Origin of the sequence: Campylobacter sp. MIT 99-7217 (assembly GCF_006864365.1) — a bacterium.
Taxonomy (GTDB): domain Bacteria; phylum Campylobacterota; class Campylobacteria; order Campylobacterales; family Campylobacteraceae; genus Campylobacter_D.
In genome coordinates this window covers 1-55,939 of record NZ_QHLJ01000009.1, presented here as the reverse complement: position 1 = coordinate 55,939, position 55,939 = coordinate 1, and the positions used below count along the sequence as shown (strand labels likewise).

The 55,939-nt window shown below is 35.0% G+C and carries 63 protein-coding genes and 1 tRNA gene; 45 read left to right on the top strand and 19 right to left on the bottom strand.

The genetic code is table 11. From position 1 onward, the window contains the following. Positions 1–106 precede the first annotated feature (106 nt). From DMB92_RS07790 to exbB, 3 genes are read right to left on the bottom strand one after another with little or no spacing between them, the layout of a single operon-like run. Positions 107–784, bottom strand: a complete 678-nt coding sequence (locus tag DMB92_RS07790; protein ID WP_142682495.1) for an energy transducer TonB — start codon at positions 782–784, stop codon at positions 107–109. Continuing rightward, complete coding sequence (gene exbD, locus DMB92_RS07785) at positions 784–1,173, bottom strand: TonB system transport protein ExbD (RefSeq protein ID WP_142682494.1); 390 nt, start codon at positions 1,171–1,173, stop codon at positions 784–786. The genes DMB92_RS07790 and exbD overlap by 1 nt, the downstream gene beginning before the upstream one ends. Further along, the gene (gene exbB / locus DMB92_RS07780) at positions 1,170–1,604 is read right to left on the bottom strand and encodes a TonB-system energizer ExbB (RefSeq protein ID WP_142682493.1); all 435 of its coding nucleotides are present in this window, start codon (positions 1,602–1,604) and stop codon (positions 1,170–1,172) included. The genes exbD and exbB overlap by 4 nt, the downstream gene beginning before the upstream one ends. Before the next feature lie 339 nt (positions 1,605–1,943). Between exbB and DMB92_RS07775 the strand changes: the two genes are divergently transcribed. From DMB92_RS07775 to DMB92_RS07760, 4 genes are all read left to right on the top strand, one after another. After that, positions 1,944–2,399, top strand: coding sequence for a Dps family protein (locus tag DMB92_RS07775; protein WP_142682492.1), 456 nt, complete (start codon positions 1,944–1,946; stop codon positions 2,397–2,399). Between the two features lie 141 nt (positions 2,400–2,540). Further along, positions 2,541–3,800, top strand: a complete 1,260-nt coding sequence (locus DMB92_RS07770) for a DUF945 family protein (RefSeq protein WP_142682491.1) — start codon at positions 2,541–2,543, stop codon at positions 3,798–3,800. Between the two features lies 1 nt (position 3,801). Next, positions 3,802–4,995 (top strand): replication-associated recombination protein A, encoded by a 1,194-nt coding sequence (locus DMB92_RS07765; protein ID WP_142682500.1) that lies wholly within the window; start codon positions 3,802–3,804, stop codon positions 4,993–4,995. A gap of 326 nt (positions 4,996–5,321) precedes the next feature. Further along, positions 5,322–6,287, top strand: coding sequence for an asparaginase (locus tag DMB92_RS07760; protein WP_142682490.1), 966 nt, complete (start codon positions 5,322–5,324; stop codon positions 6,285–6,287). Here the strand turns inward: DMB92_RS07760 and zupT are convergent. From zupT to argB, 3 genes are all read right to left on the bottom strand, one after another. Continuing rightward, a complete protein-coding gene (gene zupT / locus DMB92_RS07755; RefSeq protein WP_142682489.1) occupies positions 6,268–7,173 on the bottom strand; it encodes a zinc transporter ZupT in 906 nt (301 codons plus the stop codon). The genes DMB92_RS07760 and zupT overlap by 20 nt on opposite strands. Positions 7,174–7,419: 246 nt before the next feature. Then, positions 7,420–8,601: an aspartate aminotransferase family protein gene (locus DMB92_RS07750; RefSeq protein ID WP_142682488.1), complete on the bottom strand. Its 1,182-nt coding sequence runs from the start codon at positions 8,599–8,601 to the stop codon at positions 7,420–7,422. 10 nt (positions 8,602–8,611) lie between these two features. Beyond that, positions 8,612–9,451 carry an acetylglutamate kinase gene (argB, locus tag DMB92_RS07745; protein ID WP_142682487.1) on the bottom strand — a complete coding sequence of 280 codons (840 nt, stop codon included), beginning with the start codon at positions 9,449–9,451 and terminating at the stop codon, positions 8,612–8,614. A 127-nt stretch (positions 9,452–9,578) separates the two neighbouring features. Here argB and DMB92_RS07740 point away from each other — a divergent pair, with 127 nt between their 5' ends. Continuing rightward, positions 9,579–10,385, top strand: a complete 807-nt coding sequence (locus tag DMB92_RS07740; RefSeq protein WP_142682486.1) for an aldo/keto reductase — start codon at positions 9,579–9,581, stop codon at positions 10,383–10,385. A gap of 142 nt (positions 10,386–10,527) precedes the next feature. Here the strand turns inward: DMB92_RS07740 and DMB92_RS07735 are convergent, their stop codons facing one another. From DMB92_RS07735 to DMB92_RS07710, 6 genes are all read right to left on the bottom strand, one after another. After that, positions 10,528–10,974 (bottom strand): GNAT family N-acetyltransferase, encoded by a 447-nt coding sequence (locus tag DMB92_RS07735; RefSeq protein ID WP_142682485.1) that lies wholly within the window; start codon positions 10,972–10,974, stop codon positions 10,528–10,530. 17 nt (positions 10,975–10,991) lie between these two features. Then, the gene (gene argC / locus DMB92_RS07730; protein WP_142682484.1) at positions 10,992–12,029 is read right to left on the bottom strand and encodes an N-acetyl-gamma-glutamyl-phosphate reductase; all 1,038 of its coding nucleotides are present in this window, start codon (positions 12,027–12,029) and stop codon (positions 10,992–10,994) included. A 62-nt stretch (positions 12,030–12,091) separates the two neighbouring features. Beyond that, positions 12,092–12,991: a glycosyl transferase gene (locus DMB92_RS07725; RefSeq protein ID WP_142682483.1), complete on the bottom strand. Its 900-nt coding sequence runs from the start codon at positions 12,989–12,991 to the stop codon at positions 12,092–12,094. 14 nt (positions 12,992–13,005) lie between these two features. Beyond that, positions 13,006–13,299, bottom strand: a complete 294-nt coding sequence (locus DMB92_RS07720) for a hypothetical protein (RefSeq protein ID WP_142682482.1) — start codon at positions 13,297–13,299, stop codon at positions 13,006–13,008. A gap of 15 nt (positions 13,300–13,314) precedes the next feature. Continuing rightward, on the bottom strand, positions 13,315–13,752 hold the full coding sequence (locus DMB92_RS07715; protein ID WP_142682481.1) for a molybdopterin synthase catalytic subunit: 438 nt from the start codon (positions 13,750–13,752) through the stop codon (positions 13,315–13,317). Position 13,753: 1 nt separating this feature from the next. Further along, on the bottom strand, positions 13,754–13,975 hold the full coding sequence (locus DMB92_RS07710) for a MoaD/ThiS family protein (RefSeq protein WP_142682480.1): 222 nt from the start codon (positions 13,973–13,975) through the stop codon (positions 13,754–13,756). Positions 13,976–14,039: 64 nt separating this feature from the next. Between DMB92_RS07710 and nspC the strand changes: the two genes are divergently transcribed. The 8 genes from nspC to selD all read left to right on the top strand — a co-directional run bounded on the left by nspC (position 14,040) and on the right by selD (position 22,475). After that, positions 14,040–15,203 (top strand): carboxynorspermidine decarboxylase, encoded by a 1,164-nt coding sequence (nspC, locus tag DMB92_RS07705; RefSeq protein ID WP_142682479.1) that lies wholly within the window; start codon positions 14,040–14,042, stop codon positions 15,201–15,203. A gap of 170 nt (positions 15,204–15,373) precedes the next feature. Further along, the gene (locus tag DMB92_RS07700) at positions 15,374–16,294 is read left to right on the top strand and encodes a formate dehydrogenase subunit gamma (protein WP_142682478.1); all 921 of its coding nucleotides are present in this window, start codon (positions 15,374–15,376) and stop codon (positions 16,292–16,294) included. Positions 16,295–16,302: 8 nt separating this feature from the next. After that, positions 16,303–16,983: a formate dehydrogenase-specific chaperone gene (locus DMB92_RS07695; RefSeq protein ID WP_142682477.1), complete on the top strand. Its 681-nt coding sequence runs from the start codon at positions 16,303–16,305 to the stop codon at positions 16,981–16,983. 145 nt (positions 16,984–17,128) lie between these two features. Further along, the gene (locus DMB92_RS07690; RefSeq protein ID WP_142682476.1) at positions 17,129–17,332 is read left to right on the top strand and encodes a Tat pathway signal protein; all 204 of its coding nucleotides are present in this window, start codon (positions 17,129–17,131) and stop codon (positions 17,330–17,332) included. 20 nt (positions 17,333–17,352) lie between these two features. After that, positions 17,353–20,172 (top strand): formate dehydrogenase subunit alpha, encoded by a 2,820-nt coding sequence (locus tag DMB92_RS07685; RefSeq protein WP_142682475.1) that lies wholly within the window; start codon positions 17,353–17,355, stop codon positions 20,170–20,172. 1 nt (position 20,173) lies between these two features. After that, on the top strand, positions 20,174–20,746 hold the full coding sequence (fdh3B, locus tag DMB92_RS07680) for a formate dehydrogenase FDH3 subunit beta (protein WP_142682474.1): 573 nt from the start codon (positions 20,174–20,176) through the stop codon (positions 20,744–20,746). Positions 20,747–20,869: 123 nt separating this feature from the next. After that, on the top strand, positions 20,870–21,442 hold the full coding sequence (gene yedF, locus DMB92_RS07675; RefSeq protein ID WP_142682473.1) for a sulfurtransferase-like selenium metabolism protein YedF: 573 nt from the start codon (positions 20,870–20,872) through the stop codon (positions 21,440–21,442). 7 nt (positions 21,443–21,449) lie between these two features. Further along, positions 21,450–22,475, top strand: a complete 1,026-nt coding sequence (selD, locus tag DMB92_RS07670) for a selenide, water dikinase SelD (protein ID WP_142682472.1) — start codon at positions 21,450–21,452, stop codon at positions 22,473–22,475. Between the two features lie 65 nt (positions 22,476–22,540). Here selD and DMB92_RS07665 read toward each other — a convergent pair. Next, positions 22,541–22,638, bottom strand: a tRNA-Sec gene (locus DMB92_RS07665). 149 nt (positions 22,639–22,787) lie between these two features. Between DMB92_RS07665 and yedE the strand changes: the two genes are divergently transcribed. After that, complete coding sequence (yedE, locus tag DMB92_RS07660; protein WP_142682471.1) at positions 22,788–23,990, top strand: selenium metabolism membrane protein YedE/FdhT; 1,203 nt, start codon at positions 22,788–22,790, stop codon at positions 23,988–23,990. Further along, positions 23,987–24,214 carry a sulfurtransferase-like selenium metabolism protein YedF gene (gene yedF / locus DMB92_RS07655; RefSeq protein WP_142682470.1) on the top strand — a complete coding sequence of 76 codons (228 nt, stop codon included), beginning with the start codon at positions 23,987–23,989 and terminating at the stop codon, positions 24,212–24,214. Before yedE ends, yedF (DMB92_RS07655) begins: the two co-directional genes overlap by 4 nt. Before the next feature lie 264 nt (positions 24,215–24,478). Here yedF (DMB92_RS07655) and selB read toward each other — a convergent pair whose 3' ends face one another. Both selB and selA read right to left on the bottom strand, forming a co-directional pair. Then, positions 24,479–26,284: a selenocysteine-specific translation elongation factor gene (selB, locus tag DMB92_RS07650; protein WP_142682469.1), complete on the bottom strand. Its 1,806-nt coding sequence runs from the start codon at positions 26,282–26,284 to the stop codon at positions 24,479–24,481. Continuing rightward, complete coding sequence (gene selA / locus DMB92_RS07645) at positions 26,281–27,600, bottom strand: L-seryl-tRNA(Sec) selenium transferase (RefSeq protein ID WP_142682468.1); 1,320 nt, start codon at positions 27,598–27,600, stop codon at positions 26,281–26,283. Before selA ends, selB begins: the two co-directional genes overlap by 4 nt. Before the next feature lie 83 nt (positions 27,601–27,683). On the opposite strand from selA, the gene DMB92_RS07640 reads away from it, so the two are divergent. The 26 genes from DMB92_RS07640 (at position 27,684) to DMB92_RS07515 (ending at position 48,279) form a co-directional block, all read left to right on the top strand. Continuing rightward, entirely contained in the window at positions 27,684–29,360 is a 1,677-nt protein-coding gene (locus DMB92_RS07640; RefSeq protein ID WP_142682467.1) for a 4Fe-4S dicluster domain-containing protein, read from the top strand. 164 nt (positions 29,361–29,524) lie between these two features. Then, entirely contained in the window at positions 29,525–29,830 is a 306-nt protein-coding gene (locus DMB92_RS07635) for a PepSY-like domain-containing protein (RefSeq protein ID WP_142682466.1), read from the top strand. A 147-nt stretch (positions 29,831–29,977) separates the two neighbouring features. Beyond that, complete coding sequence (locus DMB92_RS07630; protein WP_260604782.1) at positions 29,978–30,625, top strand: DUF305 domain-containing protein; 648 nt, start codon at positions 29,978–29,980, stop codon at positions 30,623–30,625. 18 nt (positions 30,626–30,643) lie between these two features. Next, positions 30,644–31,561, top strand: coding sequence for a methionyl-tRNA formyltransferase (gene fmt, locus DMB92_RS07625; protein ID WP_142682465.1), 918 nt, complete (start codon positions 30,644–30,646; stop codon positions 31,559–31,561). Continuing rightward, positions 31,542–32,177 carry a biotin--[acetyl-CoA-carboxylase] ligase gene (locus DMB92_RS07620; RefSeq protein ID WP_142682464.1) on the top strand — a complete coding sequence of 212 codons (636 nt, stop codon included), beginning with the start codon at positions 31,542–31,544 and terminating at the stop codon, positions 32,175–32,177. Before fmt ends, DMB92_RS07620 begins: the two co-directional genes overlap by 20 nt. Further along, positions 32,174–32,959: a ParA family protein gene (locus tag DMB92_RS07615; RefSeq protein WP_142682463.1), complete on the top strand. Its 786-nt coding sequence runs from the start codon at positions 32,174–32,176 to the stop codon at positions 32,957–32,959. The genes DMB92_RS07620 and DMB92_RS07615 overlap by 4 nt, the downstream gene beginning before the upstream one ends. Before the next feature lie 3 nt (positions 32,960–32,962). Further along, the gene (locus tag DMB92_RS07610) at positions 32,963–33,811 is read left to right on the top strand and encodes a ParB/RepB/Spo0J family partition protein (RefSeq protein WP_142682462.1); all 849 of its coding nucleotides are present in this window, start codon (positions 32,963–32,965) and stop codon (positions 33,809–33,811) included. 80 nt (positions 33,812–33,891) lie between these two features. Next, on the top strand, positions 33,892–34,317 hold the full coding sequence (locus DMB92_RS07605) for a FoF1 ATP synthase subunit B' (RefSeq protein ID WP_142682461.1): 426 nt from the start codon (positions 33,892–33,894) through the stop codon (positions 34,315–34,317). Between the two features lie 9 nt (positions 34,318–34,326). Next, positions 34,327–34,836 (top strand): F0F1 ATP synthase subunit B, encoded by a 510-nt coding sequence (locus tag DMB92_RS07600; RefSeq protein WP_142682460.1) that lies wholly within the window; start codon positions 34,327–34,329, stop codon positions 34,834–34,836. Beyond that, positions 34,836–35,396 carry a F0F1 ATP synthase subunit delta gene (locus tag DMB92_RS07595; protein ID WP_142682459.1) on the top strand — a complete coding sequence of 187 codons (561 nt, stop codon included), beginning with the start codon at positions 34,836–34,838 and terminating at the stop codon, positions 35,394–35,396. Before DMB92_RS07600 ends, DMB92_RS07595 begins: the two co-directional genes overlap by 1 nt. A gap of 11 nt (positions 35,397–35,407) precedes the next feature. Continuing rightward, the gene (gene atpA, locus DMB92_RS07590) at positions 35,408–36,913 is read left to right on the top strand and encodes a F0F1 ATP synthase subunit alpha (RefSeq protein ID WP_142682458.1); all 1,506 of its coding nucleotides are present in this window, start codon (positions 35,408–35,410) and stop codon (positions 36,911–36,913) included. Between the two features lie 13 nt (positions 36,914–36,926). Then, entirely contained in the window at positions 36,927–37,811 is an 885-nt protein-coding gene (gene atpG / locus DMB92_RS07585) for an ATP synthase F1 subunit gamma (protein ID WP_142682457.1), read from the top strand. A gap of 11 nt (positions 37,812–37,822) precedes the next feature. Further along, positions 37,823–39,223, top strand: coding sequence for a F0F1 ATP synthase subunit beta (gene atpD, locus DMB92_RS07580; protein ID WP_142682456.1), 1,401 nt, complete (start codon positions 37,823–37,825; stop codon positions 39,221–39,223). A 2-nt stretch (positions 39,224–39,225) separates the two neighbouring features. After that, entirely contained in the window at positions 39,226–39,612 is a 387-nt protein-coding gene (gene atpC, locus DMB92_RS07575; protein ID WP_142682455.1) for an ATP synthase F1 subunit epsilon, read from the top strand. After that, a complete protein-coding gene (locus DMB92_RS07570) occupies positions 39,613–40,164 on the top strand; it encodes a MotA/TolQ/ExbB proton channel family protein (RefSeq protein ID WP_142682454.1) in 552 nt (183 codons plus the stop codon). Further along, positions 40,161–40,550 (top strand): ExbD/TolR family protein, encoded by a 390-nt coding sequence (locus tag DMB92_RS07565; RefSeq protein ID WP_142682453.1) that lies wholly within the window; start codon positions 40,161–40,163, stop codon positions 40,548–40,550. The genes DMB92_RS07570 and DMB92_RS07565 overlap by 4 nt, the downstream gene beginning before the upstream one ends. 3 nt (positions 40,551–40,553) lie before the next feature. Continuing rightward, positions 40,554–41,315 (top strand): TonB C-terminal domain-containing protein, encoded by a 762-nt coding sequence (locus DMB92_RS07560; RefSeq protein ID WP_142682452.1) that lies wholly within the window; start codon positions 40,554–40,556, stop codon positions 41,313–41,315. Continuing rightward, complete coding sequence (gene tolB / locus DMB92_RS07555; RefSeq protein ID WP_142682451.1) at positions 41,312–42,520, top strand: Tol-Pal system protein TolB; 1,209 nt, start codon at positions 41,312–41,314, stop codon at positions 42,518–42,520. Before DMB92_RS07560 ends, tolB begins: the two co-directional genes overlap by 4 nt. A gap of 66 nt (positions 42,521–42,586) precedes the next feature. Further along, positions 42,587–43,078, top strand: coding sequence for an OmpA family protein (locus DMB92_RS07550; RefSeq protein WP_142682450.1), 492 nt, complete (start codon positions 42,587–42,589; stop codon positions 43,076–43,078). Positions 43,079–43,087: 9 nt separating this feature from the next. Then, positions 43,088–43,987: a tetratricopeptide repeat protein gene (locus DMB92_RS07545; protein ID WP_142682449.1), complete on the top strand. Its 900-nt coding sequence runs from the start codon at positions 43,088–43,090 to the stop codon at positions 43,985–43,987. 20 nt (positions 43,988–44,007) lie between these two features. Beyond that, positions 44,008–44,574: a peptidylprolyl isomerase gene (locus tag DMB92_RS07540; RefSeq protein WP_142682448.1), complete on the top strand. Its 567-nt coding sequence runs from the start codon at positions 44,008–44,010 to the stop codon at positions 44,572–44,574. Next, positions 44,574–45,494 (top strand): ACP S-malonyltransferase, encoded by a 921-nt coding sequence (fabD, locus tag DMB92_RS07535; protein WP_142682447.1) that lies wholly within the window; start codon positions 44,574–44,576, stop codon positions 45,492–45,494. Before DMB92_RS07540 ends, fabD begins: the two co-directional genes overlap by 1 nt. Continuing rightward, complete coding sequence (locus tag DMB92_RS07530; protein ID WP_185900180.1) at positions 45,491–46,180, top strand: 5'-methylthioadenosine/adenosylhomocysteine nucleosidase; 690 nt, start codon at positions 45,491–45,493, stop codon at positions 46,178–46,180. The genes fabD and DMB92_RS07530 overlap by 4 nt, the downstream gene beginning before the upstream one ends. After that, complete coding sequence (locus DMB92_RS07525; RefSeq protein WP_142682445.1) at positions 46,177–46,932, top strand: tRNA 2-thiocytidine biosynthesis TtcA family protein; 756 nt, start codon at positions 46,177–46,179, stop codon at positions 46,930–46,932. The genes DMB92_RS07530 and DMB92_RS07525 overlap by 4 nt, the downstream gene beginning before the upstream one ends. A gap of 26 nt (positions 46,933–46,958) precedes the next feature. Further along, positions 46,959–47,468, top strand: coding sequence for a cysteine hydrolase family protein (locus DMB92_RS07520; protein ID WP_142682498.1), 510 nt, complete (start codon positions 46,959–46,961; stop codon positions 47,466–47,468). 64 nt (positions 47,469–47,532) lie between these two features. Beyond that, on the top strand, positions 47,533–48,279 hold the full coding sequence (locus tag DMB92_RS07515) for a hypothetical protein (RefSeq protein ID WP_142682444.1): 747 nt from the start codon (positions 47,533–47,535) through the stop codon (positions 48,277–48,279). Here the strand turns inward: DMB92_RS07515 and DMB92_RS07510 are convergent. The 3 genes from DMB92_RS07510 to DMB92_RS07500 are packed head-to-tail and all read right to left on the bottom strand — an operon-like array spanning position 48,269 to position 50,219. Then, positions 48,269–49,045: a UDP-N-acetylmuramate dehydrogenase gene (locus DMB92_RS07510; RefSeq protein WP_142682443.1), complete on the bottom strand. Its 777-nt coding sequence runs from the start codon at positions 49,043–49,045 to the stop codon at positions 48,269–48,271. The two genes, DMB92_RS07515 and DMB92_RS07510, sit on opposite strands and share 11 nt — an antisense overlap. Beyond that, positions 49,042–49,308 carry a flagellar biosynthesis protein FliQ gene (gene fliQ, locus DMB92_RS07505; RefSeq protein ID WP_142682442.1) on the bottom strand — a complete coding sequence of 89 codons (267 nt, stop codon included), beginning with the start codon at positions 49,306–49,308 and terminating at the stop codon, positions 49,042–49,044. The genes DMB92_RS07510 and fliQ overlap by 4 nt, the downstream gene beginning before the upstream one ends. Before the next feature lie 47 nt (positions 49,309–49,355). Then, positions 49,356–50,219, bottom strand: coding sequence for a menaquinone biosynthesis family protein (locus tag DMB92_RS07500; protein WP_142682441.1), 864 nt, complete (start codon positions 50,217–50,219; stop codon positions 49,356–49,358). Between the two features lie 116 nt (positions 50,220–50,335). Between DMB92_RS07500 and recA the strand changes: the two genes are divergently transcribed. The 4 genes from recA to DMB92_RS07480 all read left to right on the top strand — a co-directional run bounded on the left by recA (position 50,336) and on the right by DMB92_RS07480 (position 53,593). Continuing rightward, entirely contained in the window at positions 50,336–51,376 is a 1,041-nt protein-coding gene (gene recA / locus DMB92_RS07495; RefSeq protein WP_142682440.1) for a recombinase RecA, read from the top strand. Beyond that, positions 51,376–52,623: a phosphopyruvate hydratase gene (eno, locus tag DMB92_RS07490; protein WP_142682439.1), complete on the top strand. Its 1,248-nt coding sequence runs from the start codon at positions 51,376–51,378 to the stop codon at positions 52,621–52,623. Before recA ends, eno begins: the two co-directional genes overlap by 1 nt. 150 nt (positions 52,624–52,773) lie before the next feature. After that, a complete protein-coding gene (locus DMB92_RS09430; protein WP_260604784.1) occupies positions 52,774–52,926 on the top strand; it encodes a hypothetical protein in 153 nt (50 codons plus the stop codon). Then, positions 52,916–53,593, top strand: a complete 678-nt coding sequence (locus DMB92_RS07480) for an AMIN domain-containing protein (protein ID WP_142682437.1) — start codon at positions 52,916–52,918, stop codon at positions 53,591–53,593. The genes DMB92_RS09430 and DMB92_RS07480 overlap by 11 nt, the downstream gene beginning before the upstream one ends. Positions 53,594–53,730: 137 nt before the next feature. Here DMB92_RS07480 and DMB92_RS09185 read toward each other — a convergent pair. Next, positions 53,731–55,939: TonB-dependent receptor (locus DMB92_RS09185; protein WP_185900179.1), on the bottom strand; the 2,209-nt coding region annotated here is incomplete at its 5' end.

The window sequence follows — 55,939 nt, the reverse complement described above, 5'->3', positions numbered from 1 at the left end:
AAACAACAAAACTTAAAACAAAATCTAAAAAGACAACCAAAAAGAAGAAAAATAATAAAAATAAAAAATTTAACTCCTAGCGTGTATCATACTAGGAGTTAAGACTCTATTTGCTATTGGTAAGATTGTAGGTTACTGGAATTTGTATACGCACGCTTTCTTTGTATTGAGGGAAATTCCTTGCAGCCTTTTGTATGATCTTTAGAGTATGCGAATCTAAAATTTTATGTCCTGAAGTACTGATTATTTTTACTTGTTCTAAGATTTTATTATGCAACCAAACAAATTCAAGCAAAACAGTGCCTGTAAGATTCATTCTAATGGCTTGTCTTGGATAAGTTTCTCTAGCTGCTTCATCTATAGCCTTTTTAACCTCTCTTAAGAAAGGATTATCCGTTTGTCCAAGAGCTAGAGTACCAATTTGAGTTTGAGTATTGGTATTTACTTGAGCACCACCGGGAGGCACACTCGCACTTTCTTGTACTTCTTCTATCCTTTCTTTCTTCTTCTTTGCAACCTTTTCTAAGGGTTCGTGTTGTTTATGTTTTTTCTTATGTTTTTTCTCTTTCTTTTTTTCCTTAGTTTCCTCTGGTGGTATGGGTGCTGGTGGAGTTTGTGGACCAGCTTGGACTATTTGCCCTTGTGCGATAAACTGACTGAGGATTAAAGTTACTTCATCTTCACCTTTAAATTCTATTTTGAAAGGGTTGCCATAAACCGCAAAGAGTAAAATAGGGGAAAAAATCAAACAGGTTAAAATGAAAGATTGGGTTTTTCTGTTCATTATCTTTGCCTTTCGGTAATGATTTGGAAGTTAGTATGCTTTGCACCTTTAAGAATATCTATGATTTGCACAAAGGATTCAAATTTAGAGTTCTTATCGCTTTTAAGTTCTACAAGTTGTTCTTTATCTAGGGTGTTGACAGCTTCTTTGACCTCGTCGAGTGTAGCCGTTTTATCATCAAGATAAAAAACATTATTTTCATCAACGCTTATGAGTAATTTCTTCTTTTCATCACTTGAACTTTCTGCAAATTCACTTTTTGGAAGTTCTACTTTGATTTGCCCATGTGCAATGAAAGTAGAAATACTCAAAACAATAGCAAGCAAAACAAGCATGATGTCTATAAATGGGACTATATTTAAGCCTTCATTTTTAGGAAGTTTTATCATTTTTCTACACTTTTTAAATGGACTTTAAATTTATTGCTCAAAATTGTTATTTTTCTAAGTAAGGCATTATAAGCCATTAAAGAAGGTATGGCAACCAAAAGCCCAATAGCCGTTGCCTTTAAAGCCAAAGAAAGCCCTACAACTATACTTTTCACATCGATATTGCCAGACAAGCCCATGTCATAAAAAACTATCATAATACCAATAACCGTTCCTAAAAGTCCAACATAAGGAGCATTAGAATAAATAATATATAAGGTTGTAAGATTTTCACTGATCGCATCATCGAAGCTTTCTTGGTTTTCATACTCATTTAAATTTACCTTTCTAAAAAAAAGCAATCTCTCAATCACGCACCAAACAGCTATAAAACCCATAAAACCAAGTAAAGCTATGATGATAAAATCTATATGAGTTTTTAAAAATTCCATGATAATAATCCTCGAAAAATTTTAAAAAATTATATCAATTAAAATATAAATTTTGCTTTAATTATAAAAAAATTTACCATTATCAAAATTATATAAATGACGATAATATAGTGATTTCATCTAGTAAAGCTTTTTGATAATTTAAAAAACTGCTATCAAAAATAAGTTATAAAAAATCTGAATTTATAAAAATTTTTATCGTTTATAAGCTTAAAATAAAGAATTAAAGGCTTCTAAAAAGCTTTTAATAAAATCACAATAAATTTCCAATCAATAATTTTTATTATTTAGAAATTTTATGTTATAATCTTTCTGACTTTAAATAAAAAAGGAGAAAAAATGTCAAAAGTTATAGAAAATTTATTGCAGATTCAAGCTGATGCTCACACTTTGTGGATCAAATTTCACAATTATCATTGGAATGTTAAAGGACTTCAGTTCTTTGCTATTCACAACTACACAGAAGAAGCATATGAAAATATGGCAGAGCTTTTTGATGATGTGGCAGAAAGAGTTTTGCAACTTCAGGGAAAAGCTATTGTTTGTCCTAACGAACTTGCTCAAAAAGCCAAGATTAAAGGCAGTGATAAGACTTGCTTTACTGCAAATGAAGTTCTTGAAGCTATAAGAGAAGATTATAAGTATCTTTTAGCTGAGTTTAAAAAACTTGATGAGGTAGCTGATAAAGAAGGAGATACCACAACTTCATCTTTTGCTCAAGATAAGATCGCTGAGTATGAAAAAAGTCTTTGGATGCTTGATTCAAGCCTTACAAATGCTTGCTCTATGAAGTAGTTTTTTCTAAAACCTGCTTTAAGCGGGTTTTAGACCTCAATTTTATCTCATTTTAAATTTATTTTCTACATTTTTCTTATCTATAATCTTAGTTTTTGTAAAAATATATTAAAATACGCCATAAAAATAAAAGGAGTTAAAATGAAGAAAATAATTGCTGCTGTTTGTATAGTTGCTTTTGTTGTTTTAGCTTATTTGGGACAGGTTTTTTACATGGGAAATTTGCATGAAAAAAATTTCAATGATTTTGTGCAAAAACTCCAAACTTGGAAATATGCTAAGATCGAAGATGTGGTTTTTGAAAAAGGCTTTTTCAACTCAAAAGCTTCTTTTAAGCTTGCATCGCAAGAAAATGATTTTATGGTAAATGTGGCTTTTTTGATCACGGCTGATTTTAAAAATAGCATTTTTACTCAAGATGTGATTGAGGGTCAAATAAATCTTACAGAGCCTTTTCTTTCGCTTGTAGGTGATATTTTGCCAAATGGTTCGGTGGCTCGCTTTAGTGTAAATTCTCATTTAAATTCAGATTTTGATATTAAATTTATTTTTTCTGATATAGATGTTCAAAGAGCAGAAGGAACATTGCTTCTTAAGAATTTCGTCTTAAATTTCACAATGACAAACCAAGGGTCTATTTTATTTAGTGATATGAATATTGATGAATTTAGATTTGAGGACTTTAATCCTTTCATGGGGCGTGTGAGTGTGAAGCTTGAAAAGGTGTATTCTGATTTTAGTAGTAAAGAGGGTATAAATTTAAAAGACTATCTTTCCAAGGTTAGTGATTCGCAAACAAAGTTTAGTATTTATCGCTTGAGTATGAATGATGTTGTACTTGATGAGCTTAATTTAGAAGATATAGTGCAGACAGAAGGTAATGTAAGTTTTAATGAAAGTGTTAAACTATATATTAAAGAGGTTAATTTAGGGCAGCTTTCTCCTGATCAAAGAACGCTTCAAGATATCAAACTAGACTTTGTGGCACAAAGTTTAAATCAAGTTCTATATTCGTTTGATTATGATCCTGTGGATATCTTAGAAGATAAGCTCTTTCTTTCTACAAATCCAAAACTAAAGCTTCAGGATTTTTCATTCAGTAGAGCAGGAGCAAAATTTAGCTCAAAAGGCGAAGCAAATTTTAGTGCAGATGAAGAGGTAAATGCAAACTTTAGTGCAAAAAGCGATGTTTTGCCAAGTCAAATACTGCCTATTTTAGCTCTCTTTGGCGCAGATGAGTTGTTTGAGAAAAAAGATGATATCTATGTTTTGGATCTTAATGCAACAGGATCGGTAAAAAAGCCTACCACCATGATCAATGGCACCTTACTTGAAATTGATGATACCTATGAGCTTCAAGATGAGTTTTCAAACCCACCAAGCGATTTGATTCTTGATTGATATGAATAACCTAGCCCTAAAATTTCGTCCCAAAAAACTTGATGAAATTTTAGGGCAAAAAGAGCTTGTGGCAGTTTTTAAAAGCTTTATTTCAAAGCAAAAGCTTCCGCATAGTATATTTTTTGGTCCTGCAGGCTGTGGTAAAACGACTTTTGCCAGAGCCGTGGCAAATGATTTTGGTTTGGATTTTTTTGAGTTTGACGGAGGAAATTTTAAGCTTGAAGAACTTAGAAAAATCCTTGCAAATTATGAAAATAGCCTCTATAAGCCCCTTATTTTTATCGATGAAATTCACCGCCTTTCTAAAACCCAACAAGAAATGCTCCTAGTTCCTATGGAAAATGCAAGATGTATTATCATAGGAGCAAGCACCGAAAATCCTTATTTTGTCTTAAGTTCAGGCATAAGAAGTAGGAGCATGCTTTTTGAATTTAAAGCTTTAAGTGAAGAAGATCTACAAATTTTACTTTTTAGAGTTCAAGAAGAGCTTAAATTTAGCATAGATGAAGAAGCAAGACAGTATTTGCTTCATTCAAGCGGAGGCGACGCAAGAAGTTTGCTTAATTTGATCGAATTTGCTTTGAGTATAGATTCTCAAATTTTAAGCCTTAAAACGCTTAAAACCTTAAGGGCAAATGCACTAAATGACGGCGTAAGTAGCAAAGATACGCATTACCGCCTTGCAAGCTCTTTTATCAAAAGCCTAAGAGGAAGCGATGTTGATGCTTCGCTTTATTATCTTGCAAGATTGATTGAGGGTGGGGAAAGTGCGGATTTTATCGCAAGGAGAATGCTTATTTTTGCAAGTGAAGATATAGGCAATGCCGAGCCAAATGCTCTAAATTTAGCCACTTCAACCCTCATGGCAGTAAAAAATATAGGCTATCCAGAAGCGCGCATTATCCTAGCTCAGTGTGCTGTATTTTTAGCAAGTTCTTTAAAGTCAAATTCAAGCTACAAGGCTATAAATGAGGCGATTTTTTATGTAAGAAACAACCAAGCCCTACCTATCTTACCTTATCTTGATAACAACAATGAAGCGAGTAAAAACTATCTTTATCCACATGATTTTGGTGGCTGGGTTCATCAAAGATACCTTGCTAAAGACTTGAAATTTTACCAAAGCAAGCATATAGGCTATGAAAAAAAACTTGATGAAAATTTAGCCTTTTTAACGAAGAAAATATCAAAATAAAAATATTTCTCTAAAATATATCAATTTTTAATTATAAATATTAATAATATTAATCATTTATTATAAAATATATCATACAATGAAATTCTATTTTTTAAAGGAGAAAAAATGAAAAAATTTATTTTTGTAGCTTTGATGAGTTTGTTAAGTATTCAAGCTTTTGCTTGCGATTCTCATGAAAATCATACAGAGCATAAACACCAAAGTAAATAAAGCTAAGCGTAAAGCTTGGCTTTTTAATAAGAACATATAAATTTAACAATTTTTTACCTCTTTTTTGCTCATAAACATGATACAATATTTCAAAATTTTTTAAGGATAAACCTATGAAAAAAATTATGATACTTGCTACGGGTGGCACTATAGCTGGCATGCATTCAAAAAAAAGTCTTCATTATGATGCTGGAGTTTTAGGTATTGAAGTGTTATTAAAGGAACTTGCTGGAATAGAAAAAATTGCCAAAATATCAAGTAAACAGCTTTTTAACATTAATAGTAAGGATATGAGCTTTGAAAAAATGTATGAAATCGCAAAAGAAAGCTCTGAGGCTTTAAAAGAATTTGATGGGGTTGTTATCACCCATGGAAGCGATAGTTTAGAAGAAAGTGCTTTTTTCTTGCATTTGCTTATAAGTTCTAAAAAACCCATAGTATTTACAGCCTCAATGAGAGCATTTAATGCTTTAAGTAGCGATGCCTTGAAAAACCTTTACAATGCTATCATCGTTGCTGCAAGTAAAAGATCAGAAAATAAAGGTGTTTTAATTGCCCTTAATGATAAAATTTTTAGTGCCTTGCATTCAAGTAAAATTCACAGCACAAATGTAAATGCTTTTAGTTCTCCTTGTGAGCTTGGGTATATCCAAAATCAAGAATGTTTTTTTTATGAAAATTTTTATGCTTCCAAAGCAATTTTTGACATAAAAAAGCTTACAAAATTTGAAAAAGTTAGTTGTTTGATGAGTTGTGTTGATGATGAAAATGAGATTTTGGCTGAATTTTTATTTCAAAATGGAGTTAAGGGCTTGGTTGTGGCTGGTTTTGGTTCAGGAAGCATGAGTGAAAATTTAAAGAAAAAATTAAAAACCTTGATGAAAAAAGGACTTGTTGTTATGGTCAGCTCAAGAGTTTTTAATGCTAGAATTAGCCTCAATGATCAGGATATAAGAGCTGGCTTTTTAAGCTCAAGAACCCTAAATCCTCAAAAAGCAAGGATATTTTTAAGCCTTGCTCTAAGTTTGGCTAAAAATAAAAATGAGTTTCAAGATTTTATTAAACGCCTAGATGACTGAGTAAGATAAGACTTACAGCCATCAAAGCCATACCTGCTAGTAAACCATATAAGCAGTGATGAGCCTCTCCATAAATTCTAGCCGCAGGCAAAAGCTCATCAAAAGCGATATAAACCATTATCCCTGCTATAATAGCAAAACAAACAGCCAAAACAAGGGGAGATAAAAAAGGCAAAAGTAAAAAGGCACAAACCAAAGCTCCTAACGGCTCTGTAAGTCCTGAGAGTGCTGAGTAAATGAAGGCTTTTTTCTTATCATTTGTTGCATGATATATGGGCAAGGACACAGCCATGCCTTCTGGGATATTGTGAATGGCTACAGCAATAGCAATCATGATACCAAAAGAAAGATTTTCAAGCCCAGACATAAAGGTAGCAAAGCCCTCAGGAAAATTATGTAAAGCTATGGCAATAGCTACAAAAATACCTGTTTTATGTAAGGCTTTGTTTTTGAGCTGTTTTTGTTCTTCATACACCGCACAAGTTTTTTGAAATACATCTGAATAATACTGCGAACAAAAGTCCAAAGCTTCCTGATTAAGAGGAAGTTCTTTGATCTCTTCTTCATTTTTTTGCTTACTTAAATTTTCAGGGATAAGTTTATCAACTAAAGCACTTAAAATAATGCCTATAAAAAAGCAAAATATACCGATAAGATCGCCTAAAATTCCATTATAAATACTTTTAAAATCATTCAAAGCCTCAGGCAAAATTTCCATAAAAGAAATGTAAATCATGACCCCAGCTGAAAAACCTAAGCCAATGGAAAGCATTTCTAAATTTTTTCGTTTAGATAAAAATACTATAGCAGCACCGATAATAGTAGAAAACCCCGCAAATGATGCAAGCAAAAAGGCATAGATGATTTGAGAATAAGAAATATCCATACTAAACTCGTTTTTGAATTATTTTATCATATTTTGCGTTAAAATTTATCAAAAACAAAGAGAATTTATCAAAATTTTTTTCATATTTTCATCATTTAAAAGTAGAATAAATGTGTTCTTGGTGTAGATTAATGGCACAAAAGCTCGGTGTTACACTTTCACATTAAATTTCTTATTTGCTCTATTTTAGATAAAGCTAATTCGTTTATACAAAATCCTTTAGTTAAACTAAAGGATCGAGTAATTTTAAAACTCTTTCAAAGCCCTTTTTAGCTTTTCTTTCATCTCATCAATATGTTCTTTTTTTATGATGAAAGGTGGCAAAAAACGCAGATCATTTGCCCCACAAGGCAGGATCAAAAGTCCATTTTTTCTAGCTTTGGCGATAATCTCACTTGCTTTAATGCTTTTTTCAACGCTAAGTCCTTGCATAAAGCCCAAGCCACTGCGTTTTTTGATGAATTTAAACTCATTTACAAGCTCATCAAGACTTTTTTCAAAATAAGGGCTAAGCTTGGTAATATTTTCGAGTATTTTTTGATCTTTAAAGATCTTAAATACAGCATTTACCGCAGCACAAGCAAAGGGATTTCCCCCATAAGTCGTGCCATGATCGCCAGCTTCAAGCGAGAGTTTAGCCACCTTTTCACTAAGCAAAAACGCCCCCACGCTAACGCCACAACCCAAAGCCTTAGCACAAGCGATGATATCAGGCGTAATGCCAAAGTTTTGATACGCAAAAAACTTGCCTGTGCGTCCCATTCCGCTTTGAATTTCATCGGCGATTAAAAGTATATCTTTTTCATCGCAAAGTTTTCTTAGAGCCTTGTAAAACTCAGCTTTTGCAGGATTTATCCCACCTTCTCCTTGCACGCTTTCAAGCACGATAGCACAAGTTTTTTCGCTGATGAGCTTTTTCACGCTATCAATGTCATTAAACTGAGCAAATTTAACCCCATTGATCAAAGGCTTGAAAGGCTTGCGGTATTTTAAAGTATGCGTAAGGCTCAAAGCTCCAAGCGTTCTGCCGTGAAAAGAATGCTTCATGGCTATAAAATGTCCGCCTTTTATGTCTTTGTTAAGAGCGTATTTGCGTGCTGCTTTCATCGCTCCTTCTATGGCTTCAGTGCCTGAGTTTGTAAAAAACACACGGCTTAATCCGCTTGCCTTGCTTAAATTTAACGCAGCCTCGGCGATATTTTCGTTATAGTAAAGATTGCTCGTGTGCAAAAGCTTGTCAATTTGTGCTTTTAAAGCGGTGTTAAATTCCTCATGTTTATAGCCCAAGGCACAAACGCCTATCCCGCTTGAAAAATCAAGAAATTTATCCCCTTTATCATCATAAAGATAAACGCCCTCGCCTTTTTCAAGCACCAAATCATAGCGTTTGTAGGTTTGAACGATGTGGCTTTGTTCTTTGTAATTCATCTTTTCTCCTTTATCCAACTAGAGTTCCTATGCCCTTGTCTGTGAAAATTTCAAGCAAGAGGCTGTGTTTTAGGCGTCCATCTAAGATATGCACCTTTTTAACTCCATTTTCACAAGCTTCAATGCATGAATTTAGTTTTACAAGCATACCACCCTTGGTTTTTTTGACAAGCTCCTTCGCCTCTTTGAGATCTATCCTTGAAATGAGGCTATTTTTATCAGCAAAATCCTCATAAAGCCCCTCCACATCGCTTAAAAAGACAAGCTTTTCAGCCCTTAAAGCCTTGGCCACCTCACAGGCTACATCATCAGCGTTTATATTGTAGCTATTATAAGCCTCATCCATGCCTATAGGAGCGATAACAGGGGTAAAATCCTTTTCAAGCAAGTCCTTTAAATTAGCAGAATTTACAGAGCTTATCTTGCCTACAAAGCCAAGCTTGCTATCTTTTTGCTCGCATTCTAGCAAAAAGCCGTCCTTGCCACAAAGTCCAAGGGCTTTTACGCCTTGAATTTGAAGATTTTGCACTAGATCTTTGTTGAGCTTAAAAAGTATCATGGAAGCGACCTCTACGACTTCTTTTGAGCTTATGCGAAGTCCATTTTCAAATTTGCTTTCAACCCCTAATTTTTCACACATAGCAGTGATTTCCTTGCCTCCTCCATGAACGATGACAGGCTTTAAGCCCACAAGCTTTAAAAGGGCTATATCTTGCATGACAAGGCGTTTAAGCTCCTCATTTTCCATGGCAGAGCCTCCGTATTTGATGACTATGATCTTAGAATTAAATTTGCGTATATAAGGCAGGGCTTCGATGAGAACTTGAGCCTTTTCTAAGTATGATTTCATTGATTTTCCTTTAAATTTAGCTTTTTGATTTTATCAAATTTTAAAATTAAAATCGCTTAATTTAAGACTAGTTTTCAAGCAAAACTTAGACAAAACTTGTTATTATCACAAATAAAAAGGAGAGAATGTGACTTATATTAGTTTAAATAACGGACTTAAAATGCCAGTTTTGGGACTTGGCACGGATTTTCAAGTGGGTAGGGCTTGCATTAACTTAGTCTATGAAGCCCTAAAGCTTGGATATAGGCTCTTTGATACAGCACAGATGTATAAAAATGAATTTGAGGTGGGACAGGGTATTAAAAGGGCTATTGATGATGGCATAGTAAAAAGGGAGGAGATCTTTTTACAAAGCAAGCTTTTGGCTATGGATTATGAAAGTACTAAGCTTGGCATTGATGAAAGGCTTAGCATTTTGGGGCTTGAATACCTTGATATGCTTTTAATCCACTATCCAAATCCTTATGAAAAGGCTATGTGGAAAGCTCTTGAAGAGGGCTATAAGGAGGGTAAGTTAAAAGCTATAGGACTTAGTAATTTTATAGCTAATTATGAAAGCTTTGTAAGGGGGTGTGAAATTAAGCCCATGCTTAATCAGCTTGAAGTTCATGTCTTTCATCAAAGAAAGGCTCTATATCCTCTTATGCAAAAGGATAAGATAGTGCTTCAAGCTTGGAGTCCCTTTGTAGTGGGAAAAAATAACTTTTTTAATAATGAAATTCTAGCAAAAATTGGTGCAAAATATAATAAAAGCATAGCCCAAGTGGCCCTAAGATGGATGATAGAACAAGAAATTTCTACTATCCCAAGAACAAATAAGAGCGAAAAACTTAAGCAAAATTTAGATATTTTTGATTTTAAGCTTGATGAGGAGGATAAGGAGCAAATTTCAAGTCTTGATACGAATAGAACTTATTTTGGTTGGTATGAGTGAGTTTTAAGAGAAAATATAGCTCATACAGAAGTTTTAAAGCTTAAAGGCAATTTTTAATTTTTTTTATGTATGAGCTAAATTCTAGCTTTTGATTATATGGTGTTTAATTATTTTATAAAACAAAACACTTGCAAAATGAGGCTTAGATATTAAATTTAGTCTCATTACCCTCATTTAGACTTAAATCATAATAATTAGCATCCTCTCTTAAGGTAAAGCCATAATGACTCCAAAACTCATTGCCCAAGTCATTATTTTTAAAGGCTATGAGCGCGATTTTGTTGATTTTTTCTTTTTTCAAAGCTTCAAGGCAAAACTCACTCATCTTGTGTGCTATGCCCTTTTTTCTATGATCCTTATGCACGCAAACATGGTAAAATCCCCCCGTGCGTCCGTCATGCCCACAAAGTATGCTTCCTACAATTTGACCCTCAAGCTCGCAAACTACACTAAGACCTTTGTTTCTATCCAAAAAGGCATGGATATTTTCCTTGCTATCATCTATACTTCTTATCCCAAAGCCCTTGATCTCGCACCAAAGCTTAAAAACCGCTTCATAATCTTGCTTTAACATTGCTCTAATAATCATTTATCCCCTTAAATAAATCATAAATTCGCTATCATCTCAAGCCCTAAATCCTCTTCAAAGCCAAAGATCAGGTTCATATTTTGAACAGCTTGCCCTGCTGCACCTTTTAAAAGATTATCAATAGCAGCTACGATGATAACGCGCTTTGTGCGTTCATCAATCAAGGCATTTATATCGATGAAATTTGTATTTTTTACAAAACGCACCTCTGGCAGGGTATTTTGAATTCGCACAAATTTTTCATTTTTATAAAAATCTTTGTAAAGTTCTTTAAGCTTTTTAGCGTCTATTTTTTGGCTTAAATTTGCATAAATTGTTGTTAAAATCCCTCTTTGCATAGGCACTAGATGAGGGCTAAATTGCAAGGTTAAATTTTCTTTTGCTGCAAGGCTTAGTTCTTGTTCTATTTCTGGCGTGTGGCGGTGATTGCTAAGAGCGTAGGCTTTAAAATTTTCATTCACCTCGCAAAAAAGATTTTCAAGCTTTTCACCGCGTCCAGCCCCACTTACCCCGCTTTTTGCGTCAATTATTATGGAGCTTAAATCAATGATTTTTTCCTTAACAAGAGGATAAAGTGCGAGTATAGAACAGGTCGTATAACAGCCCGGATTTGCGATAAGATGGGCTTTTTTTATCTCCTCACGGTGAATTTCACAAAGCCCATAAACAGCCTCTTTCAAAAGCTTTTCTGCCTTATGCTCTAAGTGATACCACTTTTCATAAATAGCCTTTGATTTGAGCCTAAAATCAGCACTAAGATCTATAAATTTACACTCATTCAAAAGCTTTTCATTGATCACAGAAGCTGCAAAGCCTTGAGGCGTAGCAGTAAATACTAGATCTAAGCTAGGAGCGATTTGTTCAAGGCTTTTATCCTCGCATTTTAGATCTAATTTTTGAGCAAAAGCAGGATAAACCTCGTTATAAGCCTTGTTTTCATAAGCTCTTGAGCCAAGATATGTAATTTGTACCTTAGGGTGAGCATAAAGCAAACGCACAAGCTCATAACCCACATAGCCGTTTGCTCCTAAGATTCCTACTTTTAACTTCTTCACTTTTCTAGCCTTTAAAATTTACATTAAATTTATGATTATAGTATATTTTGCTTTGAAAGAGTTTAAAAGCCCTTTCTTTGATACTCTTTTTTAAGCCTTAAAAGCTCTTTTAAAAGGCTAAAAAATTCCTTCTTTTTAAAGGCTTGTATTAAGGATTTTCCAAGCTGATAAGATAGACTTTCTTTGAGTGCCTCTTCATAATCATCATAGCTAGAAAGTGGGGGCATTTTTCTGTGAGGCTCTCTTAAGATCACTTTTTCATAGGCTTTGTTTTCAAGTCTGTGTTTGATAGAGATAAAAATAAGCACAAAGGGTAGTTTAAGCATCTTAAAGTCCTTAGAGTGTTCTATCAAGGCATAGCCAAGTTTGTAGCAAAGGTGAGCTCTTATCCTTTGAATGCTATAAGTGTTTTTTGCCACAAAGCCCTTTTCATAAGCACTTCCGCCCATTTTAAGCCATTTTTCATAATATTTTTGCCAAGTAGGCCAAGTGCGGTTACAAAGAGCATTATTCCAAAATCTTTGATTGCTACCATGAGCATGAACTAGCCTTGCATTAAGGCTAGTTTTAAGACAAACTAAGCCTTCAAATTTTCTTTCTAAAGGCTTTATTTTAAGTTTTTCTTTAAAGCAAAGCAAACTTAAAAGGGCTTGATCGTTGATAAGCTTATTATCAAAAAGCATAAGACGGTAAAGCTCATCATAAAGTTTAAGGGGATTTTCAAAAGAGCTTTTAAATAAGATCACAGGACTTCGCCAAATTTTTCTTTGGCTAAACTCGCCCTCATAATTTGAAATGCTTTGAGCTAGACTATGTTTTCCTCTTCTTGCGGCTAAATGAAAGCTTGAACTAAGTTTAAAAAGGGCTTCAAGGCTTTGCAAACACAAAAGATCAAAGTCCAAATACAAGATATTTTCGCACTCATTTAAAAATTTCAAGGCTTCAAAACGCCCAAAAGCCATATGAGTCCAGCGTTTTAAAAAATCACAATCCCCCCCCCCCCATCAGGGTGAAATTTGCTAAGTCTAATTTTAAAATCTTCCTTTGTAAAAGATATAAATTTACAAGAAGCATTCTTATCTTGCTGTGCTATTTGCCTCATCAACTTTTTATCATTTAAAGAAAAACCATCATGAACGATATAAAAAATATCTATGCAAGAACTCATCTTATCTTTTAAATTTATAAGCAAGGTGCCGATCGTAAAGGCACTATCCTTAGTAGCTACTAGCAAGATGGCGTTTTTGTATTTTTTAGGATCTTTTTTCACTTTACTTTCCATAAGCTAGGCTAAAATCCCAGCACCCTCAAGCTTTGTGCTTCTTTCTTTGGCATAAATTTTAAGTCCATTTTTAACATCGTATTTCCAAATGGGAGCCTTAGCCTTAAAATCCTCCACAAAATCATTGATAAGCTTTAAACCAAGTTTTCTTTGCTTGCTTAAAATCCCAGCCAAATACGAACTTTGCCCCACTTTTACCTCGCCTTTTGAGTGAGCAAAAAACACGCTAACACCCTGTGTATTAAGTTTTTGCTTCCAAGTTTCAAACCATTTTTTTAAAAGTGCTTCATCTATATCAAAGCTAAGCGCTTGAACTTCGTCATCATCACGCACTATGCCGCAAAAAGTAAGCATTGCTCCGCAATTTTGTGTCGCACTTTTTTCATACCATTTAGCATAAATTTCTGGGACATTTAAAGCACCCTCGTAAATTTCAAACATATTAACCCCCACTAACAGGCGGTAAAAGCTTAATCTTATCACCTTTTTTAAGCTCGTATTCTAAGTCGTTTATCAGTGTATCATTGACCGCCACGGCACAAAGATCAAGCCATTCTTTAAGTTCTTGTTTTTCTTGTAAGATTTTTTTTAACTCTTTTAAGTTTTTTGCTTCAAGTTCCATTTTTTCGTGATTTATGGGTCCTAAAAACTCAACTTCTACCATAGTTTATCCTTCATCTAAATTTAAAGCTTATAATAACACAAATAAATTTAAAATAAGGCAAAAAATGCAAATTTTAAATCAACTTGAAAAGCTAAAAACAACGCCCGCTTATGTCATCGAAGAGCGTGCTTTACGCCAAAACTGCGAGCTTTTAGCCAAAGTGAGCGAAAAAAGTGGGGCTAGGGTGCTTTTAGCACTTAAGGGTTTTGCTTTTAGCAGGGCTTTAAAAATCGTTGGCGAATATCTAAGTGGTTGTACTTGCAGTGGGCTTTGGGAAGCTAAATTTGCAAAAGAATTTATGGATAAAGAAATTCACACCTTTTCTCCAGCCTTTAAAGATGATGAATTTGATGAGATAGCAGGACTTAGCGGACATATAGTCTTTAACTCTTTAACGCAGTTTGAAAAATTTAAAAAAAGAGCTAAAAACAAAAGCCTAGGGCTTCGTTGTAACCCTGAGTTTTCCGTAGCTCCAAAAGAAATTTATAATCCTTGTGCGCCTTTTTCAAGGCTTGGAATCCGTGCTGATGATCTTAAAAATGCTGATTTAAGCGATGTTAGCGGACTTCATTTTCACGCACTTTGTGAAGAGAGTGCGCAAAGCTTGGAGCTTGTTTTAAAGGCTTTTGAGCAAAAATTTGCAGATTTTATCAAAAAAATGAAATGGGTGAATTTTGGAGGCGGACACCACATCACAAAAAAAGGCTATGACACGCAAAAGCTTATAAATCTTTGCAAAGATTTTGCTGATAAATACGGCGTGCAAGTTTTTTTAGAACCCGGAGAAGCAGTAGGCTGGCAGGTAGGAACTCTTGTAGCAAGCGTAGTGGATATAGTTGAAAATGAAAAAAAGATCGCTATTTTGGATACTTCAAGCGAGGCTCATATGCCTGATACTATCATTATGCCTTATACAAGCGAGCTTGCAAATGCTAGGATCTTGAAAAGTCGTGAGGGAGAGGAGTTTTCGACACTTTTAAAAGATGAATTTGCTTATCTTTTGGGAGGAAACACCTGCCTAGCAGGCGATATCATGGGAGAGTATGCCTTTAAAAAGCCTTTAAAAGTGGGGCAAAAGCTGGTTTTTTTAGATCAAGCTCATTATAGTATAGTTAAAAACACGACCTTTAATGGAGTTAGGCTTCCAAATTTGATGTTTTTAAATACTCATGATGAACTTGAGCTAGTAAGGGACTTTGAGTATGAAGAATACAGAAGAAGAAATTAAATAACACCAAATGTAATCATACTTTGACTTCATAATCGACTATTTCAAGCTTAAAAATCTCAAAATTTTAAAATTTTTAAGAAAAATTTAGATAAAATGTAAATTAGTGGTTTTATCATAATTATGCAATCTTGTGATAAAATATGTATTTTAAGAAAGGATTTAAGCCTATGAGAAAATTATTTTTGCTCCTATTTTTAGTTTTGGATTTATTTGGACAATCCCAAATTCAGCAGTCTCAAATTTGGGATTCTCAGCGAATTACCAATATAGAAAATTATCCTAGTCTAGGAAAATTATGGACAACATTACAGGGCGAATATATCGCTACTATAGCATTTGTTGCGATTATTATCGTTCTTGCAGCCTTTGCCTTGCACTATATGGTTATTGGTCCAAAGAAATTTTCACACGATGGAAAGAAAATCTATGCCTTTTCTTTATTTGAAAGAGGCTTTCATTTTATAGCCGCACTTTCTTGGCTGATTTTAGTTCCAACCGGCTTGATTATGATGTTTGGGTCATATTTTGGTGGAGGTATTTTTGTGAGAACCTGTAAGAATTTACATGGCTTTGCAACTATCTTATTTATTATTTCTATTATTCCTATGTTTTTTTGGTGGATTAAAAGAATGCTTCCTGCAAGTTATGATTTAAGATGGATGATGATAGTTGGAGGATATTTAAGTAAGATCAAACGCCCTGTACCAGCTGGTAAATTTAACTTTGGACAAAAGTCATGGTATTATATTGCCGTATTTGGTGGTTTTTTGATGATAATTACCGGTGCGTTTATGTATTTTCTTGATTTCAACACAACCACAATTCAAAGTTTATTTGGTCTAAGTCAAATCGAACTTTTAAGACTCAGTGCTATTGTGCATAACTTTTTAGGTATTCTTTGTGCGGTATTTTTAGCTGTGCATATTTATATGGCTGTGTTTGCGATCAAGGGAAGTATTCATTCTATGATGAATGGTTACAAGGAAGAAGAAGAAGTTTATATCTTGCATTCTTATTGGTATAAAGAGCTTACTAAAAAGAAAAAAATTGAGCCAAGTTATACCTATGATCCTGATGTAAAAATTTAGGAACAAGCATGCAAGATCAAGTAAAAACGACGCGTAAATACTTTTATGAGTTTTTTTCACTTCCTTTTAGCTTTGTAGATGAGCAAGTTTTTGCTCGTTTCAAAGCTCAGGCTGAATTTTTAGCTTTAAATCCTTTGAGGGAAGATTTAAAAAAAGATTTTGAAGTGATTTTGAGCTTTGGTTTGCAAGATTTCTTAAATGAACAAAATGCGGTATTTTTTGATTTTTCTTATGTAAATGTTCCTGTAACGGCTTCATTTTATGATGAGGGCAGAGATGATGGTAGAAAAAAACTTAAAGCTTGTGAGATTTTAAGAAAAACACCTTTTAGACGCGATGAAAAATGTGCTCAAAGCGAAGATGAATTTGCTTTTTCTTTTGCTTTAATGCCTTCTTTGATTGATTTGAATGAGGATATTGCTAAGGAATTTGTGGAGCAGATTTTGAATTCTGTGATTGATGAATTTATAGAAAAATTGCAAATTCATAAAAATTCAGTATTTTTTGCTCATTTTGCAAACATTATGCAGGTATTTTTTGATTTTGAAAGAGAAATTTTAGATCTTGATAAACCAAGTAAAAATATAGAAAAAAGTATTGCCGATGAGGCTTTAGAGCGTTTGCCTTATGAGCCAAAACTACCAACAAGATTTAGCAAAACAAATATGGAAGAATTAAGTAAATTGTAACTTTTATGGAATTTTAATTATCAAAAAGTCTAGAATTTAATTTATTTTTTATTTTATATTATGTAAAATTGTTCAAGAGACTTATTTTAATTAGCTATATTTTAGCTTATTAAAAATATTCTAAATTATTCAAAAAGGAGGAAAAATGCAAAAAAATGCAAGAAGAGCTTTTCTTAAGAAGTCTTTGCAGGTTGGGGCGACGGCTGGACTTGCTGTAACTCTTGTTAAGGCGAATTTTGGAGAAGGAGCTTCGCAAGAAAAAAATGTTGTCCTTGGTGATAGCAAAAAAGAAGAAGTTCTTTACGAAAAAAGTATGCACTGGGAAAAGTATTATAAAATAGCTTATTAAATTTAGAAGAAAGGAAGAAAATGGCATTAGCAAGAAGAAATTTTCTTAAATTTGCAGGTGTTGCAGCACTTAGTAGCACGGCTTTTGGTAATGAAAACAAAAGCGTGAGACAAGCAAGCAAGGAAGAAATTGCAAATCCTTATCCAAATTCCAAGATCGTGCGAACGATTTGTAGTATTTGTAGTGCTGGTTGCGGAATTAAGGCTGAGGTGCAAGATGGAGTTTGGATGCGTCAAGAAAATGCGATTGAACATCCTATTTCTCAGGGATCTCATTGCTGTAAGGGAATCGATCAAATTGATCTTACCAAGTCCAAACAACGCATTAAATATCCTATGAAAAAAGAAAATGGCAAATGGATACGCTTGAGTTGGGAGCAAGCTATCGATGAGATAGGCGATAAGATGCTTCAAATTCGTAAAGAGGATGGACCTGATAGCGTGATGTTTTTAGGTTCTGCGAAATTTAATAATCAACAAGCGTATTATTTTAGAAAATTTGCTGCTTTTTGGGGAACTAACAATATCGATCATGTAGCCAGAATTTGACATAGCGCAACAGTCGCCGGTGTGGCGAATACATGGGGTTATGGTGCTATGACAAACCATTTTGGTGATGTTACTAAGAACTCTAAAATGATGATTATATTTGGAGCAAATACAGCTGTGGCTAATCCTATCGGCTTTAAACACTTGCTTCAAGCAAAAGATAGAAACAATGCTAAGCTTGTGGTTGTCGATCCTGTTTATACAAAAACAGCTGTTCATGCTGATGAGTATGTGAGAGTGCGTCCGGGAACTGATATAGCTTTGGTTTATGGTATGCTTCATCTTATCTTTAAAAATGGTTGGGAAGATAAGGAATTTATTGCTACTCGTTCTTATGGAGTAGAAGATGTAAAAGAAGAAGCGAAGAAATGGACTCCTGAGGTCGTAGAAGATGTAACAGGTGTGCCAGCTGCCCAACTTGAAAAAATTACTCGTATGTTAGCGACCATTAAGCCTGCTACGCTTTTTTGGGCTTTGGGTATCACACAGCACTCAGTTGGTAGCTCAAATACTAGAATTCTAGCCATTTTGCAGCTTGTGCTTGGAAATGTTGGAAAAGAAGGTGCTGGAACAAACATTATCCGTGGACATGATAATGTTCAAGGTGCTACGGATATGGGTTGTTTGGCTGATACTTTACCTGCTTATTATGGGCTTGATGATACAGCTTGGAATCATTTTAGCAATGTTTGGGGCGTAAAGAGGGATTATTTAAACTCAAGATTTTATTCTAAAGAGTGGATGCACGAAAAAGGCTTTTCTTTAGCTAAATGGTGGCAAGGTGTTTTAAAAGAGGAAAAAACTTATTCTAACGCACCTATTCGCGTGCTTTGGGTGCAAGGAACGGGTATTACTTCCATGGCACACACAGTTAAAATTCAAGAAGCACTTAAAAAACTTGATATGATAGTAATTGCCGAGCCTTTTGTGAATGAAGTTGCTGTTTTGGCTGATAGACCTGATGGAATTTACATCATACCAGCTTCAACTCAGTTTGAAACTGAGGGTTATGTAACAGCTACAAATAGAGCTATGCAATGGCGTTCTCAAGTTATAAAACCGATTTATGAAAGCAAAGAAGATCAAGAGATCATGTTTGCTTTTGCTAAGAAATTTGGCTTTTATGATGAATATACTCGTGGCATGAAAATGAGGGTTGTTGATCATGAGCTTAAGCAAGTAAAAAGCGATGAGGAAGCTTTTGTATGGCCTGATGATGTAACCACTGAGATGAGCAATGGGCTTTTAAGTATAGGACTTCGCGGAATTTCTGCTGAAAGATTAAGAAGACATCAGCAAAATTGGGAACATTTCGATCCAGATACTCAAGAAGGAATCGGTGGAGAGGTTAAAGGCGAGTATTATGGTCTTCCTTGGCCTTGCTGGGATGCAAAACACCCAGGAACTGCGATTTTATGGAACAAAGATATCCCTTATGAGCGTGGAGGAATGGGCTTTAGAAACAGATTCGGCTTAGAGCATAATGGCGTTAGTCAGCTTGCTGATGATAGTATTAGCTTGAAGGGATCTAAAGTTAAGGGTGGTTATCCACAAATTACTAAGGAAAATATAGAAAAAGTTTTCAATATTAAGCTTAGTGAAGAAGAAAAAGCCAAAATGGGTGCAAGTTGGAGTACCGATACTTCAGGGCTTATCCTTGAAAAATGTCGCGAAATGGGAGCTTGTTGTTTAGGAAATGCAAGAGCAAGGGCTATTGTTTGGGAATTTGCTGATCCTATCCCAAAACACAGAGAGCCTATACACTCGCCGCGCTGGGATTTGGTTCAAAAATATCCTACTTGGAGCGATCAGGTTAAAAACTTCCGCGTTGAGAGTAAATTTATCAGCGAGCAACAGAAAAAAGACTGGAGTAAGGAATTCCCTACCATCGTTTCAAGTATGCGTTTGGTGAATTTAAGTGGTGCTGGTATGCTTGAAAGAACGAGCAAATATCTTGCTGCTATCACACCTGAAATGTTTGCCAATGTCAATCCTGAGCTTGCTTTAAAATATGGCATAAACGATGGAGATATGATGTGGATTCACTCGCCACAAGGCACAAAGATCAAGGTAAAATGCGTACATAATCGCTCAGTTACTCCGGATAGAATTTGTATGCCTTATAATTTTGCTGGAATTTTGCAAGGCGTGGATTTAAGTTATAATTACCCTGAGGGAACAAAGCCTTATACCATAGGCGAGAGTTCAAATACCATTACAAACTATGGTTTTGATATTAACACGCAAATTTCTGAGTTTAACGCAGGACTTTGCAGGATAGAAAAGGCTTAACATGGCGAGAATGAAATTTTTTGTGGATACTAGAAGATGTACTTCATGCTTTGCTTGCCAAGTGGCTTGTTCAAGTGCGCATGAGGTGCCTGTTGGGATAAATCGTCGTAAGGTGGTTACTTTAAATGAGGGCATAGAGGGCAAGGAAGTCTCAACTTCCATTGCTTGCCAGCACTGCACGGATGCACCTTGCGAGCAAGTTTGCCCTGTAAAATGCTTTTATATAAGAGCTGATGGAATTGTGCTTCATGATAAGAAAAAATGTATAGGCTGTGGGTATTGCCTTTATGCTTGTCCTTTTGGAGCACCACAATTTCCAAGAGATGGCGCCTTTGGCATTAAGGGCGAAATGGATAAATGCACCATGTGTGCAGGAGGTCCTGAGGTTACAAATTCACATGAAGAACGCGAGCTTTATGGACAAAACCGCATAGCTGAGGGAAAAGTTCCTATGTGTGCAGCGGTTTGCTCTACAAATGCTTTACTTGTAGGTGATGCGGTTGAAGTAAGTGAGATCTTTAGAAGACGAGTTGTCTTAAAGGGTGCAAAATTAGGCATTGATGATATGCCTTGATTTTTCCTAGCTCAGTTTTTGAGCTAGGATTTTTAAAATACTTCTGTAAAATTTCTTTATTTTAAACACAAAAAAAGCAAGAACATATTATCATTATCCAAATATTTTTTCAAAGGAAGAATAATGCAAATTGATTGCCGAAATTTGGATTGTCCAAAGCCCGTTATAGAGACAAAAAATGCTTTGGAAAAGTTAAACGAGGGAGAGAAGTTAGAAATTTTGCTTAATTCTCAAATCGCAAAAACGAATGTTTTGAAATTTTTAAAAACTCAAAATTTAGAAGCAAAGCTTAGCGAAAATGGCGATGAGATTACAATCAGCACTCAAAAGGTTTCAAATTCAACTTGCACTTTTGACAAACAAGAAAGCCTCGTTTTATTTTTAAAAACAGACAAGGTTGGTGATGGCGAGCTTGGAAAAAAGCTTTTTGTAGGCTTTTTAAATACCCTTAAGGACATGCCACAAATTCCTAGCAAAATCCTTTGTGTCAATGATAGCGTTTTAGTCAATTCAAACCCAGATCACCCAGCACATAAAATCATGAGCGAGCTTGAAAATTTAGGCGTAGAGATCATTAGTTGTGGTACTTGCTTGGAATTTTTTGGCAAAACTAAGGAGCTTAAGATAGGCAATATTGGCAATGCTTATGAAATTTTAGGCGAGCTTTGTGGTAAGGCTAAAATCATCAGCCTTTAGGAGAAAAATGGAGTATAAAGAGCAGAATTTAACGCATTTTGTTAAAGCAGCAGGTTGAGCAGCGAAATTAAACCCGGGCGGTCTTAAAACAATCTTAAATTTCATGCAAAAAACCCCTGCCTTACTCAGCGGTATCGGCAACAACGAAGATGCAAGCGTCTATCAAATAAGCGATGATTTAGCCTTAGTTCAGACCTTAGACTTTATCACGCCTATTGTAGATAGTGCTTATCATTTTGGTGCTATAGCAGCAGCTAATGCACTTAGTGATGTTTTTGCTATGGGTGCAAAGGTGATAAATGCTCTAAATATAGTTGGTTTTGATAACTGCCATCATGATTTAGAGGTTTTAAAAGAGCTTTTAGAGGGTGCAAATGACAAGGTGCAAGAGTGCAAAGGCTTGGTTGTTGGCGGTCATACCATAGAAAATCCCGAATTTTTCTTTGGGCTTAGCATTACAGGCGTGGTAAATCCGCGTGAATTTATAGCTAATAACACGGCTAAAAACGGCGATTTGATCCTTTTGACAAAGCCCTTGGGCGTGGGCATTTTAAGCACTGCTTTAAAGGGTGGATTTTTGGCTAAAGATCATCTAAAAGCCTTGCTTGATAGCACCATGCGTTTAAATCTTAAAGCAAGTGAGTTAGCACTTAAATTTAAGCCAAGTGCAATGAGCGATGTTACGGGTTTTGGGCTTTTAGGACATCTTAAAGAAATGCTTAATGAAAAAATTTCTATCGAGATTTTTAAAGATGAAGTGCAGTTTTTGCAAGGCTTTAAAGAGTATTTTGATATGGGCTTGATACCAGGTGGTGCTTATAAAAATTATGATTTTATTAAGGATTCTTGTATGAATTTAGCTCAAGATGACATTGCACTTTGCGATCCTCAAACCTCAGGAGGACTTTTGATCGCTTTAGAGCCAAAAAACGCAACCGAGCTTTTAAAAGTGCTTAAAAACGAAGGCATAGAAGCTTTTATAGTGGCTGAGTGTGTGAAAAAAAGTGAATTTAGTTTAAATTTAAAAAAATAGACTCAAGCTTAAAAAATCAGTTTTGGTATAAAGATAAAATGATCATTTGTTACATACTAATGAAATGGCGAGAAGATGAGAGAATCGAACTCCCCAAAAGATAGCCAGCTACCCTTTCATCTGATTTGAAGTCAGTGGCGATCACCAGATACGCTAATCTTCCAATAAAAAGTATTATACCATTTTTCTTAAAAATTAAGATTAAAAGCTTGATATTTTTATTATACATAATATTGCAAATATTAAAATTTATGTTATAATTTGCATTCTTTTAGTGTCAAGTTTTGACAATCACATATTTAGGAACTTTCTTTGAACTCTTTGAAACAAAAATACTTTGTCAATTTTTGGGATAATTCCAAAGGAATGATCGCTTTGGGTGTTTTAAGTGCGGTTTATTTTGGAATTTTTGGTGGCGTTTGGGCTGTAACCGGTGAGATGACTCGTTGGGGTGGCGAGTTTTTAGAGCTTTTTGGCATAAATTTAGAGGGTTTTTCATATTATGAAAAACAAAATTTAAATGGCACGCCCTTAACTAGAACCGATGGAATCATGCTCATTGGTATGTTTATTGGTTGTTTGATCGCGGCACTTTGGGCAAATAAGGTTAAATTTCGTCTTCCAGCAAGCAAAATTCGTGTTTTTCAAGCTATAGTTGGTGGGATCTTATCAGGCTTTGGGGCAAGACTTGCTTTTGGTTGTAACTTGGCAAATTTCTTCACAGGATTGCCATATTTTTCCCTTCATACCTGGGTTTTTACTTTTTTTATGGTTTTAGGAATTTATCTTGGCGTCAAGCTTTGCAATAGTGAGTTTTTTAAGCCAAAAGCCAAACTTGTAAGGGTTGAAAAGGCAAATGAGCCTTTGATAAAAAATGAACATAAGGCGAAATTGTATTTTCATTTAGCCACTGTGCTTTTTATACTTTTCATCGCTTGGTTTATATATCTTATCGCAAGTAGTGAAGCCATTAGCGTCAAGGATAAAAAAAGTCTCTTGTCCGTGGCTTTGCTTTTTGGCTTTGTTTTTGGTTTTATCATCGCAAAATCTCAAATTTGCTTTACTTCTTGCTTTAGGGATTTGTTTTTATTTGGTAGAGAAAATGCTATAAAAGGGGCTTTGATCGGCATGGTGATTGCTTGTTTGATAGCTTTTGCTTTTATATTGCAAGGACATACAAGTAAGCTTATAGAAATTTCTCCAGCAGTGGCTTTAGGTGCATTTTTATTTGGTTTTGGTATAGTTTTTGCCGGAGGTTGCGAGTGTGGCTGGGCTTATAGAGCTTTTGAGGGACAAAGTCATTTCATGATCGTAGGACTTGCAAATATCGTTGGAACGATGATTTTAGCTTTAAGTTATGATTATTTGCCTGCAGTGTTTAAAGATGGTATAAAGATAAATTTACTTCAAAGTTTTAGTCCGCTTGGAGGCTTGGGTATAAATTTAGCTCTTTTTGGACTTGTTTTTATTCTCGTTTTTGCTTATAAGAAAAAATTTTTTAAGGAATTAAGATGAAGATTACCTATACTTTAAATTTAGAGGGCGAAGCTTGCCCATATCCAGCTATAGCTACTCTTGATGCTCTACCTAGTCTTAAAAGTGGGGAAATTTTAGAAGTGCTTTGTGATTGTCCGCAAAGTATAAATTCTATCCCCCATGATGCTAAAAGTAGAGGTTTTAAGGTGCTTGAGATCAATCAAGATGGTCCAACTTTGAGATTTTTAATCCAAAAACCTTAAATTCCCTAGGTAAAGGACTTGTTTATCAAGTCCTTTTAAATTTTTGTTTTACTCATAAAGATTGCAAGAAGATAAATTTAAAAACTCTCATTAAATTTGCTCTTGGATTGTGCTTGATATTGAATAGGCATTAAAAATACAAATGAAGTATAAAGCCTAAAATTTAAAGTATCACTTTAAAAACTATAAATATTAGAAATTTTAATTTTAAACCGATCAAAAGCCTTGCGAAGTTAAAATACAAGGCAAAATTATCAAAAAAGCTTATCTTTGTTTTAAAACCCTTTTTTCGTCAATTTTCATCACCCTTTCATCGCGATCTAAATACTCAAGATAAGCAATAGCGTATTTTCTTGAAAGATTAAATTTCTCTTTCATTTTCTGCACATCTAAGCTTTCATTTTTAAGCAAGGCTAAGCAGGTGTTTTTTAGCTCATCTAGGGCTTTTTTTTCTACAAAAAGATTGTGTGCAAGCCTTATAACTAAGCCTTTTTGCGTGAGTGCTTTAAGCAGTTCATCGCCACTTCTTCGATCAACTTCTAAAAAATCATAAAGATTATAAGGAGCTTGTGGGCGAATGCCTTGTTTTTTAAGCTCTTCATACATTTGATTATTATTTTTTTCCTTAAGTTTAGAAAAATCACTCCCCTTTTTAAAATACACCCCATTTTCAAAGTCTAGCAATTTAGACATTTTATCAAGCCCAAAATTACAAAACTCCTCACTAGCCCAGCTCAGTCTTAAAGCCAAAGAATGTGCCGAAATCAAAGCATAAGGGTTTTTCTGCACGATAAATTCCACAAATTTTTTAAACTCATTCAAGCTTAAGAGATTATAAACATTAAGATTTTTTTCATCGACAAAAACACCTTGTAAGTCCTTGGCTAAATTTAAAGCCTGTTCATGCGAAAGCTTGAACCTTTGATACGAACTTAAAAGTCCAAAGCCCATTTTATGCGTATCCTTAAGAAAGTCAAAAGCTTGTTTAAAATCCCTATCTTTCAAAAAAAGCAAGAATTTATTTTTAAGCTCTTTTTTCAAAGGCTCGCTCACAGGATTTAAAACCCTGCCACCGCCTATGACTTTGTTATTTTGAAGCAAGATAAATTTCTCATCAAAGCTTAAAAACATATTTTTTTGAAAGCTAAAATGTGCAAGATATTCATCATTTTTAAGCTTTTTTAAAATGCTGATTTTACACTCAAGTGCCTTTGAACCCACGCAAAAAAGCATATTTTCATTTTTTAAATCCTTTGCCTTGATCAAACAATCACATTCTTTAAAAGCCTTAAAATATCCTTTTTTGCTTAATAAATAGCCCTTTTTAAGCTCCTTGTAATCACAATTTAAGCTCAAAGCCACGCGGTTAAAGGCTGAAATTTGATCCACACTTTGGGCGTGATTTTGGATATTTTTTACTATCAGTTCTTTGCCAGTGTCTAGGCAAATGATCTTTTCGTCACGGCAAATTTTACCCTCATTCAAGCTTCCTGTAACGACCGTGCCAATGCCCTTTAAAGAAAAAACCCTATCGATATAGTAGTGAAAAATAAGCTCTTCATCGCCACTTTTGCCCTCAAGGCTTAAAAGATAGCTTTTAAGCTCCTCTATGCCTAAATTTGTAAGCGAGCTTGTGTGAAAAACTTTCTTTGGAGCGATATTTTGCTCTTTTAAAGCTTCTAAAATGATCCTTGTTTTATCATCTATTTTATCGCATAAATCGCACTTGCTTAGCACTAAAATGATATCTTCTATCCCCAAAAGCTTCAAAACTTCTAAATGTTCCCAGCTTTGAGGCATAAGTCCTTCATTAATATCCACCACAAACAAACAAGCACTAAAGCCAAAAGCCCCACTTACCATAGTTTTAACCAAGTCCTTGTGTCCGGGAACATCGATAAAAGAAAGATTTTTATCCCCTACGCTTAAATTTGAAAAGCTTAAATTTATGGTGATTTGTCTTTGTTTTTCTTCTTCTAAGCTATCGCCCTCAAAGCCGTTTAATGCACGGATTAAAGCCGTTTTTCCATGATCTATATGACCTGCTGTGCCTATGATTAAGGATTTCATTTTTCAAGCTCTCTTATCATTTTGATGAGCCTTTCAAGCTCGTTTTCTTGAATGCTTCTAAAATCAAGCACAAAGCTTTCATTTTCAATGCGTCCTATGATATTTTTTGCTCTAAATTTAGCTTGATTGAAAAGAGCATTTCCCTCAAAGGCTAAAACCACGCTTTTTAAGCTTTTATCAGGCATAGAGCCACCTCCTACAAGGGCTTTGCTATATTTTAGCTCGCTTTTCATTTGAATGCTTTTTTGCACCCTTAAAGCTCTTTGTTCTAAAGTTTCTACGCTTTCATTTAAGAGCTTTAAAGTTACGATTTTTTCATATTCTTTAAGCAAATACGCCTTTAAACTTTCTTCCAAAAAAGCAAGGGTAAGCTTATCTACACGAAGCATTCTTAAAAGTTGATTTTTTTTAAGCCTTGCTATAAGCTCTTTTTTTCCAAGTATGATCCCAGCTTGCACGCTTCCAAAAAGCTTGTCCGCACTAAAGCTTAAGATATCGCATTCTTTTACAAGCTTTTTGATCTGTGGCTCATTTTTGGCTAAATTTGCATTTAGATTTTCGCACCACCCAGAGCCAAGATCATAGTAATTTATGAGCTTTTTTTGCCCAGCTAAGCCCTGAAGCTCTTTTATGCTCACTTCGCTTTGAAAGCCGATGAGAGCGAAATTTGACTTATGCGTTTTTAAAAGCAAGCTGGTATTTTCGCTTATAGCTTCTTCATAGTCTTTTAAATTTGTCTTATTGCTCGTTCCAACCTCGACAAGTTTTACCCCAGCAGCCCTCATCACCTCAGGTATCCTAAAACTTCCGCCAATTTCCACAAGCTCGCCTCTTGAAGCGATCACCTCACTCCCAAAAGCAAGAGAATTTAGCACTAAAAAAACAGCCGCAGCGTTGTTATTTACCACTAAAGCGTCCTCACACTCAAAAAGCATTTTAAGCTTTTCAAGCACCACGCCATAACGTTCGCCTCTAACACCCTTTTCAAGATCAAATTCTAAATTTGAATATGAACAAATTTTATCCTTGCAAGCCTCATAAATTTGCTCATCTATCACGCTTCTGCCCAAATTTGTATGAATAATCACCCCACTTGCATTAATCACACTTTGCAAATCCTTGCGGTAAAACTCTTCAATACCTTGTTTTATCTGCTTTAAAAGCTCATTTTTGTCAATGTCTTCATTTGCAAAGTCTTTTTTGCACCTAGCGACAATTTTTTTACAAAAATGTGCCCTAAGATAAAAAGGATAGTCCTTTAAACTAGAATCCTCGATCAAGCTTTGAATTTGTGGAAAGGTTCTCATTTTGTTCATCTTAAGCCTTAAGGAAATATTTTGTTTATTTTAAATAAAATTCGATAAAAATATTTTTAAAAAGCTGAATTTAAGGATAAAAAATGCAAGATTTTGTTTATGTGAAGAATGATTTGTTGATTCCTTTGGGCGATGAGATAACCATATTCGAGCAAGCTAATGAAGAAGAGGTTTTAATCAGCAACGAAAAAAGCCAAAAAGCCCAAATTTACGCTCCAGAGATCAATTTTTATCTTAAAAACTCCAAAGATGAGATTTTAAAACAAAGTAAAAATGTTTCCAAGCTCTATGAGGCAAGGGCTTTGGTTTATGATTTGGGACTTGATTTGGAGCAAAGTAAAAGTGTGGGTGCAAATCTCATCATAGCTAGCGAGCAAAATACGCCCCAAAATGAGAATTTAACAAGCTTTTTAAAAGAACAAGGTTTTAAGATCATTAGACTTAGCTATGAAGAGTTAATTAGCGTTTATGGAAGTATAGGCGAGCTTTGTGCTGTGGTAAGAAGTGGGGCTGAAGAGCTTGAACTTGACTTTGATATTTTGCTCTTTGAAGGCACGCCAAGAAGTGATTTTACAAGGCAAAGTGGCTGTTATGATCTTGCAAATTTCAAGGATCAAAACGAACTTTTAGCCTTTTTAAAAACCTTAAGTCCAAGATACAGCTACAAAACCTTTTTTACTTACGAATCAAAAACCTGTCAATACCACGAAAGACGCAGCGAACACTGTGCAAAATGCGTAGAAATTTGTCCTACAACGGCGATTTTAAAAGATGATGAAAATAAACATTTGGAGTTTTCGCAGATTGATTGTGTGGATTGTGGTGCTTGTGTGGGAATTTGTCCCAGTGGCTCGCTTGATTACGCGCCTATGTCAAGGCAGAGTTTTTTAAAGCTTTGTAAATTTTATGAGGGGCAAAAGATTTTGCTTGTTTCTAAAGATAAATCCTTAGAAAGCCTAAATATCAGCCTCCCACAAGATACTTTGCCCTTGATGATAGAAGCAAATGCCTTTCTTACGCCTTTGCATCTTTTAACACTTTTGCAAAGTAGCGGAGCAAATATCGCCTTTTACACAGGCACTTTGAGTGAGGGTTTGAGTGAAAATATAGACTTTTTAAATGCTGTTTTTGAAAGAAAATTTAACAAAAAGGCTATTTTTTTAGCCCAAGATGAAAAAGAGCTTGAAGCCTGTCTTGAAAAGCTTGAATTTATAGAAAATCTTTGCTTTGATTATCACAACAACGCACAAACGACAAGAGAAAGCTTTGCTCATAGATTAAAAGCCCTGATCAAAGATGAAAATTTAGGTGTTATTGAGAGTAAAAACTGGCTAAGATATGGACAAGTAAAGATAAATGCTGATACTTGCACGCTTTGTCTTTCCTGTGTAGGTGCTTGTAATGTCGGCGCTCTCATCGCAGATACTAAGGAAAATGCTTTGAAATTTAATCCAAGCCTTTGCACCACCTGTGGATACTGCGAGCAAAGTTGTGCTGAAAAAGATACGCTAAAGCTTGAAAGAAGCGGTTTTGAGCTTGAAAGCTCGTATTTTGAGTTTAAAGCTATGGCAAAAGATGAGCTTTTTGCTTGCGTAAAATGTGGAAAAGAATTTGCGACAAAAAAAGCAGTAGAAAAGATCGCAAACCTTATGAAGCCAAGATTTGCAGGCGATGAGAGCAAAATTTTAACGCTTTATTGCTGTGCTGATTGTAAGGCTAGGGTTATGATAGAGGCTATGGGACGCGAGTTTAAGCTCTAAATTTTGCAAAAGAAGAGGCTTGATATGCCTCTTTATCAAAATTTCATAGTGTATTTTTTGAAAAAATAAAGCCTTATTTTATAAATTTTTCTCCTTTTTAAATTTCACTCTCACTTCACACAAATGTATTACACTTTGATCAAATATTTTTTAAGGAGAAAATCATGAAAACCAAAATTATCATCTCAAGTCTCATACTTGCAAGTTTAAGTCTTTTTGCAAATCAAACCGCTGTAAATCAAGCTCCAGCTCCTCAACCAATAGCACCTTATCCTGCACAGCCTTATCCAATGCCTTCTCATTATGGTTTGCCTCAAAATATAAACGATCAAATTCAAAAGCTTTATCCTGGAAGCTTTGTTGTGGATATTGATTTAGAAGCTTATGGATATGAGATTAAACTCAATAATAGAATGGAGCTTTATTTTGATATGAACGGAAGATTTTTGGGTCAAAAATTTGATGACTAAGACATTTTGCAAATATCTTTTTGGGTATTTGCAAAATAGTTTCTCTAATGATTTTTTTATGATAAGTTCTTTTAGCTTTCACATTTAAACTATGTATTTATAAAATTTTGCTTTAATTTTAAAAATATTTTAACAAAGGAATCAATCATGAAAAAACTCATTTTAACCCTCGCATTTTGCACTTTAATTTCTTTAAATTTGCAAGCAAATCCTCATGCGCACCATGGCTCGCATATGAATACTTGTCAAAGTAAGGCTTGCCAAAACTCAGCAAAAGTTCTTTTTTCCATGCATGAAGCTATGATGAAAACTCCAAATTTAGCAAGTAAAAACGCAGAAAGAGACTTTTTGTCTAATATGATACCGCATCATCAAGGGGCGATTGATTCTTCAAAAATCATGCTTGAATTGAGTAAAAATAAAAAAATTCATCAAATAGCACAAAACATTATCAAGGCTCAGGAGCAAGAAATAAAAGAATTTCAAGCACTTTTAGCCTCAAAAAATGCGTATTCTAAGCCGATGAATGATAAAAAATACCAAGAATTTAAGGCTGATGAAGCAAAAATCATGCAAGATATGATGAAAAGCATGCAAGAAGTAAAGCCAAGTGAAGAACTTGATAAAGACTTTTTAAGAGCAATGATCCATCATCACGCAGGTGCTATAGAAGCTTCAAAACAAATCTTAAAATACTCAAATGATAAAAAAATTCAAGATATAGCACAAAACATTATCAAGGTCCAAGAGCAAGAGATCAAAGAATTTAATGAGCTTTTAAACAAGGGTTTTTAAATTTTGACTAAAGCAACAATGCATAAAAAGATCATTTTTATGGGAACTCCTGCTTATGCGGCGAGGATTTTAGATGAGTTGATTTTGAACGATTTTGAAATTCTAGCCGTTTTTACTCAAGCAGATAAGCCTGTTGGCAGGAAGCAAGTCATTAGCATGAGCGAGGTAAAAAGCCTTGCCTTGCAAAAGCTACCAAAAACACCCATTTTTCAACCAAAAAGCTTAAAAGATGAAAATGTGATCCATGAAATTTCTAGCTTAAAGCCTAATTTTATCGTAGTTGCAGCTTATGGAAAGATCTTGCCTCAAGGCATTTTAGATCTTGCTCCTTGCATAAATTTACACGCTTCCTTGCTTCCAAAATACCGAGGCGCAAGCCCCATACAAAGTGCGATTTTAAACGGCGATGAAAAAAGCGGGGTTTGCACTATGCTAATGAACGCAGGACTCGATACAGGAGATATTTTACAAAGCCTTGAATGCGAGATAAAGGGCAAAAATGCGGGCGAAGTTTTTGACCTTCTAGCAAATTTAGCCGCAAATTTAGCCGTGAAAACCTTGAAAGAATTTGATAAAATCACTCCAAAAGCACAAGATGAAAGCAAGGCAAGCCTTTGTAAAAAGATCCAAAAAAGCGACGGACTCATAAAGCTTGATAGTGCTAAAGAAATTTATCAAAAATTTTTAGCCTTCACGCCTTGGCCTGGGATTTTTTTAGAAAATGGCTTGAAGTTTTTAAATTTAGAGCTTGTCGATGAAAATAGCGAGCATTTAAGGGCTGGAGAGATTTTAGCTCTTGAAAATGACGGCTTTTTGCTTGCTTGTAAAAAAGGAATTTTAAAGATAAAAAGCTTGCAAGAAGCGGGTAAAAAAGCCCTTGAAGCTAGGGTTTATCTTAATGGAAAAAGGCTAAAACTTGCAGATAGTTTGTGTTGAAAGCATTGATTCTACGCATAGTTTTTTATGCCAAAGTATCCGCTTGCAAAAAATCGTTCAAAATATGGCTATTTATGCGCTCAAGCAAACTGAGGGCATAGGAAGCCGTGATAATGTTTGGCACAGCGCTGAAGGAAATTTACACCTTTCTTTTTGTATTCAAATGCAGGATTTGCCAAGTGATTTGCCTTTAGCAAGCGTGAGCATTTATTTTGCTTATTTGCTTAAGGAGGTTTTGGAAAAAAATGGCTCAAAAGCTTGGGTGAAATGGCCTAATGATATTTATTTGGATAAATTAAAAATCGGCGGCGTAATGAGTACAAAGCTAGGTGATTTCATTGTTTGTAGTGTGGGTTTAAATTTAAAGACTGCACCAAAAAATAGTGCTATTTTGGATATAAAAATTGATCTGGTTTCTTTGGTTGAAGAATATATAAAAGAAATAGAAAAAAAAGTTTTATGGAAGTTTATTTTTAGAAAGTATATGCTAGAATTCGAAAAATCAAAAGCATATAAGGTGCATTGTAATGGCGAGTATATAAGTCTTGAACATGCTTTTTTATATGAAGATGGTTCTATTTTGCTTAATGATAAAAGGGTGTATAGTTTAAGATGAGTGAGATTATAACTATTGCAAATCAAAAAGGTGGTGTAGGAAAAACCACAACGGCTATAAATTTAGCAGCAAGCTTGGCTGTGGCTGAAAAAAAGGTGCTTTTGGTCGATGTTGATCCTCAGGCAAATGCTACAACCGGACTTGGCTTTAATAGAAATAATTACGAATACAATATCTATCATGTTTTTACAGGAAGAAAAAAAATCAGCGAAATCATACTTAAAACAGAGCTTCCTAAGCTTCATTTAGCTCCTTCAAATTTAGGACTTGTAGGCATAGAGCAAGAGCTTGCTAAAGATGAAAATTTAGAAAAGAAAATTGTTTTAAGGCAGGCTTTGGCTGAGGTTGCTGATGAGTATGACTTTATCATCATAGATTCTCCTCCTGCACTTGGAAGTATCACTATCAATGCCTTTGCGGCAAGTGATAGCGTGATAATCCCTATACAATGCGAGTTTTACGCGCTTGAGGGCGTGGCAATGGTTTTAAATACGATCAAGATCATCAAAACAAACATAAATCCAAAGCTTAAAATCAGGGGCTTTTTGCCAACAATGTATAGCACGCAAAATAATTTATCTAAAGATGTGGTTGAGGATTTGAAGCAAAATTTTAAAGAGCAGCTTTTTACGATCAATGATGGCGATGAGGATTTTATCGTTATCCCAAGAAATGTAAAACTTGCCGAAAGTCCTAGTTTTGGCAAGCCGATAATACTTTATGATATAAAATCGCCGGGTTCTTTGGCTTATCAAAATTTAGCATATTCGATTTTAGGATAAGTCATGGCAAAAAAGGGTGGTTTAGCAAAGGGAAAGGGATTAGCTGATCTTTTAGGCGATATGAATGAAACTTATAGCAAAGAACTAGGGCTTGATCTTAATAGAGTTGAAGAAATTAGCCTTGAGGATATTTCTCCTAATCCCTTTCAACCTCGAAAAAACTTTGATGAGCAAAGCCTTGAAGAACTTGCTGCTTCTATAAAAGAATATGGGCTTATACAGCCTATTATCTTGCTTAAAAAACATGAAAATTCTTATATTTTAGTAGCAGGTGAAAGAAGATTTAGAGCTTGTAAAATTTTGCAAATGCCAACAATTAAGGCTGTGATTGCAAAAATTGATGAAAACAAATTAAGAGAGCTTGCACTCATTGAAAATATACAAAGAGAAAATTTAAATCCCATAGAGCTAGCAAATTCTTATAAAGATCTGATCGAAGAGCATAATATCACTCAAGAAGATTTAGCCGGTCTTATCCATAAGAGTCGTTCTCAAATCACTAATACCCTAAGATTGTTAAATCTTGATGAAAAAACTCAAGAGCTCATAGCACAAGGCAAAATTTCTCAAGGACATGCAAAAGTTATCGTTGGACTAGAGAAAAAAGATGAAAAAATGGTCGTTGATACTATCCTAGGACAAAAACTTAATGTCAGAGAAACTGAAAAAATCGTCCAAAAGATGAAAAATAAAAGTCATACTCTTGTTGATGAAAATTTCAACCAAGAGTTTGATAAATTTAAAAAACACTTAGACAAGTTAAATATTAAATACAAAGTTCAAGATACTCAAATCACACTAAGTCTAAATGATATTGAGAAGATTAGGGAGATTAACAAATTATTTTCATAAGGTTTAAATAAAATTTTAGTTTTATTTAGATAGAATGAAATACTTGTATCAATTTTTTGTTTCATAAAAGGGGTAGTTTTATGTTTAATGATGTCCATCCTTCCATAATGCTGGTAACCTTAGTGATATTTCTTGCTATGATTATCATATTAAATTCCATGCTTTATAAACCTCTGTTAAAATTTATGGACGAGAGAAAAAAGTCTATAGATAATGACGAAAAAAAAGTAAGAGAAAACTTCGATGAGGTTTCTTCTTTTAATGTAGAGCTTGAAAAAATTCATCAAAGTACACGCGAAGAGATAGCTCTTATAAAACAGGCTGCTGTTTTGGATGCAAAAACAAAGGCAGGAGAAGATTTGGAACAAAAAAAACAAGAATTAGAACAGCAAATGAATATTTTTTACGCCCAGCTAGAAAAAGATAAACAAAATTTCGAGCAAGAACTAAGCACTCATTTAGCCCAGTGGCAAGAAGTGTTTAAAAATAAACTCAAAACCATATAAGGCTAGATCATGAAAAAAATACTCGCTTCTATATTGTTATCCCCTTTAGTGCTTTTTGCAGCAAGTGGTGGAACAGATTATGATATAGTTCCAAGGGCTGTAAATTTTGTGATATTTGTGGCAATTTTATATTATTTCTTGGCTAATCCGGCTAAGACATTTTATAAAAATCGCATAAAGGGTATAGCAACAAGGTTAGATGATATACAAAGAAGGGTGCTTGATAGTAAAAATAAAAAGCTTGAGATCATGAAAAGGCTTGAAGACGCGAAAAAAGAGTCTGCAAATGCCATAAGTTCAGCAAGAAAAGAAGCAGAACTCATAGCGGAGAAAATTCTAGCTGAAAATAAAAACAATATTGCTATTTTAGAAAAGCAATTTGAAGAACAAAAGATGTATGAGTTAAGGAAAATGCAAAAAGAGGTTGTTTCGAGAATTCTTACTCAGATTTTTAAAGACAAGGGTTCGATACTCAAACAAGATGATATTGTAAATATTATGCTCAAAAAGGTTTCTTGATGAATGATTTGATTGCTAAAAGATATGCAAAAGCAATTTTGCAAAGAAAAGATAGTGATTTGTTTTATGAGAACTTACGAATCGTAGCTGAGGCTTTCTCATTGCCTAAATTTAAATCTTTTATTAGTTCTTATGAGATTAAAAAAGAAGAAAAAATTAAGCTTATTTTATCTTTTTTTGAAAAGATTGATGTGAAATTTGAAAATTTAATTAAAATCTTAGCTTATAATCTAAGGCTTGATTTAATCCCACAAATCACTGAGGAGCTAGCCAAGCAAAAAGCCTTAAAAGAAGGTACTTTTGTGGGTTTTGTTTATGCTAAAACCAGTATCAAGGCACATAAGATAAATGAATTAGCCCAGAAGCAAGCGAGCGAAGACAAGTTAGCTAAGCTTGAAGAGGGATTGGGTCAAAGATTTGGCGTGAAGATTAGGCTTGAGGAAAGACAAAGTGATAATGATGGCGTGAAGATTAGCCTTGATGATCTAGGCTATGAAATTTCTTTTTCTTTGCAAAGTCTTGAAGATAAGATGTCTGAATATATATTAAAAGCAATTTAAGGAGTAAGTGAATGAAGATTAAAGCTGATGAAATAAGTTCTATCATCAAGGAAAAAATTGAAAATTTTAATTTTGATCTCGAGATAGAAGAAACGGGTAAAATCATTTCTATAGCTGATGGTGTTGCGAAAGTTTATGGACTCAAAAATGTTATGGCTGGTGAAATGGTTGAGTTTGAAAACGGCGATAAGGGTATGGCTTTAAACCTTGAGGAAAGTAGCGTAGGTGTTGTTATACTTGGTAAGGCTGAGGGTTTAAAAGAAGGAAGTTCTGTAAAAAGACTTAAAAATCTGCTTAGAGTTCCTGTTGGAAATGCTCTTATTGGTCGTGTGGTCAATGCTTTGGGAGAGCCTATTGATTCAAAGGGTGCTATTGAAAGTGATGAATATCGCTTTGTTGAAGAAAAAGCTAAGGGTATAATGGCTAGAAAAAGCGTTCATGAGCCTTTACAAACGGGACTTAAAGCTATTGATGCTCTTGTGCCTATTGGTCGTGGTCAAAGAGAACTTATCATCGGCGATAGACAAACAGGCAAAACTACGGTGGCTGTGGATACTATCATAAATCAAAAAGGACAAGGCGTTGTTTGTATTTATGTTGCCATTGGACAAAAACAAAGCACAGTTGCACAGGTTGTGAAAAAGCTTGAGGAATTTGGGGCTATGGATTATACCATAGTTGTAAATGCTGGTGCTTCTGATCCAGCAGCCTTGCAGTATCTTGCTCCTTATGCAGGTGCTACTATGGGCGAATATTTTAGAGATAATGCAAAGCATGCTTTGATCATTTATGATGATTTGAGCAAGCATGCTGTGGCTTACCGCGAAATGTCTTTGATTTTGCGTCGTCCTCCGGGTCGCGAAGCTTATCCGGGCGATGTTTTTTATCTTCATTCAAGACTCTTAGAAAGAGCTGCAAAGCTTAGTGACGAGTTAGGTGGAGGAAGTTTAACGGCTCTTCCTATCATAGAAACGCAAGCAGGCGATGTTTCTGCATATATTCCAACAAATGTTATTTCCATTACTGATGGACAAATTTTTCTTGAAACTGATCTTTTTAACTCGGGTATCCGTCCGGCTATTAATGTTGGTTTATCTGTTTCTCGTGTGGGTGGTGCTGCTCAGATTAAAGCTATTAAGCAAGTTTCTGGGACTTTAAGACTTGATTTGGCTCAGTATAGAGAACTTCAAGCTTTTGCCCAGTTTGCTAGTGATCTAGATGAATCAAGTAGAAAACAGCTTGAAAGAGGACAAAGAATGGTTGAGGTTTTAAAACAACCTCCGTATGCACCACTTCCGGTAGAAAATCAAATTGTTCTTATTTTTGCTGGAAATAAAGGATTTTTAGATAATATTGCTACAAGCAAAATTGGTGAATTTGAAAATGGTCTTTATTCTTTTATCAATGCAAATTATCCAGATATTTTTGAGCAAATTCGTAGCAAAAAAGCTTTGGATAAAGATTTAGAAGATAGATTGCATAAAGCTTTAACTGAGTATAAAGCAAGTCATATTTAAAAGGCTTTTTATTATGTCTAATTTAAAAGAGATAAAAAGAAAAATAAAAAGTGTTAATAACACACAAAAAACGACAAAGGCAATGAAACTTGTTTCTACTGCTAAGCTCAATAAAGCAAAAGAAGTAGCAAGAAGATCAAAAGTTTATGCTCGTAAAATCGTTGAAATTCTTTCTGAAATTTCTTTTCAGCTCAATAAATTTGGTGGGCAAGAGCAAAAAATTTCTTTTTTTACTAAAAAAGAAGATGTTAGGGTTGTGGATATTGTATTCATTACCGCTGATAAGGGCTTGTGCGGAGGCTTTAATATTAAAACAATTAAAGAGGTTAATCGTCTAAGACAAGAGTATGCATCGCAAAATATACAAGTAAGACTTAGAGCTATTGGAAAAACGGGTATAGAATTTTTTAATTTTCAGGGCATTGAAATTCTAGAGAAGCATTATGGCTTAAGTTCTAGTCCTGATTATGAAAAAGCCTGCGAGCTTATTCATAATATAGTCGATGATTACACTAAGGGTTTGAGTGATGAGGTTGTTTTAGTTCATAATGGCTACAAGAACATGATTTCTCAGGAACTAGCAACAAATTATTTAATTCCTGTAAAACCTTTGCAGGTTGATAATGAAGAAGAGTTTAAATCAGCCTTAGATCTCGAACCAGAAAGTGATGAGCTTTTAAATGACTTGATTAAAACTTATTTTGAATACAATATGTATTTTGCTTTGATTGATTCTTTGGCGGCTGAACATAGTGCTAGAATGCAGGCTATGGATAGTGCGACAAATAATGCCAAAGCAAGAGTAAGAGAGCTTAATCTCGCTTACAATAAAGCAAGACAAGAAAATATTACCACTGAGCTTACAGAAATCATCAGTGGCGTAGAATCAATGAAATAAGAGGAGATGATATGCAAGGATTTATTTCGCAAATTTTGGGACCTGTTGTAGATGTTGACTTTAGCGGAGGATATCTTCCAAAGATCAATGAGGCTATTCATGTAAATTTTGAGGTAGAAGGCAAGAAAAACAAGCTTGTTCTAGAAGTTGCTGCACATTTGGGAGATGATAGGGTTAGGACCATTGCTATGGATATGACCGATGGCTTAACTAGAGGTTTATCTGTTGAGGCGACTGGTTCTTCTATCAGCGTTCCAGTAGGCGAAAAGGTTTTAGGTAGAATTTTTAATGTAACAGGCGATCTTATCGATGAGGGTGAAGAGCTAAGCTTTGATAAGAAGTGGTCTATTCATAGAGATCCACCGAGTTTTGAAGAACAAAGCACTAAGAGCGAGATTTTTGAAACGGGTATAAAGGTTGTGGATTTGCTAGCTCCTTATCAAAAAGGTGGAAAGGTAGGACTTTTTGGTGGTGCAGGTGTTGGAAAGACCGTTATTATCATGGAGCTTATTCACAATGTTGCTTTTAAGCATAGTGGATATTCGGTATTTGCAGGGGTTGGTGAAAGAACTCGTGAGGGAAACGATCTTTATAATGAAATGAAAGAAAGTAATGTTTTAGATAAAGTTGCTCTATGCTACGGGCAGATGAATGAACCACCAGGAGCTAGAAACCGCATTGCTTTAACAGGACTTACTATGGCTGAGTATTTTAGAGATGAAATGGGACTTGATGTGTTGATGTTCATTGATAATATCTTTAGATTTTCTCAATCAGGCTCTGAAATGTCAGCCCTTCTTGGAAGAATCCCATCAGCTGTTGGTTATCAGCCAACCTTAGCTAGCGAAATGGGTCGTTTTCAAGAAAGAATTACCTCGACTAAAAAAGGCTCTATTACTTCAGTTCAAGCTGTATATGTGCCAGCAGACGATTTGACAGACCCAGCTCCAGCGACTGTTTTTGCTCACCTTGACGCTACTACGGTTTTAAATAGAGCCATAGCTGAAAAAGGAATTTATCCAGCCGTTGATCCACTTGATAGTACTTCAAGAATGCTTGATCCACAAATCATAGGCGAAGAGCATTATAAGGTAGCTCGCGGGGTTCAATCTGTGCTTCAAAAATATAAAGACCTACAAGATATCATTGCTATTTTGGGTATGGACGAACTTAGTGAGGAAGATAAGCTTGTGGTTGAAAGAGCAAGAAAGATAGAAAAATTCCTATCTCAACCTTTCTTTGTTGCAGAGGTCTTTACAGGAAGCCCTGGTAAATATATTAGCTTAGAAGATACCATAGCAGGATTTAAGGGAATTTTGGAGGGTAAATACGATCATTTACCAGAAAATGCCTTTTATATGGTAGGAAATATAGAAGAAGCCATTGCAAAAGCTGAAAAACTTAAGGGTTAAATATGAGTGATTTAACACATTTAGAAATTGTAACACCAGTTGGTATGATTTTTAAAGGCGATGTAAAACTTGTTGTCCTTCCGGGAAGCGAGGGGGAATTTGGTGTTCTTAAAGGACATGCCTCTTTAATCGCTTCTTTGAAAGCTGGGGTTATTGATATTGAAAAGGCAGATTCAAGCCACGAATTTATTGCTATAGATGCTGGTTATGCCGAAGTAAATGAGTTAAATATAAGCGTTTTAGCTAAGGGAGCAGTAGCTATCAATGGAAGCGATGATAGTGAAATTTCTAAAAATTTAGCTCAAGCCAAAGAACTCGTTAAATCCATGAGTTCAGATAGTGCAGCTCTAGCTGCAACTTTTGCGAAGATTGATAACCATAGGCAGTAGATGGTAGATTTTTCTATTATTATAAATTTTTTCAAAGATTCAAGTTTAATTACCTATGTGGTTTTGATTTGGCTCTCTTTTTATTTTATACTTAGTTTTGCGATTTTATTTGCAAGGCTTACCTTTTTGGCTGTTTGGACGGCTAAGGAAAAGGAAAGTTTGGAGTATTTTTTAAGAGGCGAGGTTGATCCTTCAAGAACGGAATCTATCTTAAAAAATTCCACTTCAAACGATCAAAATAATTTACAAATTTATAAGAATTTGGCTGAAAAAAGAGCAAGTGTGGGGCTTACTTGGCTAAGTATCATCGCTTCAACTTCTCCTTTTATAGGTCTTTTTGGAACTGTTGTTTCTATACTTGAAACCTTTGGAGGACTTGGAAGTCAAAATTCTTTAAGCTTTATAGCTCCTAAGATCAGTGAGGCTTTGGTTGCTACTGGTTGTGGGATCTTAGTTGCCATTCCTGCATATAGCTTTCATCTTGTTATCAAAAGAAAAGCCTTTGAGCTTATAAGTGTTATTGATAGTGAGATTAAGGTTTTGGTTAGATGAGTTTTTTGGACGAAAAACCTGAGCTAAATATCACTCCACTTGTAGATATCATGCTTGTCTTGCTCGCCATTTTGATGGTAACAGCCCCAAGTATCACTTACGAGGAGAAAATAAATCTTCCTCAAGGTTCGCAAAAGAGTTCTTCTAATGCAAATATTAAAAGTCTTATCATTAGCATTAATGCACAAAAAGAAATTTTTATTGATAAGAATAAATTTAATTTTGTTAGTTTTGCGGACAATCTTTCTTTAATGAAGTCTAAATTTAAGCTTGATGAGCCCGTTTTTATAAGAGCTGATAAGAATTTAAAGTATGATGATGTGATGTTTGTTTTAAGGAGTGTAAAAAATTTAGGTTTTAGTAAGGTTGCATTACAAACGGAGTAAGCTATGAAAGACTATGGTTTAGGTTCTTTAAATGCTTTTTTACTTTCCTTGCTCGTTTATATGGGTTTGGTTTTTTTTATATTTTTTAAAATTGCTTCAGATTATAAAAGTATAGTTAATTACACAGATATAAAGGATAGCTTTATTGATGTGGATTTGGGTAGTTTTACTCCCAAGACTCCAACCCAAAATAACCAAGAAAAAGAAAATCCAGCCAAAGAACAAGAAAAGCAAGGACAAGAAACAACTAATAAGGCTGTTGAGACAAAGCAAGAAAAGCAAAGTGCTAGTAATATCAATTCTTTATTTGGAAATTTAAAAGATTTTCAAGAAGAACAAAGTACAGCCGTGCAATCTTCCGCAAAATCAACACCTAAAGCAAGTTCTCAAAAAAGTGCTAGCGAACTTTTTAAACAACTCAATGACAATCTTATCCCAGAAAACACCCCTCAAGGAGAAAGCTCTCAAAAGCAAAAAACAGGAATTTACGATCAATTTCTTGGCTCGGTGAAAAGAAAACTCGAGGAAAACTGGGGACTTTATCAAAGAAGTGGAAATTTTGCCGTAGAGCTTAAATTCTTTATAGATAGTAACGGAAAATTTGGATATACTTCGGTTTCTAAAAGTTACAATGAAGAATTTGATAATAAAGTTCTAGAATTTTTAAAAAATTTAGAGGGTAAATTTATAGTTTATCCTCCTGATGGTCGTTATGAGGGACAAGCAAGATTAAGTGATGAAATTTTAATGGAGGTAAGAGAATGAAAAAAATTTTCGCAGTATTTTTATGTTTTGTAGCGTCTGTATTTGCAAATTCTGATGATACGCTTTTGATTGTTAATAAAGGAGTAAATTTACCAAAGGTAGTCGTCAAAGATAAGTCAAATTTAAAAGATGCAGTTTTGCAAAAAAATTTTTATAATATTTTACTAAATGACTTAAAAGTAAGTTCAAATTTTGAAGTTTTAACAAGTGGAGATGAGAAAGGTAATTATGTTTTTGAATATATATTAAAGCAAGATTCTAAGGGCTTAAATTTAAATGTCATCATAAAAGCTGATGCACAGATAAAATCAGATAAAAACTATATTTTGCCTCAAATTGATCAGTATCCATTTTTAGCACATAAGGGCGTGAAAGATTCTGTGAGTGCCCTTGGACTTCCTCCGGTTGAATGGATGGATCATAAAATTTTGATCGCAAGAAATAATAATCCTAAAAAAACACAAATCATTCTTGCTGATTATACTTTAACTTATCAAAAAGTAATCATAGCAGGGGGATTAAATTTATTTCCAAAATGGGCAAACAAAGAACAAAGCGAGTTTTTCTATACCGCTTATGATCAAAATATCCCAACCTTATATAAATTTGATTTGAATACAAACAAAGCCACAAGATTATTATCAAGCTCTGGCATGCTCATTGCTTCTGATGTTTCAGAAGATGGAACTAAGATTTTAGCCACAATGGCGCCTCAAGATCAGCCCGATGTTTATCTTTATGATTTAAAAGCTAAGAGATTAGAAAAGATCACTAATTATTCTGGTATTGATGTTAATGGCAATTTTATTGATAATGATACAAGAGTTGTTTTTGTAAGCGATCGTTTGGGCTATCCAAATATTTTTGTGCAAAAGATAGGCAACTCAAGTGCAGAACAGCTTGTTTTTCATGGACGAAATAATAACCATGTTTCTACTTATCAAAACTATATTGTATACTCAAGTCGTGAGCCAAATCAATACGGCGTGTTTAATATTTATTTAATGAGTAGCAAAAGTGATTATATAAGACAGCTTACGGCTAGTGGAAAAAATTTATTTCCAAGGTTTTCAAATGATGGCGGAAGTATAGTTTTCATTAAGTATTTGGGTGAACAAACGGCACTAGGTATTATCAGAGTAAATGCAAATAAAAGTTTTTACTTTCCGTTAAAAGTTGGTAAAATTCAGTCAATTGATTGGTAGCTTTTAGACAAAGTTAATAAAAATTCGTTATAATGCTTACACATTAATTTTTGAAAGGTAGGAAAGATGAAGAAACTTCTTTTAATCTCAGTTGCAGTTTTTGCTATGATCGTGAGCGGTTGTGCTCCTAAAAGTCCTAGGGTAGATGAAAATGCTACTGCAAAGCAAGGACAAGGTGCTGGTAGTGGATCAGCTGATTCTTTTGGTGGCGTGAATTTAGCTGATGGTATTGGCAAAGTTTATTTTGATTTTGACAAATACGACATTAGAAGCGATATGCAAGCTGTTGTAGATCAGGGTGCAAATTTGCTTAAAAATCAAGCAAATAATGCGAAAATCACAGTTGAAGGAAACTGCGATGAGTGGGGAACAGGTGAGTATAATCAAGCTTTAGGTTTAAGAAGAGCTAATTCTGTAAAAAGAGCTTTAGTTACTTTAGGAATTAATTCAAAAAATATTTCAGTAAAAAGCTACGGAAAAACAAATCCTGTTTGTACAGACAGAACAGCAGAATGCGATGCAAAAAATCGTCGTGCAGAAATCAAAGTTGGTCTATAATTATACTAAATGAAAAAAACATTAAGCTTTGTGGCTCTTTTTGGAGCCACTTTTCTTTATGCAGAAACTTCAGCCTTTGATGCTGGAAATATCAACAATTCTGATTATGGTTTAACTCAAAACGAAAAAATTCTTAAAGATAGATTAGACAATCTCAACAGACAATATTCGCAAGTTAGTTCAAGGCTAAGTACAGCTGATGAAAAGATAGATGGACTTCAAAGCCTAGTTGAAGGACTTAATGCTCAGTATAGTAAAACAAATTCCAGACTCAATAACGCAGAGAGTATAGAACAAAATTTAACCAAAGAATTAAACGAATTAAAAGCCTATGTAAGAGAAAGTAGAAGAATTCAAGAGGCAAATAATAAACAGATTAAAAAAGCTTTAAACGAGTTTAGTGAGTTATTAGATGCGTATTTAGGAAAAACAGATTCAAATTTAAGCAAGCCTGTTTTAACTCAAATACCTGAATTTTCAGAATCAAACCAAAGTAAAGAAAAACCAAAAAGCACAGCAAAGCCTAAAGATGAATCTTGGAAAAAAATGGATCCTGATGATTTGCTAGAGCTTGCTATGAAAGAATTTAAAAGTAAAGATGCCTCTGTTTTAGATAGGGCAAAAGATAAATTTGAGTATTTGATCTCAAAAAATTATAAACCAGCAGCTTCAAATTTTTATCTTGGAGAGATAGAATATAAGCAAAAAAGATATGCAAATGCTATTGGGTATTATAAAAAAAGTGCGATGATTTATTCTAAAGCAAAATATATGCCCGAGCTTTTGTATCACACAGCTATAAGCCTTGATAAGGTGGGAAATACTAAGGAAGCAAATGGTTTTTACAGGGCTTTAAAAGCCGAGTATCCAAATACTCCGCAGGCAAAAGCCGCACCAAATCGTAAATAAATTTAATCAAAGGAGAAAAAATGGCTATAGAAAAAAATAGTGTTATTTCAATGTTTTATGAGTTAAAAGATGCAAAAACAGGAGAGGTTTTAGAATCAAATCTTTATGCACAACCTATATCTTTTATCTTAGGCAAGGGACAGATCATTGAGGGTTTGGAAGAAGAGATTATGAAGCTTGATTGTCCGGGCGAGGCTGATATTGTGATCAAGAAAGAAAAAGCTATGGGTGATTATGATGAGAGTGCCATTCAAACCTTACCAAAAGAGCAATTTGCTGGCATAGATCTTAAGGTAGGTATGGAGCTTTTTGGCGAGGGAGAAGATGGATCAAGCGTGAGAGTAATTGTAAAAGACATTAAGGATAATGATGTGGTTATTGATTATAATCATGCTTATGCTGGTAAAGATTTATTATTTAGCTTAAGTTTGCTTGATTCTCGTCCGGCTACTGAAGATGAAATTTTAACAGGTATTGTGGCAGGAAGTCATAGTTGTGGTTGTGGTGGACATGGACACCATGATCATGATCATCATCACGGCGGTGGCGGTTGCTGTGGCGGAAACGGCGGTTGTGGTTGCCACTGATGAGTTTTGCTTTTATTTTTGCAGGTCAAGGCTCACAAAGCCTTGGCATGGGTAAGGAATTTTATGAAAGTTCTAGCAAGGCAAGGCAGTTTTTAGAAGAGGCGAGCGAGGCTTGCAAGCTTGATTTTAAACGCCTGCTTTTTACGGAAAATGAGGATTTGAATAAAAGTGAATTCACTCAACCTGCCATTGTTTTAAATTCTTTCATGGCTTATTTTGCTTTGCTTGAAAAAAAGCCTGATTTAAAGGCTAAATTTGCTTTGGGGCATTCTTTGGGCGAATTTTCAGCACTTGGTATAAATAAGGCTTTTGATTATACCCATGCACTTAAGCTTGTGCGTCAAAGAGGGCTTTTTATGCAAGAAGATTGTGCTAAGATAGAAGCTTCAATGATGGTTATTTTGGGTTTAAGCGATACGCAGGTGGAGCAAATTTGTCAAGAGGCTCAAAATGAGGGCAAAAAGATCTTTGCGGCAAATTATAACTGCGAGGGACAAATCGTTGTAGCAGGCTTAAAGCCTGATCTAGCAAGCTTTGAAAGTATTTTTAAGGAAGCTGGTGCAAAAAGGGCTATGCTTTTGAATATGAGCGTGGCAAGTCATTGTCCGCTTTTAGAAAATGCTTCAAACAAGCTTTGTGCCGAGCTTGAAAAGGTTTTAAAGCCAAGTTTTGAGCCTGTGATTTCAAATGTGAGTGCAAAGGCTTATTCGAGCAAAGATGAAGCCTTAACCTTACTCAAACTCCAGCTTACAAGCCCTGTGCTTTACAAGCAAAGTATTTTAAATGTGGAAAATGAAGTGGATTTTTTCGTAGAGTGTGGTGCTAGCGTGCTTAAAGGGCTTAATAAAAAAATCACCACAAAGCCTACTTATTCTTTGACAAATCCAAGCGAAATTGACGAATTTTTAAAGGTTTTATAATGAAAATAGCCATTTTAGGCGCTATGCCTGAAGAAATCACCCCCTTACTTGAAATTCTAAAAGTTTATGAAAAGCATGATTATGCCAACAACAGCTACTACACGGCTAATTATAAAAATCACGAGCTTATCTTAGCTTATTCAAAAATCGGCAAGGTAAATTCTACGCTTAGTGCTTGCGTGATGATAGAAAAATTTAAGGCTGAGGCTTTGCTTTTTACCGGCGTTGCAGGTGCTTTTAATCCAAGCTTAAAGATAGGCGATTTACTTTGTGCGACCAAGCTTTGTCAGTATGATTTAGATATAACAGCTTTTGGACATCCCTTGGGCTTTGTTCCGGGAAATGAAATTTTCATTAAAACCGATGAAAGGCTAAATTCCCTAGCCTTAGAAGTAGCCAAAGAGCTTGGCATAAAGCTTCACACAGGCATTATCGCAACAGGCGATGAGTTTATCTGTGATGAGGCTAAAAAAGAAAAGATCAGAAGTATTTTTAAAGCCGATGCTTGCGAAATGGAAGGAGCTAGTGTAGCTCTAGTTTGCGAGGCTTTGAAAGTGCCTTGCTTTATCTTGCGTGCCATGAGTGATGAGGCTGGAGAAAAGGCTGAATTTGATTTTGATGAGTTTGTGGTAAATTCGGCTAAAATTTCTGCAAATTTTGTGCTGAAAATGTGTGAAAAATTATGATCGATCTTAGCAAAAAACTCATACGCCAAGTAGCTAAGGCAAATGCTGAATTTAAGCTTATCGAAGATGGAGATAGAGTACTTTTAGGGCTTAGCGGAGGCAAGGACTCACTAGCTCTTGCTCATCTTTTAAAAAGAATGCAAGCTCACGCTCCTTTTAAATTTGAGCTTGAGGCTGTAACTTTGAGCTATGGCATGGGCGAGGATTATTCGCATTTACACAAACACTGCGAAGAACACGGCATTAAACATAGCGTGCTTGATTCAAATATCTATGAAATTTCAGAGGACACCATACGCAAAAACTCAAGCTTTTGTAGCTATTTTTCAAGAATGAGGCGAGGTGCTTTATACAGCTACGCTCTTGAAAAAGGCTTTAATAAGCTAGCCATTGCTCATCATTTAGATGATGCGGCTGAGAGCTTTTTTATGAACTTCATTTATAATGGGGCTTTAAGAAGCCTTGCCCCCATTTATAAGAGCAAAAGAGGGGTTACTGTTATCCGTCCTTTGATCTTTGTTCGCGAAAGACAGCTAAGAGAAAATGCTAGCAAAAACGAACTTCAAGTAATTGGCAATGAGTTTTGTCCGGGCATGAAATTAAGCGCCAGAAATATCAAATTCCCACACGCCAGAGAAGAAGCCAAAGCACTTTTAGCAAGCTTAGAAAAAGAAAATCCTAAGCTTTTTACCAGCCTAAAAACCGCCTTTAGCAATATACACAAAGAAAGCTTTTTTGGCAAGGGAGCTTAGAACTTTTGAAAGTTAAAGAAAAGGCTATGAAAAAGGCTTTAATAATAGTTGATTATCAAAATGACTTTATAGATGGCTCTCTTGGCTTTGAGGGCGCACTTAAGATAAAAGATGAAATTTTAAGGCTTTGTAAGGATTTTGAAGGGGATCTTATCTTTACGCTTGATACTCACAAAAAGGATTATTTAAGCACTAAGGAGGGCTTAAATTTACCTGTGCTTCACTGCCAAGAAGGTGCAATGGGTCATAAAATGCCAGCTGAATTTCAAAGCTTTTTACAAAGGGCTAAGATCTTTAAAAAAGGTTCTTTTGGTAGCTTAGAACTTGCAAATTTTTTAAAAGATGAGGGCTTTGATGAGCTTCATTTTGCAGGGCTCATCTCTCATATTTGCGTCTTTCACAATATCATCTTAGCCTTTAATGCCTTGCCAAATGCCAAAATAATCTTACACCAAAATGCCACCGCAAGCTTTGATGAAGCCTTGCAAAATCATGCCTTTGAGCTTTTAAAAGCCTTTTGGGTTGAGCTTAGATAAGAGAAAGTTTTTTATTTTCGCTGTTTTTTTGTATAATTTCCTTTTTTAAATAAGGAAAAATTTGATGAAGATTTTTGTATTTGCATTGTTGATTTTTGGTTCTATTCTTTTAGCCAAGGAAAATTCTCATAAATTTATCCTCAAAGATATGCAAGATGATTTTGTACTCATAGATTTGAAACAAGAAAATCAAATCAATCTTGACAAACAGACCGAAATTTTTAACACAGAAGATGAAAGAAAGCTTAATAATGAGCGACTAAAATATGATGACACAAAAAGAGATTTGGCTTTAATTTTTGCTTTTAAACCAAATTTTAATTTTTCTTTCAAGTCTTATGATGTTAATGCGAGTGATTTTACTGAAGATATTTTTGAAAATTTGGTTTTAAAGCTTGATGAAAGAAAGGGCTTTGAGCTTTTAAACAAACAAACAAATATACTTTATCAAACCAAAAGCAATTTTTGCTCCTTGCTTGAATGCGAGCAGTTTATACTTTTTGAATCTTCAAATTTATTAGCCTATGAATCCTCTAATCAAAGAATGTATGAAAAAAGAGCTGATTTTTTACTTTCTATCGCTCTTTTAGACTTTAAAGATGATACAAAAAGAGAGGCAAGTCAAAAGGCAAATGTAGACTATAAGCTTATTGATTTGCACACAAATAAGATTATAGAAAGTAAAAATTTACAAATCACCTTTTATCCTACAAAGGAAAGTGGGGAGCAAAACTATATGTATATTTTACAAGACTTTGCAAAGATTTTATATGAGACGAGTTTAAGAAGTTCTAGAGATCTTAAATTATAACCACTTCTTCTTCCAAGCTCACGCCAAATTCTTCAAAAACGCGTTTTTTTGCAAGAGTGATTAGAAAAAATGCATCTTCAAAGCTTGCGTTTTTTTTGTTGATCAAAAAATTTGCATGTTTATCGCTGATCATCGCTCCACCTTTACTAAAGCCTTTAAGACCCACAGCTTCGATCATTCGCCCTGCAAAATCTCCTTTTGGATTTTTAAAAATAGAACCAAAGCTTGCCCCGCTTGGCTGATTTGCCCTTGCTGTTTTTAAACTCTCATCAAGAGCAAAATCAAAGCTTTTTTTTAGCTTAAAAACAGCCTCAAACATAGGTTCTTGAACCCCACAAAAGCGGTAGGAAAAATTTGCCTTTTCTTTTGAAATTTCGCCCTTAAAGCTTCTTATATGAAGTAGATTTTTACTGATATCATGCTCTTTAAGCCCAGCATTCATCTTTAAAATTCCGCCCAAAAGTCCTGGAATTTTGCCCAAAAACTCAAAGCCCTTAAGATCTTTTTGCTTGGCAAAATGATAAATTTGACTTGATTTTGTCGCACAGCCGATTTTTAGCGTGCAAGAGCTTGTATCTTCATCTAAAATTTCGATAAAATCAAATTTTTTCCCTAAAATACCTAAATTTTTAGGCTCATTAGAGATCAAAAGATTATTTGCCCCACCTATTAAAAATCCTTTAAAATCGCAAATTTCATCTAAAACCTGCACTTCAAAAGGCTTTCCTATACGCACAGAGCTGTATTTTTGAAAATCAATGATCATTTAAGAAAGGTTGGAATTTGGTTGAAAATACCTGTGGTAAAATCCGTCATTGTGCTGATCATCCAAGGCATTAAAAACACTAAAACCACAACAACAAGCAAAATTTTTGGCACAAAAGAAAGAGTCATTTCATTAATCTGTGTTGTGGCTTGAAAAATACTGATCAAAAGCCCAGCAATAAGCCCAGCCAAGAGCATAGGTAAGGACAAAAGCAAGGTAACTTTGAAGGTTTGAACCCCCACAGCAACTAGGGTGCTTTCCATGTGATTTCCTTATTTTTTGTTGAATTGTAGCTTAAAATTTATAAAAATCAATTTAAATCCTCATATCTTGCTTGCTCGTATTCAAGCGGTATGAGATGATCCTTTGCATGTATAAGCTTATCATAAAATTTATGCTCATATCCTAAAGCAAAGAGTTTATCAACGGCTTCAAGCTGAATTTCACTCATGCTAATAGAGTTTTTATTTGCGTATAAATTCAAATACACATCAAGCTTTTGTTCATCAACCCTTATCAAATTTCTTTGCATGAGCATAGAAGCTAGGATTTTTCTATTATGATCGGCTATAAGAACTGCTTTTGTAAGATCCTTTTCTATCTTTATGGCATTTGTAAGTGGCAAGGACCTTCTTAAAGCCATTCCACCAAGTGGCAAGGGCAAATCCGGTGCAAAATCACACCAAATATCCCAAATTTCAGCCTCCACGCACAAGCTTTCATCAAATTCTAAAATACTCTCATGGATAAGCACCCCAGCATCAACTTCCCCACTCAAAACAGCCCCTTCTATCTCAAGAAAGTTTTTATAAACTATCCTTGCTTCAGGATAACGCATGCGAAAGATCAGTGCATTTGTGGTGTTTGCTCCACTTAAAGCCACCTTGAAATTTCGCTTTAAGCTCACGCCTTTTTTCTTGATGAGCTTTGGTCCATAACCCTCGCCAAAGCTTACTGCTGTGCGTAAAAGTGCGTATTCGCTCGCTATCAAGGGATACAATCCAAAAGAAATGGCACTCACATCATAGATATTTTGCAAAGCCTTTTCGTTTAAGCTTTGTATGTCAAGAGCGATATTTTCATACGCAAACTCCCCAACCCAGCCAAATTTAATCGCCATATACATAAAAATATCATCAGCATCAGGCGAGTGTGCGACAACGATTTTTTTCATCTTTTAAATCCTAAGAAATTTTTAGCAATTTTACAAATAAAAATTAAAAATAAAACTTAGATTAAAGTTATTTTTGTAAAATTTTCCCTAAATTTTAAGTAATCTCAAGGATATTTATGGACGACGCAAAGAAAAAATCCCTCGACGCAGCTTTAAAAAGTTTAGATAAAACCTTTGGAAAAGGCACTATTTTAAGGCTTGGAGATAAGCAGGTTGAAAAGATAGAAGCCATTTCAACAGGTTCTGTTGGGCTTGATCTAGCACTTGGTATAGGCGGTATCCCAAAGGGAAGGATCATAGAAATTTACGGACCAGAAGCTTCAGGTAAAACTACGCTCACACTTCATATCATCGCTGAGTGCCAAAAATCAGGCGGAGTTTGTGCTTTTATCGATGCTGAACACGCTCTTGATGTAAAATATGCTAAAAATTTAGGCGTAGATGTGGATAATCTTTACATTTCTCAGCCAGACTTTGGCGAACAAGCCTTAGAAATCGTAGAAACTATAGCAAGAAGTGGGGCGATCGATCTTATCGTAGTCGATAGTGTCGCAGCGCTCACGCCAAAGGCTGAGATTGAAGGCGATATGGGAGATCAGCATGTAGGACTTCAAGCAAGGCTTATGAGCCAAGCCTTAAGAAAGCTTACCGGTATCGTGCATAAAATGAACTGCACTGTGATTTTTATCAACCAAATTCGTATGAAAATCGGTGCTATGGGCTATGGCACTCCAGAAACTACGACAGGCGGAAATGCTTTGAAGTTTTATTCTTCTGTGCGTTTAGATGTGCGTAGGATAGCTACATTAAAACAAAATGAAGAGTCTATCGGCAACCGCGTTAGGGTAAAGGTTGCTAAAAACAAGGTTGCGCCTCCGTTTAAGCTGGTTGAATTTGATGTGATGTTTGGCGAGGGCTTGAGCCGTGAGGGCGAAATTGTTGATTATGGGGTAAAGCTTGATATTGTGGATAAAAGCGGATCTTGGTTTTCTTATAAGGATAAAAAACTTGGACAAGGAAGAGAAAACGCAAAAGCCTTTCTCAAAGAAAATCCAAAAATCGCAGATGAGATCGTTAGTGCTATTCAAAGCTCTATAGGTCTTGATAGTGCGATGATAGCAGACAAAGATGAAGATAGCCAAAGCGAGGAGGAATAATGCTTATAATCGAAGATGTAAGAGCTTATGAAGTGCTTGATAGCAGGGGAAATCCTACGATCAAGACCGAAATTTTCTTAAATGACGGAAGCAAGGGCGAAGCTATAGTGCCAAGTGGTGCAAGCACCGGAAAAAAAGAAGCTCTTGAGTTAAGGGATAATGATAAAGATAGATTTGGCGGCAAGGGCGTTTTAAAGGCGATTGATAATGTTAATGAAAGCATAGCCGAAAATATCATAGGACTTGACGCACTCAATCAAACTCAGCTTGATGAGGTTTTACGCGAGCTTGATGGGACAAAAAACTACTCAAATTTAGGTGCAAATGCGACTTTGGGCGTTTCTATGGCTACAGCTAGAGCTACTGCAAATGCACTAAATATACCGCTTTATCGCTACTTAGGCGGTGCAAATGCTAGCATTTTGCCTGTGCCTATGTGCAATATCATAAATGGCGGTGCTCACGCAAATAACAACATTGATTTTCAAGAATTTATGATCATGCCCTTTGGTTTTGCAAGCTTTAAAGAAGCTTTGCGTTCGGTGTGTGAAATTTACGCACTTTTAAAAAAGGAGCTTGGAAATTTAGGACATTCTACCGCACTTGGCGATGAGGGTGGTTTTGCTCCAAATTTAGCAAACAACACCGAGCCACTCGAACTTTTGATGACTTGTATCAAAAAAGCTGGCTATGAAAAAAATATCAAACTCGCCCTTGATGTCGCAAGTAGCGAGCTTTACATAAACGGCAAATACGAACTTGAGGGCAAGAAGCTTACCAGCGATGAGCTTATCGCGCGTTATGAAGAACTTTGTGCAAAATATCCTATTTTTAGCATTGAAGATGGTTTGGCTGAAGATGATTATGAGGGCTGGGTAAAGCTTACACAGAAGCTTGGAGGAAAAGTTCAGCTTGTGGGCGATGATTTGTTTGTTACAAATGAGGACATTTTGCGTGAGGGTATCATTAAAAAAATGGCAAATGCAGTTTTGATTAAACCAAATCAAATCGGCACACTGACCCAAACCATGCGAACCGTTCGCCTTGCTCAAAGGCATAATTACAAATGCATTATGAGCCACCGCTCAGGCGAGAGCGAGGATAGCTTTATCGCTGATTTTGCAGTAGCTTTAAACACAGGACAGATCAAAACAGGAGCGCCAGCAAGAGCTGATAGGACAGCAAAATACAACCGCTTGCTTGAGATCGAGCTTGAAAATGATGAGTTTTTAGGGGACAAGCTTTAAAGGGCATTGATGAGTGATAGCATATTGCAAGAAAATGAATTATTAAAAGCTTATGATGAGCAAACCAAGAAAAAAGAGCTAAGAACGGAGATCTTAAAGCTTCTTTCTTGGGGTGTGCTTGCTGTTGTGGCGGCGATTTATTTTGGTAATATGTTTTTTGGACAAAGTTCTTTTGAAACCTTGATTTCTCTGCAAAACACAAAAAAAGAGCTTGAAAAAAGGATAGCCTATCTTAAGGGGCAAAATGCTGTGGCACAGAAGGATTATTTTGAATTAAAAGGATTATACCCTGATGAAAAATAAGATTTTATGGCTTTTTATAGCCTTTTTGAGTATGCTTTATGCTCAGGATAAAAATCCCTTTATGAATGTTCAAGATCTCAATACAAGCATGCTTGCCCCAGAAAATTTTGATAAGCAGGCAGTAAAATTTGACTCAGATGCGAGGATTCTTAAAAGCATAACGATTAATTATATCGCACTTGATGGCACGGAAAAGAGCCTAAATTTTGATATTAACAAAAGCATTGATTGGCATGATGAATTTTCTTTTTCTAAGCTAAAGCCAGCCCCTGCTGTATCAGCTATATTTGATGTTTCTGTAACTAAGCCTCAAGATACAAACCCACAAGCTAATGAAAGCAATCAAACACTAAACATAGAACTTCCGCTAGATAGTGGCAAGCTTAATGATGTCATCAGTTTTGCAAACTACACAAACCGCATAAAACTTGCTACAAAAGATGAAATGGTAGGAAATTTTACTATAGGAAATCCAAGTAAAATTATACTTGATTTTCAAAACAATTCCACCTTTCCTACAAAAACCCTTGATTTTGATAAGTCTCCTTTTAAAAAGATAGTTTTTGGCTCTCATAAGGGGTATTATAGGATAGTGATTTATTTAGACGGAAAGTATAATTACCGCTTGGAAAAAGACGCAAGCGGATATGTTTTGTATCTTCTTTAGGCTAAATTTATAAGGCTTTTATTTGAAAATGCTTTCTTGAAGCTTATTTTGATCGCTTTTAGCCTTAGTCAAAGCATAAAAACACTTTGACTTTTAAAGGCTTGTTTTATCTAGCTTTACTTGCTTAAGATAAATTTTTAGTATCTATACCCTATCTCAAGCCAAAATTGACGCCCAAGTTCGTAGCTTATCGTTGGGCTATTTTTGTTATCAGCATTAACTGAGGTATTGACCTTATCTAAGACATTATAAACATCTATGTTTGTATAAAAGGTATTTTTCCCATACACAGCCTTTTCTATACCAAGTCTTAAATCCCAAGTAAAACGAGAAGCTATGCGGTAGTCTTCATAAATGCAAGGATTATTTTCTGCCCCACAAGTTCCTTGTCCTGCTTTTTTTGCGGTTGCATTATAAGGCATTCTAACCCTAAAGAAATTATTTAAAGTCCAATCTGTTCGCAAAAGATTGATAGCATGAGTGGTTGAAAATCTAAAGCTTAAAGGCTGGGCGAAATTTGTAACAGGCAAAGTGCTTTGTCTATAACGCTCCCCATTATATATAACATGATCATCATTAGCTGGATTGTAACTTCCGCTTTGATAATCATTAAATGAACGGGTTGTATTTGTCCAATCAAAGGCAAAACTAAAGAAATTTGACATTGCCCCAGCCATAAAAGGCGTGTTATTCATTATGCTAAGGGTGATGACATCTGTTTCTGATTTACCACTATTATCATAAGAGTAAAGATTAGCACTACCACCAGCTGCATCGCCTACTCTATATCTTCTCACCTGATCGCGTCCAAAGCGGTGGATATATTTAGTGTTTATATTAAAAAGCCCTACTTCTTGCACCACTCCAAACATAAGCTCATCATCATAAGGGATTTTAAGTTTTGTAAAATCATAAAAATCAGCATTCGTGTCCATTACTACCCCACCTGCTGTATCTTTCCAATCTAAACTAGGATCAAATCGCATATACCAATTTTCTAAATATCCTTTTTTTTGATTAAATTTATATGAATACATACTGCGTCCATAGTAGCGGTTTGCCCCAAAAGTAAAGCTTGTGTTATATCTAAACTCATCTTTTCCCCAAGGAGCTGTATAGTTTGCACTAAACCTTGGAGCAATAGGAGCTTTTTGCATATAGGTATCATAATCAGCCCTTAAGCCTATCCTAGCACTTATATCGCCTTTATTACCTAGATCAAATTTACTTTCATTTTCAGCAAATACAGCACTTTGGGTATTATCCATACTTGCTTTACCTGCTCTGTATTCATTAAGTATAGCAAAGTATTGTCCATAAGTTATAGGGTAATCATTTTCAGGATCATATATAGGATCACTTGAACACCACTCATTACCATTGCAACTTTGTGCTGGATCTTCTATAGGTGTTGCACCCGTGGCATAGTAGGAGTCTTTAAGCCTTTTAAAATACGCATAAGTATAAGAAAACTCAGCCCCTATATTAAAACCATTTTCAAAGCTATCATTATAGTAAGGCTCAAAATTTTGAGCGATTTTAAGACTTAAATCACTTTGTTTATTGTCTTCATCACCAAAACTTCCCTCGTAAGAAAAGCGATCCTCAGGATCGCCCCAGTTTTTATCATTAGGCGAATACCACCAGTCTTTAGCTATGGCTGATTCACTACGGCGTGATTCTTCCATATAAGAAAAAGAAGTATTGATACTTGCAAAGCCAAGAGAGTTATTTATAGTAAGATCAGCGCCCAGTTGATGACCGCCATTTTTCATTGTGGTTTCTGAGTTTTTAGCACTATCTCGGTAGTAAATTCCAAACTGAGGAGCATAAACATAACTTGTATCGATCAACACATCATCACTTGCTTGATAGCTTCCTTTGATAAAGAAATTATAGCTTTGGCGTTTTTGGGTTCTTTCTTCAGCGCTAAAGCTAGTATCGCTATAAATTTTTAAAGGTATAAAGCTTTGAGTAGTGGTAAAACTAGCTATCACTCCAAATTTATCATTTATTTTACTTTCAAGGCTTGAACGAAATGAGTGCTTTACAAATTTAGGTTGATTGCTAGCAGAGCTTGAGTTTAAAAAATTTCTTTTTTGTGCGTCCGTGCCATAAACATGGTATCTTGTCAAAGAAAAAGCTCCGTCATTTGCATTTCCTTGAGAAATTTGATAAGCAAAATTTACTCCAAAGTCTTTTTCAGCTCTTTTGGTCTCAGCTTCTATAACCCCACCTGTAAAATGTCCATAACTTGCTCCTACATTGCTATCTTGCACCTTGATACTTTTAAGTAAAAAGGTATCAATGTTAAGTCCTTGGGAGCGACCCATAGAAGCATCTCTT

Excerpts from the sequence above, each read along its gene's own strand:
- DMB92_RS07790 (WP_142682495.1), bottom strand. The coding sequence starts at position 784 with ATGAACAGAAAAACCCAATCTTTCATTTTAACCTGTTTGATTTTTTCC.
- exbD (WP_142682494.1), bottom strand. The coding sequence starts at position 1,173 with ATGATAAAACTTCCTAAAAATGAAGGCTTAAATATAGTCCCATTTATA.
- exbB (WP_142682493.1), bottom strand. The coding sequence starts at position 1,604 with ATGGAATTTTTAAAAACTCATATAGATTTTATCATCATAGCTTTACTT.
- DMB92_RS07775 (WP_142682492.1), top strand. The coding sequence starts at position 1,944 with ATGTCAAAAGTTATAGAAAATTTATTGCAGATTCAAGCTGATGCTCAC.
- DMB92_RS07770 (WP_142682491.1), top strand. The coding sequence starts at position 2,541 with ATGAAGAAAATAATTGCTGCTGTTTGTATAGTTGCTTTTGTTGTTTTA.
- DMB92_RS07765 (WP_142682500.1), top strand. The coding sequence starts at position 3,802 with ATGAATAACCTAGCCCTAAAATTTCGTCCCAAAAAACTTGATGAAATT.
- DMB92_RS07760 (WP_142682490.1), top strand. The coding sequence starts at position 5,322 with ATGAAAAAAATTATGATACTTGCTACGGGTGGCACTATAGCTGGCATG.
- zupT (WP_142682489.1), bottom strand. The coding sequence starts at position 7,173 with ATGGATATTTCTTATTCTCAAATCATCTATGCCTTTTTGCTTGCATCA.
- DMB92_RS07750 (WP_142682488.1), bottom strand. The coding sequence starts at position 8,601 with ATGAATTACAAAGAACAAAGCCACATCGTTCAAACCTACAAACGCTAT.
- argB (WP_142682487.1), bottom strand. The coding sequence starts at position 9,451 with ATGAAATCATACTTAGAAAAGGCTCAAGTTCTCATCGAAGCCCTGCCT.
- DMB92_RS07735 (WP_142682485.1), bottom strand. The coding sequence starts at position 10,974 with ATGATTATTAGAGCAATGTTAAAGCAAGATTATGAAGCGGTTTTTAAG.
- DMB92_RS07725 (WP_142682483.1), bottom strand. The coding sequence starts at position 12,991 with ATGGCTTTTGGGCGTTTTGAAGCCTTGAAATTTTTAAATGAGTGCGAA.
- DMB92_RS07715 (WP_142682481.1), bottom strand. The coding sequence starts at position 13,752 with ATGTTTGAAATTTACGAGGGTGCTTTAAATGTCCCAGAAATTTATGCT.
- DMB92_RS07710 (WP_142682480.1), bottom strand. The coding sequence starts at position 13,975 with ATGGTAGAAGTTGAGTTTTTAGGACCCATAAATCACGAAAAAATGGAA.
- nspC (WP_142682479.1), top strand. The coding sequence starts at position 14,040 with ATGCAAATTTTAAATCAACTTGAAAAGCTAAAAACAACGCCCGCTTAT.
- DMB92_RS07700 (WP_142682478.1), top strand. The coding sequence starts at position 15,374 with ATGAGAAAATTATTTTTGCTCCTATTTTTAGTTTTGGATTTATTTGGA.
- DMB92_RS07695 (WP_142682477.1), top strand. The coding sequence starts at position 16,303 with ATGCAAGATCAAGTAAAAACGACGCGTAAATACTTTTATGAGTTTTTT.
- DMB92_RS07690 (WP_142682476.1), top strand. The coding sequence starts at position 17,129 with ATGCAAAAAAATGCAAGAAGAGCTTTTCTTAAGAAGTCTTTGCAGGTT.
- fdh3B (WP_142682474.1), top strand. The coding sequence starts at position 20,174 with ATGGCGAGAATGAAATTTTTTGTGGATACTAGAAGATGTACTTCATGC.
- yedF (WP_142682473.1), top strand. The coding sequence starts at position 20,870 with ATGCAAATTGATTGCCGAAATTTGGATTGTCCAAAGCCCGTTATAGAG.
- yedF (WP_142682470.1), top strand. The coding sequence starts at position 23,987 with ATGAAGATTACCTATACTTTAAATTTAGAGGGCGAAGCTTGCCCATAT.
- selB (WP_142682469.1), bottom strand. The coding sequence starts at position 26,284 with ATGAAATCCTTAATCATAGGCACAGCAGGTCATATAGATCATGGAAAA.
- selA (WP_142682468.1), bottom strand. The coding sequence starts at position 27,600 with ATGAACAAAATGAGAACCTTTCCACAAATTCAAAGCTTGATCGAGGAT.
- DMB92_RS07640 (WP_142682467.1), top strand. The coding sequence starts at position 27,684 with ATGCAAGATTTTGTTTATGTGAAGAATGATTTGTTGATTCCTTTGGGC.
- DMB92_RS07635 (WP_142682466.1), top strand. The coding sequence starts at position 29,525 with ATGAAAACCAAAATTATCATCTCAAGTCTCATACTTGCAAGTTTAAGT.
- DMB92_RS07630 (WP_260604782.1), top strand. The coding sequence starts at position 29,978 with ATGAAAAAACTCATTTTAACCCTCGCATTTTGCACTTTAATTTCTTTA.
- fmt (WP_142682465.1), top strand. The coding sequence starts at position 30,644 with ATGCATAAAAAGATCATTTTTATGGGAACTCCTGCTTATGCGGCGAGG.
- DMB92_RS07615 (WP_142682463.1), top strand. The coding sequence starts at position 32,174 with ATGAGTGAGATTATAACTATTGCAAATCAAAAAGGTGGTGTAGGAAAA.
- DMB92_RS07610 (WP_142682462.1), top strand. The coding sequence starts at position 32,963 with ATGGCAAAAAAGGGTGGTTTAGCAAAGGGAAAGGGATTAGCTGATCTT.
- DMB92_RS07605 (WP_142682461.1), top strand. The coding sequence starts at position 33,892 with ATGTTTAATGATGTCCATCCTTCCATAATGCTGGTAACCTTAGTGATA.
- DMB92_RS07600 (WP_142682460.1), top strand. The coding sequence starts at position 34,327 with ATGAAAAAAATACTCGCTTCTATATTGTTATCCCCTTTAGTGCTTTTT.
- DMB92_RS07595 (WP_142682459.1), top strand. The coding sequence starts at position 34,836 with ATGAATGATTTGATTGCTAAAAGATATGCAAAAGCAATTTTGCAAAGA.
- atpA (WP_142682458.1), top strand. The coding sequence starts at position 35,408 with ATGAAGATTAAAGCTGATGAAATAAGTTCTATCATCAAGGAAAAAATT.
- atpG (WP_142682457.1), top strand. The coding sequence starts at position 36,927 with ATGTCTAATTTAAAAGAGATAAAAAGAAAAATAAAAAGTGTTAATAAC.
- atpD (WP_142682456.1), top strand. The coding sequence starts at position 37,823 with ATGCAAGGATTTATTTCGCAAATTTTGGGACCTGTTGTAGATGTTGAC.
- atpC (WP_142682455.1), top strand. The coding sequence starts at position 39,226 with ATGAGTGATTTAACACATTTAGAAATTGTAACACCAGTTGGTATGATT.
- DMB92_RS07570 (WP_142682454.1), top strand. The coding sequence starts at position 39,613 with ATGGTAGATTTTTCTATTATTATAAATTTTTTCAAAGATTCAAGTTTA.
- DMB92_RS07565 (WP_142682453.1), top strand. The coding sequence starts at position 40,161 with ATGAGTTTTTTGGACGAAAAACCTGAGCTAAATATCACTCCACTTGTA.
- DMB92_RS07560 (WP_142682452.1), top strand. The coding sequence starts at position 40,554 with ATGAAAGACTATGGTTTAGGTTCTTTAAATGCTTTTTTACTTTCCTTG.
- tolB (WP_142682451.1), top strand. The coding sequence starts at position 41,312 with ATGAAAAAAATTTTCGCAGTATTTTTATGTTTTGTAGCGTCTGTATTT.
- DMB92_RS07550 (WP_142682450.1), top strand. The coding sequence starts at position 42,587 with ATGAAGAAACTTCTTTTAATCTCAGTTGCAGTTTTTGCTATGATCGTG.
- DMB92_RS07545 (WP_142682449.1), top strand. The coding sequence starts at position 43,088 with ATGAAAAAAACATTAAGCTTTGTGGCTCTTTTTGGAGCCACTTTTCTT.
- DMB92_RS07540 (WP_142682448.1), top strand. The coding sequence starts at position 44,008 with ATGGCTATAGAAAAAAATAGTGTTATTTCAATGTTTTATGAGTTAAAA.
- fabD (WP_142682447.1), top strand. The coding sequence starts at position 44,574 with ATGAGTTTTGCTTTTATTTTTGCAGGTCAAGGCTCACAAAGCCTTGGC.
- DMB92_RS07525 (WP_142682445.1), top strand. The coding sequence starts at position 46,177 with ATGATCGATCTTAGCAAAAAACTCATACGCCAAGTAGCTAAGGCAAAT.
- DMB92_RS07520 (WP_142682498.1), top strand. The coding sequence starts at position 46,959 with ATGAAAAAGGCTTTAATAATAGTTGATTATCAAAATGACTTTATAGAT.
- DMB92_RS07515 (WP_142682444.1), top strand. The coding sequence starts at position 47,533 with ATGAAGATTTTTGTATTTGCATTGTTGATTTTTGGTTCTATTCTTTTA.
- DMB92_RS07510 (WP_142682443.1), bottom strand. The coding sequence starts at position 49,045 with ATGATCATTGATTTTCAAAAATACAGCTCTGTGCGTATAGGAAAGCCT.
- fliQ (WP_142682442.1), bottom strand. The coding sequence starts at position 49,308 with ATGGAAAGCACCCTAGTTGCTGTGGGGGTTCAAACCTTCAAAGTTACC.
- DMB92_RS07500 (WP_142682441.1), bottom strand. The coding sequence starts at position 50,219 with ATGAAAAAAATCGTTGTCGCACACTCGCCTGATGCTGATGATATTTTT.
- recA (WP_142682440.1), top strand. The coding sequence starts at position 50,336 with ATGGACGACGCAAAGAAAAAATCCCTCGACGCAGCTTTAAAAAGTTTA.
- eno (WP_142682439.1), top strand. The coding sequence starts at position 51,376 with ATGCTTATAATCGAAGATGTAAGAGCTTATGAAGTGCTTGATAGCAGG.
- DMB92_RS09430 (WP_260604784.1), top strand. The coding sequence starts at position 52,774 with ATGTTTTTTGGACAAAGTTCTTTTGAAACCTTGATTTCTCTGCAAAAC.
- DMB92_RS07480 (WP_142682437.1), top strand. The coding sequence starts at position 52,916 with ATGAAAAATAAGATTTTATGGCTTTTTATAGCCTTTTTGAGTATGCTT.